Consider the following 56,008-nt stretch of genomic DNA (forward strand, 5'->3'; position numbering starts at 1 on the left):
GCACTAGGTGAACACCAACTGCAACAGGAGCATGCTCGCGATACCGACACCGATCTTCGGGTTGCTCATCCACCCGAGGTTCAGTGGGGAGCACGCCAGGGAACGACAGTTCCGTAGGTAGGTCACCTGCACCAGGATGACCAGCTTGACCGCGACAGTGCGCCCCTCCTCGCCCCTGGCCTCGATCGAGGAGAATCCGACTGCACCCGGTGAGCTTTCGTGTCAGCGGTGTCTGGAGGGTCTGGGGTGTATCCACCAGACGGTGGATTCGGCCGCTCACGGGGTCGGTCTCGGGGTCGGTGTCAGCCATCACGCCCTGTCCCTGGCCGCGGGTGACGAGGCGTCCCGAGTAGGCCATGCTACGGCGGCCGATGAAGGGAGTACATGCCGGAAGCTCGACGGGGAGCTTGCTGGTTACCGCCGATTCTCCGGTCAGGGCGGACTCGTCGATGCGCCGTTCGTGCAGGCTGGTGAGCCGAACGTCAGTCGGGGCCTTGTCGGCACCCTCCAGCACAACGACGTCCCCGGGGGCGGTCTGGGTGGACGGGACCCGAATCCGGGCGCTGTCCCGAATAATCGGGGCCTCGGTTCGTGCCATGGCGGCCAGTGTCTCCAGGGTCTTCGCCGCCTGGGATTCTTGGATGTAGCCGATCACCGTGATGATCGCGACGACGCCGACGATCACTCGGCCGTCCACCCACTTGCCCACCCACTCGCCCATCGCCGTAGTCGCGATCGCGGCGCCCAGCAGCACGTAGATGCGTGGATGGTGGAGCTGTAGTAGGTGGCGGACCAGGGCACCCCGTTGTGCGAATCGAGGGAGTTCGTTGGATGCGGCCTGGATGAGCCGCTGTTGTGCTTCGTCCGGGGAGCGTCCCTGGTAGGGATCTGTCTCGGTCAGGAGCACCACCTCGTGGACGGCCAGCCGATAGCCCTCCTGGCCTGTGGACGCGTGCGTCGGCACGACGTGCTCAGTCATGCCCCAAGCCTGGAAGTACCGCCGTACGCACCGGTAGGGACCTTGGTCAGCCGGACGGGGTCACAAGGCCCTGAATCCCGTGGCCTGCTGATCTCGGGACCTTTGGCCCCGACCGCGGGACTCTCGGCCGAGGCGGTTCGCGCGAGGTCGCGGGGAGTATGGACGGTAGCCGGTGCAAGGAGGATCCACATGTATCAGCACCTCTGGCCACGCGACACCATGATTCTGGTCGTGACGTTGAGTGCTCTGTACGCTCTCGGGACCCCTCTCAGCTATCTCCTGCTCGTCCTGGTGTTCCTGGGCATGGGCGGTGCCATGTTCCTGCTGTACCGCGCCGATCGAAGGCAGAGTCGGGAAACGGCACGTGGGGACGGCCCACCGGAGCAACCCTCGGCAGGTCTGTTCTAGCGACGGTTTCGCCAGCGTGTAGGGGCACGGTTCGTGCCCGGAAGGCTCATCCGGACAACGAGGACGTACGTTGTGCGCGTACGTCCCGGGGGCTGTCCAGGGGACGTCGGGAGTCCTGGTTCCGTGGATCGTCGGACTGCGAGCCCGTGGGGGATGCTGCGGGAGTGTTGACGCCCTGGGGTTGACTAATTGATTAGTCAGTTATCGCATCGTGGGATGGTGTGCGGGGATCACCGTTGACTCTCAGGTGCAAAAAGTGCCGTTGACTTCGCGATTATCGAATCTGGATTGCGGTTGGGTGGGGCGGAGAGAACGAAGCGATAACAGCATTAGTGTTGCGACAATCGCTATACATTGCTAGCGTTTCACCAATGCCTGACACAGCCATGGACGAGGTGCGGAGTCGAGTGCGGGACATCATCCGGCGCTCGGGGTGGTCTCAGCGCGCCTTCAGTGCCGAGATCGGGATGGAACCCACCAAACTGTCCAAGGCCCTGACCGGAACGCGCAGGTTCACTGCCCAGGAACTCATCGCCATCGCGGAGACGGCCGGGGTCACCGTCCACTGGCTGCTGAACGGCACCGACGACGCCACCACAGTCGCGGCGAGCCCCCGAACGGACCCCCGGGAACGCGCCCGCCGGCACACGGTCGCCTCTCCCGCACCGGGACTCACCCCCGACGCCGGGCCCGAACACTCCCGAAAACGTCAGATCATCGATGCGGCCTGGACCCTGATAGCCGAACGCGGCTACCACGCCGTGCGGGTCGCCGACATCGCCGCGGTGTGCGGTACGTCCACCGCCACGGTGCACTATCACTTTCCCACCCTGCGTGACCTGCTGGTGGAGGCGCAGCGCTCCTCGGTGAAACAGGCCTTCGACCGGCAGGTGGCCGTGCTGCACAGCATCGAGGACCTGCACGCCCGCTTGCTGCGGCTGATCGAGCTTCAGCTTCCACATCCGGGCAAGCTGCGCATGGAGTGGTCGATCTGGCTTCAGGTGTGGACCTCGGCCACGCTCGACCCCGAGATGCAGGAACTGCACACCGAGTCCTATCGGCGGTGGCACGAGACCATGCAGCAGACCCTCGTCGAGGGACAACGCAGCGGCGTCTTCGGGGACTTCGACACCGAAGAGATGACCAAGCGGCTGACCTCCCTGATCGACGGTCTGGGAATCAAAGTGGTCACTGGAATGCCCGGCCGCACCCTGGACGACATGCGCGAGACACTGCACTCCGTCGTCGCCCGGGACATTCTGCGCTCCTGAACCCCACGCTGCCCGGGCGCCCACGGTTGTCCCGAGGTCCCGACACGCCCTCGAATATCACGGCCCTGCGGCCCGCGCTGGTGCGGCCTGACCAGCCCGCCGCCCACACCCGAGATCCTGCGACACCCCGCGACCACCAGAAAGGTGACACTGCACCGTGAACGAAACCATGAACCGTTCTGTGATCCTGACCTGCGCACTCACTGGTGCTGGCGACACCCCGGGCCGCAGCCCGCACGTGCCCGTCACCCCGAAGGAGATCGCCGCCGCAGCGGTCGAGGCCGCCGAGGCCGGTGCGAGCGCCGTGCATATCCACGTGCGGGACCCCGAAACGGGAGCCCCCTCCCGGGAGACCGCACTGTACCGAGAGGTCGTGGAACGCATCAGGGAGACCGGGGTCGACATCGTCGTCAACCTCACCGCCGGCATGGGCGGGGACCTGATCATCGGCCAGGAGGACCCCACGATCCCCGCTGCCGGAACCGACCTGGTCAACGGCCTGGAGCGGCTGCCCCACGTCGAGGAGCTCCTCCCCGATATCTGCACGCTCGACTGTGGCAGCCTGAACTTCGGCGACGGCAGCCACGTCTACGTCTCCACACCCGACATGCTGCGCGCCGGGGCGCGCCGCATCCAGCAGCTCGGGGTGCGACCCGAGCTGGAGATCTTCGACTCCGGCCAGCTGTGGTTCGCCAAACAGCTGCACGCCGAAGGGCTGCTCGACGATCCGCCCCTGTTCCAGCTGTGCACCGGCATCCCCTACGGTGCCCCGGCCGATCCCGGAGTGTTGCAGTCCATGGTGAACCTGCTCCCCAGCGGAGCACAGTGGGCGAGTTTCGCCATCGGTCGGATGCAGATGCCCTGGGTTGCCCAGTCCATCCTGCTCGGTGGGCACGCGCGCGTCGGCCTCGAGGACAACCTCTACCTCAGCAAGGGTGTCCAAGCCACCAACGGCCAGCTCACCGAGAAGGCAGTGCGCATCATCGAGGACCTGGGTGCCCAGGTGGCCACCCCCGAGCAGACTCGCTCCCGGCTCCAGCTGCGCAGCGCCCAGTCCTGAGCACGTCGTTCACCCACCCGGGAGCCGTGCCGAGCGGCACGCGCCCCAGCGTTCAGACAAGGACCCCCATGTACGAGCACACACCGCACCGCCCGGAGTCCGCGCACACCGTCGCCTGTATCGGCGCGGGCGTGATTGGTGGTGGCTGGGTGGCACACTTCCTGGCTCGCGGATACCGGGTTGTCGCCTGGGATCCGGCCGCCGACGCGGAATCGAAGCTGCGGCAGCTGGTGGACACCGCCTGGCCCGCGCTCACGGAGCTTGGGCTGGCAGCGAACGCCGGCCGGGACCGTCTCCGCATCGCGCCCACCCTGGAACAGGCCGTTGCCGAGGCCGACTTCGTGCAGGAGAGCGCGCCTGAGCGCCTCGACCTCAAGATCGACCTGCTGGCCCAGATCGACGCCGCGACGCCCGCAGAGGTGGTGATCGGGTCCTCCACCTCCGGCTACAGCATGTCCGAGATGCAGATCAAGGCCCAGCATCCCGAACGCCTGGTTGTGGGCCACCCCTTCAACCCGCCGTATCTGGTGCCACTGGTGGAGGTCGTCGGTGGTGCGGCCAGTGAACGCTGGGCTGTGGACTGGGCCGCGGAGTTCTACCGTGCGGCCGGAAAGTCCGTGCTGACCCTGGACCGGGAGCTGCCCGGGTTCATCGGCAACCGGATCCAGGAGGCGGCCTGGCGGGAGGCGCTGCACATGGTGGCCAACGGTGAGGCGACCGTCGCCCAGATCGACCAGGCGATGACCGATGGCCCCGGGCTTCGGTGGGCGTTCTTCGGGCCGTGCCTGACCTTTCACCTCGCGGGCGGAACGGGTGGCATGGCGCACATGCTGGACCACTTCGGTCCTGCACTCCAGGCGCCCTGGACCCGGATGGAAGCCCCGCACCTGACCCAACAACTGCGCGACGCCATGGTCACCGGAACCGACGACGTGGTCGCCGGACGAGAGGTAACCCAGCTCATCGCCCAGCGGGATCGTCGGATGATCGCGGTGTTGCGCGCCCTCGAGGAGGTCGATCGCGCCGAGACAGCGGAGACAGCCGAGGGTGGCCACAGACACAGCGCACTCCCGGAAGGGGCCACCGGAACTGAGGAATCGGACGTGACCCCGTGAACCGGCCCCTGACCCAGCAGGTCCGACCGGAGTGGATCGACTACAACGGTCATCTCAGCGAGGCCTACTACGTGCTGGTCTTCGGCTTCGCCACGGACGCGCTCATGGAGCAGGTGGGCCTGGGCGCGAGCTACCGCGAGCAGCGCGCCCGGTCCCTGTACACCGTGGAGGCCCACGTGCGCTACCTGCACGAGGTTGTGGGGCGCACGGACGGCGAGCCGAGCCGCCTCTGGGTCACGACACATGTGGTCGAGGCCGGTGCCAAGAAGCTGCGACTGTGCCACGAGATGTGGTGGGGGGACACACGGGTCGCCACCGAGGAACTACTCGCCCTTCATGTGGATACCGCAGCGGGCCGCGCAACCCCGTTTCCCGAGGAAATCGTCGAGCGGCTGACCGGGCTGGTCGAACCGGAGCCCGACTATGCGGGACGGGCCGTGGGCCAGCGGTGAGCCGGCACCGGGGCACCACCCCGGTGCGGTGCCTCCCCGGCGTTGCCCCAGCCCCGTCGAAGTTCGCCTCCGGTCAGCGCCCCCGGGCGTAGAGTCCGTCGGCCAGGGTCACGCCCAGCGCCGCAAGCAACACCTGGACGATCAGCACGAACAGCCACCAGGTCGTGAAGAGCACCGCGATGGCACTGCCGACGAAGGCGGCGACAATACCGATCACGATTGTCAGCCAGATCGGGAGATGTTGCTTGCCCGGGACGACGAGTCGGCCGAGGGCGCCGATGATCAGGCCTACGACAAGGGCGGTGATGATGCCGGTGATCTCCATGCGGCCCTCCCAGAGTTGGTCTCGGTAGGCACGTACCCGCTGGTGAGCGGATCACGCCCGGGGTGGGAGCCCGATCTCCCGCGCGATGGTCCCACCCTGGTGCGGCCCCTACAACAGACTCAACTGGTGGGCCCGCCGTCGCGGCGGGGCAGCGGCCGCACTCGTCACAGCAGCCTGGAGCCCGGACAGCTCCCGCAGGAACGGCGAGGGAGTGCGTTGCTGGGGCGAGTCTCCGCGCCGCCGCGCACGGGCGTGCGTCAGGTACAGGTGGTCCTGTGCGCGGGTCATGCCCACGAAGCACAGGCGCCGCTCCTCGGCATCGTCCTCCGGTTCCTCCTCGGCTCCCGGCCACCGCAGGGGCAACAGTCCGTCCTCGCACCCCACGAGAAACACCACCGGGAACTCCAAGCCCTTGGCCGCGTGCAGGGTCAGCAGGGACACCGCCTCGGCGCGCGGATCCAGGGCGTCCACCTCGGCTCCGAGGAGCACCTGCTCCCGAAACGCCGTCAGGTCCTCGGCATGGTCCCGAGCCAGGGGCGCCAAGAGCTCCACGGCGTGGTGGACCTCGCTCGCCCGGCGTTCGCGGTCGGCGCCCACCAGTTTCGACACGGCCGCTTCTGCGGCGGTGCGCAGCCGGTCCAGCACGGGAACGTCTCCGGCCGTGGCGCTGCTGGTGTGGGTGAGCTCCCGCAGAATGTGTTCCACACCCGGCCGTGCGCTCAACGGGTCGTGGGAACGCTTCTGGGCCGGGTAGCCGCTGCGGGACAGGGCGTCCAGGATCGCCGCGGCCTGGGCGTCCGTGCGGTAGAGCACCGCGATGTCGGCGAAGCTGAGACCGTCGCTGCCGTCTCCGTGTGCTCGACCGCTGTCCAGGGAGTGCAGCGAGGTTCCCCCCAGCAGTTGGTCGATGGTGTGCGCCACGAACGCGGCCTCGGCGCGTTCGTCTGCCGCGGCGTGGAGCGTGATGCGGGACGGGGCTCCAGCATCTGCGGGCGTGGACGAGCCACCGCTGCGCATCGGCACCAGCTGCCGGTCCGCGACGAGCGTTACGGGGCGGATGGTGGCCAGCGCCCCGGTGATGATGTGTGGCCCACTGCGGTAGTTGCGGGTGAGCTGTACTTCGCGGGCCTCGGGGTAGTCGTCCCGAAACCGTAGGAAGTACCCCACATCGGCGCCGCGGAAGGCGTAGATGGCCTGGTCGGGATCGCCGATCACGGTCAGGTTCGCCGGCCCGGTGGCCTGTGTCGTGCCGGGAGGCGCGGCCGGGTCCGTGTCCCCCGGGGCCAGCAGGCGTAGCATCCGGTACTGGAGTTCGTCCACGTCCTGGTACTCGTCCACGGTGATCCAGCGGAACCACTGCCGGTAGTGCATGCGCACCTGGGGGTCGGACTCCAGCAGCCGTACCGGCAGTGCCAACAGGTCGTCGTAGTCGACGAGGCCCCGTTCTCGGAGAGCAGTGAGGTAGCGGGGGATGACCACACCGTCCAAGTCCGGGTCCTCGTCGTCGGTAGCCCCGCCGCGGCGGATCCGCGACACCTCGGGACGCAGCCGACGGGCGGTGCGCTCATCGCCCACCACCGCGGTGAGTACCTCGTGCTGGACGGTCGCGTCGGCAACGGCAGGCTCGGAGCCCAGCCCGAGCCGGTCATGCTGTTCCGACACCATCAGATGTCCCAGCGCGTGAAACGTTGCCACGGTGATGGACGTGGCGCGGTCACCCAGCAGCTGGGTCAGGCGTTCGGTCATCTCCGCGGCCGCCCGGCGGGTGAAGGTAATGGCCAGACAGGATCCGGGGTCCACGCCACAGTCCTGGACGAGGTGGGCGATCCGGCGTGTCACGGTGCGGGTTTTGCCGGTGCCTGGCCCGGCGACGATCAGTAGGGGACCGCTGTCGATCTCCGCGGCTGCCCGCTGTTCGGGATCGAGCCCCGCCAGCGGCCCCGACTCCATAGAGTCGGACACCTCGGAGGTTGCTGTGGGGCGTTGTCCCGGGGCGTCGGTCCCGGAGGCGGCGGGTTTGCGGGGGGTTGGGGGTGGGGTGGACCGTCGCGTGGTGGCCCGCCCCGCCACGGTTGGGGCCTCGAACAGGGCCGGGGTGTCGGGTTGGCGCAGTTCCGGAAGCTCGCTGGGGTCGAAGAGTCGGATGGTTCCGTACTCGCCGTCATAGCCAGCTTCTCGGATCACCTGGTCCCGGCGCAGCCGTCGAATCGCCTCGGCCAGGGCTGCGGAGTCCTGTTCCAACTCGTCCAGCGGAACGTCGTCGAGGATCGCAAGCTCGGGGCCGTGCCGGGCCGTCAACGCGTCGATTTCGCGCCGTACCCGTTTGCTCTTGGGTCCCACCCCGACGATCTCCCCGACGATCTCCGGTAGGGGAATGAGGTTGCGGAACCCGGCTGCGCCGTCGGGGCGCCGGCCCTCGGGCCGGTCCGCCAGGTCCTCGACCCGGTGCAGTACCCCCACGGTGACAGGCTTGCCGCAGCTGGGGCAGAGCCGGTCCCGGGCCCGCGTCTCGGTGGGGTGCAGCCGCTCGGCGCATTTGCGGTGCCCGTCGAGGTGATACTTGCCCTCCTCGGGGAAGAACTCGACGGTGCCTTCGTAGCCAATGCCGGTTTCGAGGGCGCGTCGGATCGCGTAGTAGTCGATCTCCGTGTCGAAGACGCTGGCCTCGCGTCCCAGCATGGGCGGTGAGTGGGCATCGGAGTGGCTGACCAGAGTGTAGCGGTCGAGCCCGGAGATGCGCCAGTTCATTTCCGGGTCGCTGGACAGGCCGGTTTCCAGGGCGAAGATGTGTCCGGCCAGGTCGCGGTAGCAGTCCCCGATCGAATCGAACCCGGCTTTGGACCCCAGCACAGCGAACCACGGGGTCCAGATGTGTGCGGGCACGAGGTAGGCCCCATCGCCGCTGTCCAGGGTGATCTCCAGCAGATCCCGGGAGTCCAGTCCCAGGATCGGGCGGCCGTCCGAGCCGAGGTTGCCGATCCGTCCCAGGCGTCGGTTGAACTCCTCGGCCGCAGCAAAGTCGGGGAGGTAGCACAGATGGTGGATCTTGCGGGTCCGTCCCCCGTAGGAGTAGATGGTGGAAATCTCTACGGACAGCATGAACCGCACATCCGGCGCCATCGTGGGGGGTGTGGCGGGCATGGCCTGGCGCTGGGCCCGGTCCAGCTCGGGGCGCAGGCGGAACAGTCCGGGTTCGGCAGGTTCGAGGACCTCATTGAGGTGTTGGAACCAGGCGGGATGGGTGACATCCCCGGTCCCCACCACGCTGATGCCCTTGCGGCGCGCCCACCAGGTCAGATGTTCGATATCGCAGTCGCGGCTACAGGCCCGCGAATACTTGGAGTGGATGTGGAGATCGGCGTAGAAGCGCACGGTGCCATCCTGCCAGGATTCGCCCGGAGGTGTGGCCCTCCCGTCAGCTCCCGATGCCCCGTATGAGCGCGACGTGTGCGCTTCCGGTTAGCCGGTTCGGATCGCGCGGCGGCCAGGGAGATCCCCGCCACGGGCCGGACACGCGGGACCCTCCGGACACCACCGTGTCCCAGTCCCAGCCCGTGGGCTCGAGTACCCGACGACCCGGGAGCTCCCCTCCAGCACTCCCGGGCCGCCGCGCACGGAGGCCCACCCCGCGCCGATGCCCCCCGACTGGCCTCGGGGCGGGAGTGGTTGTGACCCATCGGACCGCACCCGTGTAGCCCGGTGCAACGGTTGCGAGGGGTTGCATCCGGTGTGCGGTTTCCCGGTTTCCCGGACACCGAGGGTCGAGTCGTCCTACGATGCTCGGATTATTGCGCAATGCGTTCGTCCAATTGCCGTGGGTGTCTATCTGGTCTGGGTGCCGGGACCCCACGGCCGCGGGTGCAGCGACCGCCGTCATCGAGGATCACGACCACTCCAGCACCGTGGAGGCCACGTGCGGTACTCCAGTCTCGACACCGCCCTCCCAGCCGGGGTCGACCACCACTCCCACGCCCGAACCCTGTATCGGGTTCACGAAGCGGTCCTGGCCGGACAACATCCGCCCGTACGGCCGCGGGAGGTGATCGCGGAATCCTGGCATCGGGTCCGCAGTCAGGTGGATCCGGACCGGGGGCGTCCCCCGCGCATCCTGGAGGGGGCACAGCTCGATCGGCTACGTACCGAGTCACCGCTGGCCGAGCTGCTCCCGATGCTGTCCCAGGCTCTGGTCACGGTCGCCGAGGACGCCCGCCACGTCCTGCTGGTCACCGATCCTCGGGGGCGGATCCTGTGGCGGGACGGACCGGCACCGATGCGCCGTCTGGCCGACGGTGCCGGGCTCGTGGAGGGAGCCGGTTGGGATGAGGCCACCGTCGGTACGAACGCGATCGGAACCGCGCTGGTCCTCGGCGAGCCCACACAGGTGTACTCGGCCGAGCACTTCGCGCGAAATCTGCACCAACTCACCTGTGCCTGCGCGCCTGTGGTGGATCCCCGGGATGGGAGTCTGCTGGGGGCGATCGACGTGACCGGGCCCGCCAGCAGCGCCCACCCCACCACACTCGCTCTCGTCCACAGTGTGGCCCAACTGGCCCAGGCACAGCTGCGGGGGCACCACCACGCCCATCTGGAGCGGCTGCGGGCGAGCGCGGCTCCGGTTCTGGCCCGGTTGACCGGGAAGGCTCTGGTGGTGGATCGGCAGGGCTGGACGGCAGCCGCGCAACACCTGGCACCGGTACGGCGTCTGATGCTGCCCCGGGAACTGGAGGCGGGCACGGTGTGGTTGGGGGAGCTGGGCCTGTGCAGTGTGGAACCGCTGCCGGGAGGATGGCTAATTCGCCCCGGCGGCGGGGAGGTTCCGGGCAGGACCCATGTTCGGCTTGACCTCTCGGGTGCGCAGGCCCACCTGGTGGTGACGGGACCCAGCGGCCAACGGTCCCACCCGCTGAGTCTGCGGCACGCGGAGTTGCTGTTGCTCCTGAGCCGTCATCCGGACGGCTGTAGTGCCGCGCAGCTGGCCCGCGCGCTGTTCGGTGACCCCAGCCGAGCAGTGACGGTGCGCGCCGAACTGGCCCGCTTGCGTCGCCAGGTGGGGGCCATCGTTGCCAGCCGCCCCTACCGCTGTGCCCCGGGGGTGAATCTGGAGGCGTGTCTGCCTACGGACGCGGCGAGTCTGCTGCCGGGATCCACGGCTCCGGGGGTGCGCCGGATCCGTCGCGATCTGATGTGCGGGGAGACGGGCGTGGCCGGTGCTGAGCCCGCCACCGGGAGGTGACGGGCTGTGCCTTCGGCGCGGCAACGGATGCGAGGTCCGTGCGGGTGTTAGTTCTCCTGGGCGCGTAGGCCCTCGCTGATGCGTTCGGCGGCGGAGAGGACGGCCTGAGCATGGAGTCGCCCGGGGGACCGGGTGAGCCGTTCGATTGGACCGGACACTGAGACGGCCGCCACCACGCGTCCGCCCGGCCCGTTCACTGCCGCGGACGTGGAGGCGACACCCTGTTCCCGTTCGCCCACGCTCTGGGCCCAGCGCCGGCGGCGCACCTGTGCGAGCGTGGTGGCGCTGAAGTGCGCACTCTGGAGTCCGGCCCGGATCAGATCCGCATCCTCCCAGGCCAACAGGATCTGGGCCGCGGAGCCGGCGGTCATGGGCAGTTCGCTGCCCACCGGAACCGTGTCCCGCAGGCCACTGGCCCGTTCTGCCGCGGCCACACAGACACGCACATCACCTTTGCGCCGGTACAGCTGAGTGCTCTCCCCGGTGAGGTCGCGCAATTGGACGAGGACCGGCTGTGCGATCGCCAGCAGCCGGTCGTCTCCGGTGGCGATGGAGAGTTCCCCCAGGCGTGGCCCCAGGACGAACCGGCCCTGGGCATCTCGGGTCACCATGCGGTGTCGTTCCAGGGCGACCGCGAGTCGATGAGCCGTTGGGCGGGCGAGTCCGGTGAGCCGGACCAGCTGTGCCAGCGAGGCGGGACCCGATTCCAGCGCATCGAGCACCCACATTGTCTTGTCCAGCACACCGACACCACTGGATGGGCTAGAGTTGTCCATAATTTGATAGTGCCGTCTCAAACTCTGGTACGCAACTAGGAGGAAGGGGGCCGCTATGGCCCGAACGATGGCGGAGAAGGTCTGGGCGGAACACGTGGTCCGTCAGGCCTCCGGCGAGCCGGACCTGCTCTACATCGACCTGCACCTGGTGCACGAGGTCACCAGCCCCCAGGCGTTCGAGGGCCTCCGCCTCGCCGGCCGGCCCGTCCGCCGCCCCGATCTGACCCTGGCGACCGAGGACCACAACGTTCCGACCGAGAACACCCTGATGCCGATCGCGGACCCCGTCTCCCGGACCCAGGTGGAGACCCTGCGGAAGAACGCCTCGGACTTCGGGATCCGCCTGCACCGGATGGGCGACATCGAACAGGGCATCGTGCACGTGGTGGGGCCGCAGCTGGGGCTGACCCAGCCCGGGATGACGGTGGTCTGCGGGGACAGTCACACTAGTACCCACGGTGCCTTCGGAGCCTTGGCCTTCGGTATCGGTACCAGCCAGGTCGAGCATGTGCTGGCCACCCAGACACTGCCGATGGCGCCGTTCAAGACCATGGCCGTAACCGTGAACGGCACCCTGCCCCAGGGAGTGACCGCGAAGGACATCATCCTCGCCGTGATCGCGCGCATCGGAACGGGGGGCGGTCAGGGCTACGTCATCGAGTACCGCGGCGAGGCCATCCGGCAGCTGTCCATGGAAGCGCGGATGACCATCTGCAACATGTCCATCGAGGCGGGTGCCCGCGCCGGCATGATCGCCGCGGATGAGACCACCTTCGACTATCTGCGTGGGCGTCCGCACGCACCGCAGGGCAAGGACTGGGACGCCGCCGTGGAGCACTGGCGCAGCCTCTGCACCGACGACGGCGCCGAGTTCGACCACGAGGTGGTGCTGGACGCCAGCGAACTGAGCCCGTTCGTCACCTGGGGCACCAACCCCGGGCAGGGGGCCCCACTGCACGCCACGGTGCCGGACCCCAGCGAGATGAGTGACGCCACCGAACGTGCCGCGGCCGAGAAGGCACTGGAGTACATGGACCTCACCCCCGGTACGCCGTTGCGTCAGGTTCGGGTGGACACCGTCTTCCTCGGATCCTGCACCAACGGCCGGATCGAGGACCTGCGGGCCGCGGCCGAGGTCCTGCGCGGGCGCAGGGTCGCCGACGGCGTACGCATGCTCGTGGTGCCCGGATCGATGCGGGTGAAGGAGCAGGCACACGCCGAGGGCCTGGCCGAGGTGTTCGAAGCCGCCGGCGCCGAGTGGCGGGAGGCCGGCTGCTCGATGTGCCTGGGAATGAACCCGGACCAGCTTCAGCCCGGCGAACGCAGCGCCTCCACCTCCAACCGCAACTTCGAGGGGCGCCAGGGCAAGGGCGGACGAACCCACCTGGTCTCGCCCCTGGTCGCCGCCGCCACCGCACTCACCGGAACACTGTCCTCCCCCGCGGACCTGTGAGTCCCGGAGACACCCCGAGTTCGGTAGTACTCGACCCTGTCAGGAGCAGACCCCATGGAGAAGTTCACCGTACACACCGGACGGGCTGTACCGCTGCGGTACAGCAATGTCGACACGGACCAGATCATCCCCGCGGTCTACCTCAAACGTGTCGCCCGCACCGGTTTCGAGGACGGCCTGTTCGCCAGCTGGCGCGCCAGCGATCCGGACTTCGTCCTGGACCGCCCCGAGCACGCCGGAGCCACCATCCTGATCGCCGGGCCGGACTTCGGCACGGGCTCCTCCCGAGAGCACGCCGTGTGGGCCCTCCAGGATCATGGGTTCCGGGTCGTGCTGGCTCCCCGCTTCGGGGACATCTTCCGCGGCAACGCACTCAAGGGTGGACTGTTGGCGGTCCTGTTGGAACAGCGGACCATCGAGCGGCTGTGGGAGCTGGTCGAGGCCGATCCGAGCGTGGAGATCACCGTTGATCTCGTGGAGCGTGAGGTGCGTGCCCCCGGTATCACCGAGAGCTTCGAGCTGGACGACTACACCCGGTGGCGGCTGCTGGAAGGGCTCGACGACATCGCCCTGACCCTGCGGCACTCCGAGACAATCACGGATTTCGAAACGCGACGGCACCGTTGGCTTCCCGTTACACAGTGAGGCGTGGGAAGTAGTCCGCGGGGCCGTCAAGAGCCCGGAAGACCGTCCGCACAAAGAATTTTACCTTAATTTGGTGAAGCCGCTCTGGCGGGAGGCTGGACAGTCCTGGGTGACGCCGACCGATGCCCGGAATCCCGCAATTCGCGGGCTTTTGGCGTTCCCGAAGTCGGTCAAATGGGACTTCGGTCCTGGTGCCCTATGGGCCGATCGTGGGCTGATAGGCCCGACCAGGCAGGGTGTTGGGCCTTCGACACGCTGGTTTTGGCGGGCTCGGTTGTTGTGTCCCGACCCTCGCTTCCCCTAATTTCGACCGAGCAAGGGGGAACCGGAGGAAGCAATGAATAAGCGTGACCTGATTGACGCGATCTCCGACCGGATGGGGGACAAGAAGACCGCCACCGAGGCAGTCAATGCCGTGTTGGAGACGATCCAGAAGACCGTCGCCTCTGGCGACAAGGTAGCCATCACCGGCTTTGGAGTCTTCGAGAAGTCCGAGCGGGCGGCGCGGACCGCGCGTAACCCCGCCACGGGCGATGCGATCTCGGTTCCGGCCAGCTTCGTGCCGAAGTTCCGGGCCGGGGCCGACTTCAAGGCTCTGGTGAACGGCGAGAAGTAGCACGCGCGACTACCCGGGCCCGGATCACCGGGCCCGGGTAGTTCCGTCCGGTCCAAGCATCAGGTGCGGGGCGAGATCGGCCAGCAGCGCGCCGGTGACCGGCCCCAGCCCCAGCGCGGCGGCGGCGCGCAGATCCGCCGGGGTGTCGACATCCCGCCGCACACTGTCCACCCCCCTCAGGTCCAACTCCACCACGTCCTGCCCGCGGTGGCGTGCCCGTGAGGAGCCGCCGAACGCCGGGGTGAAGCCCCCCGAATCGACGTCCCGGACGGCGTACAGGGTCGTACCGACCGCAGCGGCGTCGGCGAGGAACGAGCGGGGCGCACGGTTCGCGGCGGCCAGCACCCGGGCCAGTTCCTCGGGTCGGAGTGCCGGAAGGTCCGCCGAGAGTGCCGCCACCCCCAGGCCCGGATCCTGTCGGGACGCGATGGTCGCCCCGTGCCGCAGTGCGGGGTTCAGCCCGGCGTCGGGGACGTCGTCGGTGATCATCAGTGCCCGCTCGGCCCGCGGCAGTTCCCGTAGGGCAGTGGCGGCGTGGTGGTCATCGGTGACGACGACCACGCGTTGCACGGCGCGGCAGGCGAGTGTCGCCCGGACCGCGTCCAGACACACGGCCAGTGCCAGCTCCCAGCGTCGGTTCCCGGCCAGCCCGGCCAGGCGGGACTTCGCCCGGTGCAGTCGCTTGACCGGAATCACCACGGACCAGCTCGGTGGTCCATCCACACTGGACATGAATCTCCCGGCAGGGCTGGGTACGGTGGTCACCTTGGTCACCTTCCGAGGTTAGACGTCCCACGACACACACCGTCGCTCCACGACGTCGGGCCCCAGCACAGACCTGCGCGTACGCAGGGACGGGCACGGTCCTAGGCTGGAGGTCCGGCGGATTTCCCGGACCTGGGACACTCGTCAGACACGCTCCAAGCCGAAGGAGGGCACGGTGAGCCAACGGGAGTCACGGTGGCTGCGCATGCTGACCGTCGCGATCGTGCGACCGACCATGGCCACACTGACCAGGAAGCAGTGGCGTGGCCAGGAGAACATCCCGCGCAGCGGCGGCATGATTCTCGCTGCCAATCACCTGTCCATGACCGACCCCCTGACCATCTCCCACTACCTGTACGTGGGAGGGGGGCGTTGGCCCACCTTCATGGCCAAGGACGGCGTGTTCCGGATCCCCGTGCTCGGTCGGGCGATCCGCGCCCTGGGCCAGATCCCGGTCTATCGCGGTCGCAACGACGCCGGAGTTGCGCTCGTCGAGGCGGAGAAGGCACTGCGGGAGGATGAGGCCGCGGTCATCGTCTACCCGGAGGGCACCTGCACCCGGGACCCCGACCTGTGGCCGATGGTCGCCAAGACCGGAGTTGCGCGTCTCGCCCTACGGTGCGGCGTTCCGGTTGTTCCCCTGGCGCACTGGGGAGAACAGCACATCCTGCCCTACGGCACCAAGCGGCTACGCCTGCTGCCGCGGAAGAAGGTCCAGCTGGTTGCGGGCCCGCCCGTCGACCTGTCCGCCTACGCGGACCAGCCGCTGACCTCCGCCACGTTGGAGGCCGCCACCGCCGAGGTCATGCGTGCCATCACCGAGCTCCAGGCCGGGATCCGCGGCGAGGAGCCGCCAGCTGTGCCCTACGACCCGGCCGAAGCGCGCCGGCAACGTTTCGCGGGCGCGGACACGCAGCAGCTCGGGTCGGAGCAGCCCCTCGGCGAGGAGCAGACCAGCGAACCGGAGCAGGGCGAGAAACCGGAGTCGGCCAGCGCTGCGGATACGCCTTCGGCCAGCGGTCGCGAGCCGGACACCGGGGACGGACGGGTATGACCAAGGTAGCGATCCTCGGGGGTGGATCGTGGGGGACGGCCTTCGCCAACGTGGTCGCCGACGCGGGGCTGGCCACGGTCACGCTGTGGTGCCGGCGCCCGGAGCTCGCCGCGGCGATCAACGACACCCACATCAACCCGGACTATTTCCCGCAGGTGCAGCTCAATCCCGAGCTCCACGCGACGACCGATCCCGCCCAGGCTCTGGCGGGGGCGGAGTTCGTGGTGTTGGCCGTGCCCTCACAGTCCCTGCGGGACAATCTGGATGCCTGGCGGCCGCACATTCCCCCCGACGCGGTCATCGTCAGTCTGATCAAGGGGGTCGAGCTCGGCACGACGCTCCGGATGAGCGAGGTGGTGCGCTCGGTCCTGAACCATCCCGCGGATCAGGTCGCCGTGGTCTCGGGACCGAATCTGGCCGGTGAGATCGCCGAACGTCAGCCGGCGACCGCCGTCGTCGCCTGTCCACACGAGGCCACGGCCGTACGGCTTCAGCACATCTGCAAGGCTCCCTACTTTCGTCCCTACACGCACACCGACCTGGTTGGAGCGGAACTCGGGGGCGCGGTCAAGAACGTGATCGCCCTGGCCGTCGGTGTTGCCGTGGGGCTCGGGTTCGGCGACAACGCCAAGGCCTCCCTCATCACCCGTGGACTTGCCGAGACCGTGCGGCTGGCCGTGGCACTGGGGGCCGACGAACACACACTCGCCGGCCTCGCGGGCATGGGAGACCTTGTCGCCACCTGTAGCTCCCCGCTGTCCCGCAACCGCACCTTCGGCGAGAAGCTCGGAAGTGGCATGTCGGTGGCGGACGTCATCGCCGAGACGCGGCAGACCGCCGAAGGTGTGCGCTCCGCCCGCGCGATCAGTGCACTCGCCCGGGACAACGGGGTGGACATGCCCATCACCGAAACCGTTGTCGCCATGGTTGACGAGGGGCTCCCCCCGGAGGAGGCCCTGGTGCGGTTCATGTCGCGCAGCGCCAAACCGGAACGGTACGGCGTCGGCTGAGGACGAGGCATCGGGCAGGGCCGAGCGCCGGTCGTGATTCTGGGTACCCTGAACCGCGACCGGACCCCTCACCGGCTGGGAGATGCCATGCACGCACGCCACCGCCCCGCGCCCAGGACCGGGCCCGCCCGGGAGAGCACCCTGCTGTTCGCCCTACTCCTGGTCACCATGGGTGCGGTGCTGGCGCTGCTGGTGGCGGGCAATCTCGTGCTGGCGGTATCCGACTCCGGCGGGCAGCACGCCCGCGCCGTGGACAGCGCCGGGGACAACGGTTCCGGACCGAACGATGATCCGAACCCTGCTGAAGCGGACCCAACGGACCGCGACGAGCAGGACGGGACGGAGCCGGTGCTCGTCGAGGGTCAGGGTAGCGACCGGGTAGAGATCGACCCCTTCACCGGGCTTGGGGTCGCCCATATCACCGGGGACGGCGACATCGCGGTCAGCGCGCATGCATCCGACGGTGGTCCACCCAGTGTCCTGGTCAGCAGCGACCACACGGGAGAGTTCGACGGTCGGGTGTTGGTGAACACCGTGGGCATCGATCCGGACATCGCCGAGGTCGAGGTGGAGACCGAGGGTGCCTGGAGCGTAGAGCTGCGGGGGCTTGACGCCGCCGGGGACTGGGACGGCGCGGAGATCTCCGGCCATGGCCCCGAGGTGCTGGACGCCACAGATCTCGGAGCGGCCGAACTGCACGCCACCCACACGCCCGAGGAGTCCAACCAGTACTTCGGAGTCGTAGCGGTGTGGGAGGACACCCATCTGGAGGACCTCGTGGTCAACGAGACCGGGGACGTCGACACCTCCGGAGAGCTGCCCTCCGAGGCCCGGCTCGTGGTCGTGGACACCGCCATGAGCTCGGCCTGGACACTCCGCCTGGACTGAGCCCGCGCCCAGCCGTGGACACCCCTGGCGATAGGCTCCGTCCGGAGTGGTCACCGCGGTGACCTCGTCAACCGTCCCGGTCCCGAGGGTGCACCCCCGGGTGGTGCCCCACCGGACGCCTGGGCGCCGCGTGGGTCCGGTGCACCGAACCTCGGCAGCGAACAGAAATCGGGGGAACCAGCATGACCGACCGCCCGGGCGAGCACACCCGCGCCGTCCATGTGCCCGCGGGGGCGACGCCCACCGAGCAACCGATGCGGATGCCGGTCCACCGCGCCACCACGTACGCCTTCTCCTCCTCCCAGGACTACGCCGACGTGCTGGACGGAGTCCGGGACGGCTACTCCTACGCGCGGATCGACAATCCCACCAGTGACGCCTTCGCCGACGCCGTCGCGACGCTGGAAGGGGGCGGACTCAACCCGGACACCGAGGTGCGTGGCCAGGCGTTTGCGTCCGGAATGGCCGCGATCAGCACCACGCTGCTGGCCCTGACCCACTCCGGAAGCCACGTCGTCGCGGCCCGCTCGATCTACGGCAACACCTACTCGCTGTTGGACGGGATGCTGCGCCGGTTCGGGGTCGCGACCGACTTTGTGGACGCGACCGATCCCACGGCGGTCCGTGCCGCCATCCGGCCCGAGACCCGGGTGGTTCTCACCGAGACGCTGGCCAACCCCACGATGGACGTGGCGGATGTGCCCGCTCTGGCCACGGTCGCGCACGAGGCCGGTGCCGTGCTGGTCGTTGACTCGACATTCGCCTCCCCCGCGGTGTGCCGTCCCCTGGAACACGGGGCGGACCTGGTGCTGCACTCGGCCACGAAGTACCTGGGTGGTCACTCTGATGCCACCGGCGGCGTGGTGGTCGGATCCCCGGAGCTGCTCGCCCGGGTGCGGGCAGCACGTGTGGACCTGGGGCCGTGCCTCGCCGCCGACGAGGCGTTCCTGCTGCATCGCGGGCTGGAAACCCTTCCGTTGCGGGTGAGTCGGCAGTGTGCCACCGCTCTCGAACTCGCGACGGCTGTCGCCGAACATCCCCATGTGGATCGGGTCGATCATCCCGGTCTGCCCACGCATGCCGGCCACGCCCTGGCCAGCCGGCTGTTCGATCGGGACCCCGGAACCGGGCAGCCGCGCTACGGCGCCGTGGTCACCATCACCCCTCGGGGTGGGCGTACGGCCGGGATGGACCTGGCTGATCGGCTCCGTCTCGGGACCGTGGCCGCATCCCTGGGGGGAACCCACACCCTGGTGGGGCACGTGGCCTCCACGACCCATCGCCAGTTGTCACCGGCCGCCCTGGCCGAGGCGGGGATCGGCGAGTCCGCCGTGCGGGTCTCGGTGGGGCTGGAAGATCCGGCCGACCTGATCGCCGACGTCCTGCGGGCCTTGGACGGACAGTGAGCGCGGCCCGTTCCGAGGGCGCAGAACCGGACGATAGGGTCAGTCCTCATGGCAGAGCAGCGCAGAATCCGGGTTGCCGTCGTCTTCGGCGGCCGCAGCTCCGAACACGTCATCTCCTGTGTTACCGCCGGCAGTGTGCTGTCGGCGATCGATCCGGAGCGCTACGAGGTGATTCCCGTCGGGATCACCCCGCGCGGCGACTGGGTGCTCACCGATGGGGATCCCGGTCAGCTCGCCATCCGTGATGGCCAGCTTCCCGAGGTCGCCGAGGACACCGGTTCCTCACTCGCACTGCCGTTCCACCCGGACGGGTCGGGGCTGCTCCAGATCAGTCCCGGGGCGGGGCCGGCCGCGCTCGGTGAGGTCGATGTCGTGCTGCCGCTGCTGCACGGCCCGTTCGGTGAGGACGGAACGATCCAGGGCCTGTTCGAGATGGTGGGCACCCGCTACGTCGGGGCGGGTGTGCTCGGCAGCGCGGCCTGTATGGACAAGGTCGTTCTCAAGGTGCTGCTCGAGGGCCAGGGGTTCACCGTCGGTCCGTATGTCGGCATCACGGATCGCCAGTGGCGTTTGGAACGGAAACGAGTGCTGGATGACGTCGCTGCACTGGCGACGCCTGGCGACACGACAGGGAGCACGGTCGGGTTTGTCAAACCCGCCCGCGCCGGCTCCAGTGTGGGGATCACTCGGGTAGCGGACCTGACCGACACGGACGCGGTCGTGGCCGCGATCGAGGCCGCCCGTGAGCACGACCCCAAGGTGCTGGTCGAAGCGGCGATCGAGGGGCGGGAGATCGAGTGCGGTGTGCTGGAGTCCCCCGACGGCGGCTGGCCCGAGGTCTCGATGCCCGCCGAGATTCACGTGGACACCGAGCACGACTTCTACGACTTCGAAGCCAAATACCTCGCCGAGAGCGATCTGACCATTCCCGCCGAGCTGCCGGCCGACGTGGTGGAGAAGCTACGGCGAACCGCTGCCGCGGCCTTCGACGCGGCTGAGTGTGAGGGCCTGGCCCGGGTTGACTTCTTCTACGGAGCTGACGGCACCATCTACCTCAACGAGATCAACACCATGCCGGGCTTCACCCCGACATCGGCGTTTCCGCAGATGTGGGCCGCGAGCGGGGTGGACTATCCGGCCCTGGTGGACCGGCTGCTGCGGACCGCGCTGGCCCGGAGGACCGGCCTGCGTTAGGGACCGGACCTCTGCCCGGGCCCGCGTAGAGCGCGGGCCCGGAGTTCCGTCCCGCGGTGCAAGGGAATACCTGCTGGACACTCGTGGGTTGAAGCTCTGGCAGACTGGTATACCGACCGCCGCGGTACCGGTTCCCGTGTCGCTCCACACTGCGCTTCCGTTCGTGTTGTGGGCAGGCATGTCCGCACCTCTGGAAGCCACCGTGTTCCGGCGCGCGCCCGGCGACCGCCAACAGCGAGGAGAGCCACAGTGAAGTCCGACATCCACCCCGAATACAACGTCACCTCCGTGACCTGCACCTGCGGGAACAGCTTCACCACGCGTAGCACGGTGTCGAGCGGTGTCATCCGTGCCGACATCTGCTCCGCCTGCCACCCCTTCTACACCGGAAAGCAGAAGATTCTGGACACCGGTGGCCGGGTTGCCCGGTTCGAGAAGCGGTTCGGGAAGCGCACCTAGCACGTCGGGTGGCGCCGGATCGGCCCGGTCCGTCCGGCGCCCCGCCCCGAACCGGAGGGGCCGACCACCCTCCACGATCACCTCGAGCGACAAGGGGCTGCCACGGTGAAGCTGGACGACCTTCTGGGAGAGCACGCCGAGCTGGAGGCGCAGCTGGCGGATCCCGCCGTGCACGCCGATCCGGCTCAGGCCCGAAAGCTCGGCAAACGCTACTCCGAACTCACGCCGATCGTGTCCACATATCGGCAGTTGGAACAGGTGGCCAACGACATCGAGGCCGCCACCGAACTGGCCAGTGAGGACCCCTCCTTCGCCGAGGAGGCGAACCGACTCCGCGAGCAGCAGCAACAGCTCAATGAGCGGTTGCAGCACCTGTTGATCCCGCGGGATCCCAGCGACGACAAGGATGTGATCCTGGAGGTCAAGGCCGGCGCCGGTGGTGAGGAGTCCGCCCTCTTCGCCGGGGACCTGGTGCGGATGTACCTGCGGTACGCCGAACAACAGGGCTGGCGCACCGAGATACTCGATTCCACACTGTCCGACCTCGAGGGCTACAAGGACATCACCATCGCGGTGAAAGCCCGTGGTGAGATCGAACCGGGGCGCGGTGTCTGGAGCCAACTCAAGTACGAGGGCGGGGTCCATCGGGTCCAGCGGGTTCCGGTGACCGAGTCCCAGGGGCGGATCCACACCTCGGCCGCGGGGGTGTTGGTGGTGCCGGAGGCCGAAGAGGTCGACGTGGAGATCCACGACAACGATTTGCGGATCGACGTCTACCGCTCCTCCGGTCCCGGGGGACAGAGCGTCAACACCACCGACTCGGCCGTGCGGATCACGCACCATCCCAGTGGCATCGTCGTCTCCTGTCAGAACGAGAAGAGCCAGCTCCAGAATAAGGAGCAGGCCATGCGCATCCTGCGCGCCCGGCTGCTCGCCGAAGCCCAGGCGGAGGCCGACGCCGAGGCCCGAGCGGAACGGCAGAGCCAGGTGCGCACCATGGACCGGTCCGAGCGGGTACGAACCTACAACTTCCCGGAAAACCGCATCTCCGATCACCGGATCGGCTACAAGGCCTACAACCTGGACCAGGTCCTCAACGGGGACCTGGGTGGGGTGCTTCAGGCACTCATCGACGCCGACATGGCAGAGAGGATGCAGGGCGTCGCCGAATGAACTTTCTGCTCGACGAGGTCGCACGCGCGACCCTCCGGCTGGCGGAGGCCGGGGTGGACGCGCCGCGCACCGACGCCGAGGAGCTGGCCGCCTGGGTACACGGTGTTCGGCGCGGTGCACTGCACACGGTCGCCGACGCTGATTTCGATGCCCTGTACTGGGAGTGTGTGGCGCGGCGGGTGGCCCGCGAGCCGCTGCAACACATCACGGGCCGCGCCTATTTTCGCTACCTCGAACTGGCCGTTGGGCCCGGGGTGTTCGTTCCCCGTCCCGAGACCGAGATCATGGTCGAGTGGGCGATCGAGACGCTGCACACGATGGACGTGGCCGATCCCCTCGTCGTGGATCTCGGCACCGGGTCCGGCGCGATCGCGATCTCCATCGCCCAGGAGGTGCCGCGTTCGCGGGTGCACGCGGTGGAGTCGGATCGTGCGGCCCTGGACTGGGCCAGGCGCAATATCGACGCGAGCGGAAACACCGACCGGCTGCACCTGCATCATGCCGACCTCGCGGAGGCATTACCCGAGCTGTCCGGTCAGGTGGACCTCGTCATCAGCAATCCGCCCTACGTGCCCACCGGCCAGGCCGAGGCGCTGACCCCGGAGGTGGGCTACGATCCGGACGCGGCGCTCTGGGCCGGGGCGGATGGTCTCGACGACATCCGTCGTCTGGAGCGGGTGGGAGCACGTCTGCTGCGGCCGGAGGGCTTCATGGCCATCGAGCACGGGGACGGGCAGGGTGTGGACATGCCCTGGCTGTTTCCGGAGTCCCGAGGTTGGCGGGACGTGCGCAACCGTAAGGACCTCGCCCGCCGGGACCGCTTCGTGGTGATGCGTCGTGCCGGGGACGAGTAGCGCCGCGCTGGCCGCGTTGGCCGCGTTGGCCGTGGAAGCGTCGCAGTGCGGGACTAGGTCCCATCGACGACGCCCGACGTCCAGACCGGCCCCCGGCGTGGCCGCGGCGCTGGTGGTGCCAGCGCCCGTGCAGCCGTCCAGCGACGCCCGGAGGCCTGGGACTGCCCCCGCTTGCGCCAGCGCGCGAATCAGCCATAACCCAGAGGAGACACAGTGAGCCGTTTCTACGACTGCACGGGAGAGGCGGGAGCTCAGCGTGCGGACGGGATCCACGACGCCGCCTCCGCGGTACGCCGGGGTGAGGTCGTGGTGCTGCCCACGGACACCGTGTACGGAATCGGTGTGGACGCCTTCAGTCCGGATGCCGTCAATGCATTGCTGAACGCCAAGGGGCGGGGGCGGGACGCTCCACCCCCGGTACTGGTCGGGTCGGTCCGTGCGGCACAGGCCCTGGTCGAGGACCTGGGGGAGCAGGGCAGGAGCCTGATCGACGCGTTCTGGCCAGGCCCACTGACCGTGGTGTGCGGGGCCCGGCCGAGTCTCTCCTGGGATCTGGGGGACACGAAGGGGACCGTGGCGGTGCGGATGCCGATGCATCCCTTGGCGCTGGAACTGCTGCGCGAGGTCGGCCCGATGGCTGTGAGCAGCGCCAACCGCACCGCACAGACTCCCGCCCTGACGGCCGAGCAGGCACGGCAGCAGCTGGGGGAGTCGGTGGCGGTCTATCTGGAGGGCGGGGAATGCGCCGAGGCGACCCCCTCCACGATCGTGGACCTGACCTATCGGGTACCCCGGATTCTTCGGCTTGGCGCGATTTCGGTGGAGCGGATCCGCGCGGTCTGCGGCACGGTTCTCGACCCCGCCGAGCCGGGGGCGGACACCGGCGGCAGCGAGGGGGGCGCAGACCCTGCCGAGGAGCACACGACCGAGTCCGCCACGGGGCCGGATCCCCAGGGCGACAGCACCGCCACTGGGGAGGGCTCGTCGGGCCGACCGGGCTGAGGCTGCCGCCCACGCAGCGCGCTGCCGTGCGTGTGCGGGCGACCTCCGGGCTCAGGTGCTAGGTTCGGCGGTGTCCCTGAACTGACCGACCGGTCCGGCCCCGGGCGTTGCCCCCGGGGTGGGCGGCTGTACGGAAGGCCCCGGTGTGCGTGAGTACGCGTTGACCTTTGTCATCGCCGTGGCGGTCACCTACCTGTTGACACCGTTGGTGCGGCGGGGTGCCATCGCGCTCGGTGCGGTGCCCACGGTGCGGGAACGCGACGTGCATGCCGAACCGATTCCCAGCCTCGGTGGAATCGCGATGTACTGCGGATTCGCCGCGGCACTGTTGATCTCCTACCGCCTGCCCCACCTTCAGGAGGTCTTCGTCTACGACACCTGGCGGGGGCTGCTGTTGGCCGGCGGCCTGATCACCCTGATCGGGGTTGTCGACGATCGTTGGGGTATGGGGCCGGTGAGCAAGCTGGCGGGGCAGGTGTTGGCGGCCGGGATCCTGGTCTCCCAGGGAGTCCAGCTGCTGTGGCTACCGCTACCGGGGACCACCCTGGTGTTGGGGCCGGAGTTGGGGACGGTGCTGTCGATCCTGTTGATCGTCGGCACGATCAACGCGGTGAACTTCGCTGACGGTCTCGACGGCCTGGCGGCGGGTATTGTCGCGATCTCCGCCTCTGCCTTCTTCGTCTACTACTACGTGGTCGCGGTGGATCAGGGATTCAACCGGCAGACGTATCCGGCGATGATCGCCATCATCCTGGCCGGGATCTGTGTGGGTTTCCTGTTCCACAACTTCAACCCGGCCCGGGTGTTCATGGGGGACACCGGGGCGATGCTGCTGGGGCTGTTGCTGGCTTCCATCACGATCACGGTGACCGGCGAGTTCGAGGCGAACACCGCGCGGGAGCTCAGTACCGAGGGGGTGCTGGAATCGGGGGGGCTCGCCGTGCTCCTGCCCGTGCTCCTTCCGGTGCTGTTGCCGGTGCTCGTCCTGGCGCTACCGTTCCTCGACCTCATGTTGGCCGTCGTGCGACGGACCCTGGCGGGCAAGTCCCCGGTGGCCCCGGACAAGAAGCACCTCCATCACCGGCTGCTCGATCTGGGGCACTCCCACGCCCGCGCGGTGCTCCTGCTCTACCTGTGGACAGCCATCATCGCCTTCGCCTCGGTCATGCTGTCGATCTTCGGTGCCCCGTTCATCATCCTGACCGTGACCGTTCTGGTAGCGATCTGTGCTGTGCTCCTCATCACGATGCCGCGACTGCGTCGACGCCGCGGGCGTGCTCGGATGGCCGAACAGGTCGCCGCCGAGTCCGCGCACCAGGAATCCTCCTGAGCGGCCGGCGATTTCGGCACTACCCGGGGGGCGGTTCGAAGCACCGATAAGGCTGGCATAAGGTACTAGCGAAGCCAGTGCGAACCCGGGCGCCCCGAGCGCCCGTGGGCCACCTGGCTTTGTGCCATGCTTGTGATAGCTTTCACGAGCCAACCCCTGATCTATCAGCCGGAGCTTGTCTATGCCGGAACACGACGCCCGGATCCTCCGTGGTGCCGCGATTCCCAGCATTATCTGTGGGGGACTGGCCGTGGGCGTGGGTGCCCTCATCGCCGGTACCGCAGGAGCCCTGGGAGCCGCTTTCGCCGCGGCGGTGGTGCTGGGGTGTTTCGGTTTGGGGCAGCTTCTGGTGCTCGCCGCAAGTAGGCAGAACCCCGATCTCGCGCTACCGGCCTCGGCGCTGTCCGTGGTGCTGAAGCTGACGGTGCTCGGCCTGTTGCTGGTGACCCTACGCGACAGTGTGCTGATGGAGACACTGCACGATACCGTTTTCGCGGTAACCGCACTGCTCTGTGTGGTCGTGTGGTTGGCTGCCCAGGCTCGCGCCACGGCTCGGGCTCGGATCCCGGCGGTCGTGGTCGACGAGGAGCGGTCGCTGTGAGGCATGCGCGATCCGGCTCCGCGGGCCACGTGCGTCCACGACGTCCATCGCATCCGCTGCCCAGTCGTCCGGTGCCACAGCGAGGTGAGCCCCGGGCCGGCGGTGCGTCCTTCCTGGAAGGGGTGTGCTATCTTCCCAAGCGAGATGAGCGACCGGCCAGCGGAACACGGCGAGCCGCGAGACTCGGCGCAGCCACGCGCTGCCGACGGTTGGAACACGTTCTCGCTTCTGCTCTCGGGCATTCTGGTCTGGGGCGGAATCGGGTGGGGTCTCGACGCCCTACTTGGATTCGAGGTGCTGTTCCTGCCAATCGGAATCGTGCTCGGGATGGTCGGGGCGATCTATTTGGTCTGGGCGCAAGTCACCCGATCCTGAGCCTCTCCGCTTGTCTGACGCTGTGCAGACCACCCCGCACGGCAGCCCGCGAAACCATGACCGAGGTTTTCCTGCGTCACGACGAAAGGATTCGCCGTGAGTGCTGACGCGCACACTCTCGCGGACGATTGCAGCATGTTCGATGCTGGCTGCGAGTTCGACCCCCCCTCGATCAGCATGTTCTACCCAGAGCCCTGGTACAACCCTGAGTGGCTCCCGGGCGACACCAACGGGGTCGATCTGTACCTTCCGTTGTTGATTATCGCTGCGCTGGCCACGATCGGGCTGTGGTTCTGGTTCGGCAAGAACGCCACGCTCGTCCCCAGCAGGCGTCAGAGTCTCGGGGAACTGCTGGTCGGTTTCATCCGGGACAGCATCTCCCGGCCCACGATGGGCGCGAAGGGTGACTCGTTCGTCCCGTTCCTGACCATGCTGTTCACCTTCATCCTCGCGATGAACCTGACCGGGCTCATCCCGGGCATGCTGCCGGTCAACAGCAGTATCGCCTTTCCCGCGATGCTCGCCGGAGTCGTTTTCGTCGCGCGCTGGTACCTGGCGTTCAAGTACCAGGGCGGATGGCACTACTTCAAGGGGCAGGTGTTCCCTCCCGGAGTTCCTCCGCTGCTCTACCTGATGGTGTCGCCGATCAAGTTCTTCTCGGTGTTCATCGTCTACCCACTGACCCACACACTGCGGCTGTTTGCGACCATGTTCGCGGGAAGCCTGGTGTTGGCGGTGTTCGCCTACGGCGGCAACTACATGCTGAACCTTGGTGCCGAGCCGGTGCTCACCGGGCTCTCGGCCGCCCTGGCCGGTGTTGCGCTGCTGGCCTTCACTGGCTTCATCCTCTTCGAACTGTTGATCATGGTCATCCAGGCGTTCATTTTCACCCTGTTGACCAGCCTGTACTTCAGCCAATCGGTCGAAGAGGCCCACTGAATCGTCCCGCCCCCGGCCCGGCTCCGCGCCGGCGCCAACCAGTACGCACGCCCAACCCCGGCGGACCAGACACGAGGAGCATCACCGCCGGCCGTCAAGTAAGGGGAGTTTCCCATGGAAGGCAGCATCAGCGTTATCGGTTACGGCATCAGCGCGGTCGGCGCTGGAGTCGGTCTCGGTATCCTCTTCGGCATGGGTATGCAGGCCATCGCGCGTCAGCCGGAGGCCCGCAGCGCCCTACAGACCAACGTCTACATCGGTATGGCACTGATCGAGGCCGTGGCGATTCTGGGCTTCGTCCTCGCGATCATCAACTAGTTCCGGGCGCATCCCAACTATGGACGCGAAGGAGGGCTGACCATGTTCGTGGAACTGGCAGCCAATGAACCCAACATCCTGCGCATCGACTGGGTGAAGTTCACCTTCGGCCTCCTCGGGCTCTTCCTGGTGTACGTCTTCGTCGCCCGGAAGGCGATCCCCAAGATCCAGAAGGTGCTCGACGAGCGCCAGGACGCGATCGAAGGGGGGATCGAGCGCGCGAAGCAGGCCGAGGCAGAGGCCCAGGAGACGCTGGAGCAGTACCGAGCCCAGCTGGCGGAGGCTCGACAGGAGGCCGCACAGCTTCGGGAGCGGGCCAAGGAGCAGGGCGCTGCGATCGTCGAGGAGATGCGCGAGCAGGCCAACGCGGAGGCTCGCCGTATCGTCGAGACCGCGCAGGCTCAGATCGAGAACGATCGCCAGCAGGCGGTGGCAGAGCTGCGCTCCGAGGTGGGCGAGCTGGCCACAGAGCTGGCCACCCGCATTGTCGGGGAGACCCTGCACGACTCCGCGGCGCAGAGTCGGGTCATTGACCGCTTCCTGGACGAGCTGGAACAGCGCGACCAGGCCGGAGTGCGGTGATGCGGCAGATGCAGGGCACGAGTCGCGCATCCCTGAACCACGTACTGCGCCACGTGGACACCGTCCTGGACTCCACCGACCCGGAGGCACTGGCCACGGAGCTGTTCAACGTGGTGCAGCTGCTGGACGCCGAGCATTCGTTGCGGCGCATGCTCGCGGACACCTCCTCCGAGGCCGACCAGCGGACCGGCGTGGTCGGTCAGCTATTGGAGTCCCGGGTGTCGCCCACGACCATCCTCGTGGTGAACGAGGTGGTTCGTGCGTCCTGGTCGCGCCCCCGTGACCTGGCGGACGCGATGGAGCGGCTGGCCGTGAACGCCCTCGCGGCCAGTGTGGAGTCCACCGGGGACCTCGGGGAACTCGAGGACGAGCTGTTCCGGTTCGAGCGGCTCGTGCAGTCGCAGCCGGAGTTGCGGGACGCCCTGACGCGGCCCGGGGTGGCGGCGCACCGGCGGCGGGCTCTGGTGGAAGAGCTCCTCGAAGCCAAGGTCAGCTCCGCCGCCCTGCGGCTCATTATCCAGACCGTGGTGGCACCACGGGGGCGTAAGCTGGAGAAGAGTCTGGAGCTGTACGGCTCCTGGGTAGCCGAACGGGCCCAGCGTCGGGTCGCCGTGGTGCGCACTGCCGTTCCGCTGAGCGACGAGCAGCAGCAACGTCTACAGCGCCTGCTCAGTGAGGCCTACGGGCGCACGGTTCACATGAACATCGAGGTCGAACCGGATGTTGTGGGTGGAATGTCTATCCGGATCGGCGATGACGTGATCGACGGAAGCATCGCCGGCAAGATCGCCGCACTGCGGCGGCGGTTGGCGATGTGACGCAGTCCGTGGATATCGACGAGAGCACGCACGGCGCCGGCGAGTGCGGCGCCACTGATCAGCAAGGACAACGGTGAGATGGCGGAGCTGACGATCCGGCCGGAGGAGATCCGGGACGCGCTACAGCGCTTCGTCCAGTCGTACGAGCCGGAATCCGCCCGCGCGGAGGAAGTCGGAACCGTCACCTACTCCGGTGACGGCATCGCGCGGATCGCTGGGCTTCCCTCGACGCAGGCGAACGAGCTGCTTGAGTTCGAGGACGGAACCCAGGGGCTGGCCCTCGACTTGGACATCGGCGAGATTGGCGCCGTGGTTCTGGGCGATTTCTCGCAGATCGAGGAGGGACAGTCGGTTCGACGGACCGGCGAGGTGCTGTCCGTTCCGGTCGGCGACAACTACCTGGGTCGGGTTGTGGACCCCCTGGGGCGACCGATCGACGGCCAGGGCGAGATCGAGACGAGCGAGCGGCGGGCACTGGAGTTGCAGGCCCCCTCGGTGATGCAGCGGCAGCCGGTCGGTGAGCCGATGCAGACCGGTATCAAGGCCATCGACTCGATGACGCCGATCGGTCGGGGACAGCGGCAGCTACTGATCGGTGACCGGCAGACCGGAAAGACCGCGGTCGGCGTGGACACGATCATCAACCAGAAGGCGAACTGGGAGTCCGGTGATCCGGACAAGCAGGTGCGCTGCATCTACGTGGCGGTGGGGCAGAAGGGCACCACCATCGCGGGGGTGAAGGGGGCACTGGAGGAAGCCGGTGCGATGGACTACACCACCATCGTCGCGGCTCCTGCCTCCGACCCGGCGGGGATCAAGTACATTGCCCCCTACGCGGGTTCCGCGATCGGGCAGCACTGGATGTACCAGGGCAAGCACGTGCTGATCGTCTTCGACGACCTCACGAAGCAGGCCGAGGCCTACCGAGCAGTGTCGCTGCTCCTGCGGCGTCCGCCGGGCCGTGAGGCCTACCCCGGAGACGTCTTCTACCTGCACTCCCGTCTGTTGGAACGGTGCGCGAAGCTTTCGGACGAGATGGGTGGTGGCTCGATGACCGGGCTTCCGATCATCGAGACCAAGGCCAACGACGTCTCCGCCTACATTCCGACCAACGTCATCTCCATCACCGACGGTCAGGTCTTCCTGGAGTCCGACCTGTTCAACCAGGGGCAGCGACCGGCCATCAACGTCGGTGTGTCGGTGTCGCGTGTTGGTGGTGCGGCACAGACCAAGGCGATGAAGAAGGTCACCGGTAGCTTGCGGCTGGGGCTCGCGCAGTACCGTGAGCTGGAGGCCTTCGCAGCGTTCGGGTCCGACCTGGACGCGGCGTCGAAGGCGCAGCTGGACCGTGGACAACGGTTGATGGAGCTGCTCAAGCAGGGCCAGTACGCCCCGCTGGCCATGGAACGGGAGGTCGTGTCCATCTGGGCCGGCACCAGCGGTCAGCTGGACGACGTGCCCACCGAGGATGTCCGGCGCTTCGAGGAGGGCTTCCTGGAGCACCTGGCTCTCGAGCACAGCGACATCCTGGACACGATCCGGGAGACCGAGAAGTTCGAGGACGACACCGAGGAGAAGCTCAAGGCCGTCATCGAACAGTTCAAGCAGACCTTCGAGACCAGTGCCGGTGTGCTGCTGGGCAGTGAGCCCGAGGCCGAGGCGCTGGAGGCCGAAGACGTCGGCCAGGAGACGATCAAGGTCGCAAAGCGCGGCGGGAAGTAGCCCATGGGAGGACAACTTCGCGTCTACCGCCGGCGGATTCGCTCGACCAAGTCGATGGCGAAGATCACGCGGGCGATGGAGCTTATCGCCACGACACGGATCACCAAGGCACAGCAGCGGATGCAGGCGGCCGGGCCCTACACCCGGGAGCTGACGCGCGCGGTGTCGGCGGTGGCCGGTCACAAGACCGATCATCCTCTGTTGATGGAGTCGGAGAATCCGACACGAGCCGCGGTGCTGGCCATCACCAGTGACAAGGGGTTGGCGGGTGCGTTCTCGGCCAATGTCCTCAAGGAAACGGAGTCGCTGACGGCTCTGCTCCAGGAGGAGGGCAAGGACGTCGACACCTACGTGGTGGGCCGTAAGGGCATCGCCTACTTCAGTTTCCGGGATCGTCCCCTGGTCAACAGCTGGGAGAACATCACGGAGCGACCGGAGTACGCCCACGCCAAGGAGATCAGCGACCAGCTGCTGTCGGCGTTCACCACGGACAGTGCCGAGGGTGGTGTGGACGAGCTCCACATTGTCTCCACGGAGTTCGTTTCGATGCTGACCCAGCGGGCCACCTCGAATCGGATCCTGCCGCTGGAGGTTGAGGAGGTCGACGAGGAGGAACTGGCCGCGCACACCGGCGGTACCCTGCCTCTGTACGAGTTCGAGCCACCGTCTCCGGGCGGGGTGCTGGACCAGATCCTGCCGCAGTACGTGGCGAACCGGATCTTCTTCGCGCTCCTGGAGTCCGCGGCGTCCCAGTGGGCGTCCCGCCGGGCCGCCATGAAGGCGGCCACGGACAATGCCGAGGAACTGATCGGTACCCTAACCCGCCAGGCCAACCAGGCCCGCCAGGCGGAAATCACCAGCGAGATCAGTGAGATCGTCGGCGGGGCCGACGCGCTCGCTGCTGCCAGCGCGGGAAGTGAGTAGGACAAGTGACTGCACCTGTTGAGGAAGCGGCCACGCCTGGCGTGGGCACGGGCCGCATCGCACGGATCACCGGCCCGGTGGTCGACGTGGAGTTTCCCGTCGGCACGCTGCCGGAGATCTACAACGCACTGACCACCGAGGTCACCGTTGAGGACGAGACCAAGACCATCACGCTCGAGGTCGCACAGCACCTGGGGAACAATCTGGTGCGCACCATCGCCCTGCAACCGCAGGACGGCCTGGTGCGGGGTTCCGAGGTGCGCGACACGGGTGAGGCCATCTCGGTGCCGGTCGGGGACGTCGTCAAGGGGCATGTGTTCAACGCCCTGGGCAACTCCCTGGACGTGCCGACCTCGGAGCTGGAGGTCAACGAGCGGTGGCCGATTCACCGGAAGCCGCCGGCGTTCGACCAGCTTGAGTCCAAGACGGAGATGCTGGTCACCGGAATCAAGGTGTTGGATCTGCTGACCCCCTATGTTCGGGGTGGCAAGATCGGCCTGTTCGGTGGCGCCGGTGTGGGCAAGACGGTCCTGATCCAGGAGATGATCACCCGTATCGCCCGGAACTTCGGTGGTGTCTCCGTGTTCGGCGGGGTCGGGGAACGGACCCGTGAGGGGACGGACCTCTTCCTGGAGATGGACGAGATGGGCGTGTTGCCCGACACGGCCCTGGTCTTCGGCCAGATGGACGAGCCGCCCGGCACCCGGCTGCGGGTGGCGCTTTCCGCGCTCACCATGGCGGAGTACTTCCGGGACGTGCAGCAGCAGGACGTACTGCTGTTCATCGACAACATTTTCCGGTTCACCCAGGCGGGCCAGGAGGTCTCCACGCTGCTGGGCCGCATGCCCTCGGCGGTTGGGTATCAGCCCAACCTCGCCGACGAGATGGGTGTGCTCCAGGAGCGGATCACCTCGACCCGGGGGCACTCGATCACCTCGATGCAGGCGATCTATGTCCCGGCGGACGACTACACCGACCCGGCTCCGGCCACGACCTTCGCCCACCTGGACGCGACGACGGAGCTCTCCCGGCCGATCTCGCAGAAGGGTATCTACCCGGCTGTGGATCCGTTGGCCTCCACCTCGCGGATTCTCGATCCGCAGTACGTCGGCGAGGAGCACTACCAGGTCGCCCAGCGCGTCAAGGAGATCTTGCAGCGCTACAACGACCTTCAGGACCAGATCGCCATTCTCGGTATGGACGAGCTGTCCGAAGAGGACAAGATCATCGTCAACCGGGCGCGGCGGATCGAGCGGTTCCTCTCCCAGAACATGTTCGTTGCCGAGAAGTTCACCGGTAACCCGGGCGTGTTCGTGCCGCTGGAGGAGACCATCGCCTCGTTCAAGGCGCTGAGCGAGGGTGAGTACGACCACCTGCCGGAGCAGGCGTTCCTCGAGGTCGGCAACATCGAGGAAGCCGTGAAGAAGGCGGAGACCTTGCAGGGCTGACCGGCGGGGGCCACGGAGGTGGAGGGTGTACCTTCGTGGCCCCACCGGTGGGCACTGGACGTTGAGCGACAGGAGTGAACGCAGTGGCCACAGAGGAGCCGAGTACGCTCCAGGTCGAGATCGTCTCCCCGGAGCGAGAGTTGTGGGCGGGCTCAGGCGAGATGGTCATCGCCCGCACTGTTGACGGTGAGATCGGAATCCAGCCCGGACACATCCCCACTCTGGCCGTGCTCGCCCCCAGCGGTGTGGTGCGGGTCCTCATGGGTCGGGAGAGTGGCGAGGTCACGGTGTTCGTCCACAGCGGATTCCTTTCGGTATCCGAGGACAACCGGGTTTCGGTGATGGCCGAGGTCGCGGAGATGGGCGAGGAGATCGATACCGAGCGGGCACGCAGGGCTCTCGAGGAGTCGTCCAGTGCCGGCCTGAGTGATCCCGAGGAACTGGCGCGTGCCGACCGCGCCCGCGGTCGACTGCGCGCCGCGGGAGAGCTGGTCTAGACAGCGCGTTTCGAGACCCTGTTCGGTGAGTAGGGTAAGGGCATGATCGTCGCTTTCTCTGTCTCACCAATGGGAACCGGGGAGTCCGTCGCCCCGGCCGTGGCACGCGCGGTACAGGTCGTCCGGGAGAGTGGCCTGCCCAACCGCACCGATGCGATGTTCACCAGCGTCGAGGGCGAGTGGGACGAGGTCATGGATGTCGTGCGCCGTGCCGTGCAGGCTGCCGGGCAGGATGCGTCCCGGGTGAGCCTGACCCTGAAGGCGGATATACGCGAGGGGATGACCGACGGTCTGACCCACAAGGTCGAGGCCGTGGAACAGGAACTGAGCGCCGAGTGATCCCAAGCGGCTCACTCGGCGCTCTGGTTTTCGGTGGTGGGGCCGGCCACAGCACCGGCGTTGCCCTGCGCGCTGCCGTCAGCGCTGTCAGCGTTTGCCGCCGGGCTGCCACAGAACGTCCCCGTGCTCGCGGTTGACCACCCGCCCCAGGATGAACAACAGATCGGAGAGGCGATTGAGGTAGCGCCCGGGGAGGGGGCTCACCGAATCTCCGTGTTCGGCCACCGCCATCCATGCGGAACGTTCCGCACGGCGGGTCACCGTGCGGGCGGTGTGCAGGAGAGCTCCGGCCGGCGTGCCCCCGGGCAGGACGAAGCTGCGCAGGGTGGGCAGATCGGCATTGTAGTGGTCACAGGCCGTTTCGAGTCGTTCCACGTAGTCGGGCGTGATTCGCAGCGGTGGGTGTTCGGGCTCGGCAACCACCGGGGTACACAGGTCTGCTCCGACGTCGAACAGTTCGTTCTGGATGCGCAGGAGCAGGGTCCGCAGGTCCGGGTCCAGCTCGCCGAGGGCCAGTGCGGTCCCCAGTGCTGCGTTGGCCTCCTCGACGTCGGCATAGGCAACCAGGCGGGGATCGGTCTTCGAGGTGCGGCTCATATCCCCGAGGGCGGTGGTGCCGTCGTCACCGGCCCGGGTATAGATCCTGGACAGCACCACAGGCGTGTCAGTGTCCCGTTTCGTCATGGCGCCAGCCTACGGGAGTGGCCAGCGCGGGGTTCGGGTCCTCGGTGGGCCGGTGGCCGTCGGTGGGCCGTGGGGGGATCAGTCGGCTGGGGGAGCCACGTGGGAGACCAGGAGCAGGTGAGTTCGCATCGCTTCCGAAGCACGTCGGGGTTCGCCGGAACGAATCGCCTCTGCGATCCGTTCGTGTCCGTCCAGGGACGCTGCGGGCCGTCCGGGTTGAGACAGTGAGTCGTGTCGGGTTTCCGCGATCAGGGGGGCAAGCTCGGCCATCATCCGGGTCAGAAGTCGGGAATGAGCCGCCTGCGTCACCGCGGAGTGGAACCGGTGGTCGGCTTCCTCGCCTCGCCCTCCACCGTTGATGTCGGCGCGCATGTCCTCCAGCGCCGCGTCAATCTCCGCGAGGTCACGCTCCGTACGTCGCTGTGCGGCCAGCTCGGCGAGCTTGACCTCGAGAGCTTGTCGGGCCTCGATGATCTCAGCCCGACGATTGTCCCGGTCGCGGAGGACCGCCAGAATGTGCTCCTCGGAGACCGGATGCCGAATGATGGCGCCGTCCCCATGCCGGACCTCGATGATGCCCTGGACTTCGAGTGCGACCAGAGCCTGACTCAGGGACGCGCGGCTGACCCCGAGGGTGCTGGCGAGCTCTCGTTCCGGTGGCAGACGGTCCCCCGTGCCCAAGCCGGTGTCGCGGATGTGCTCACACAGCCGGTGGACGAGCTGCTCGTAGAGGCGGGGCCTGGCGACGGGGCGCGGCGCGGGAATCGGCTCGTCGGCGGTTGGCTGCTGCATGGTTGACCTCTCCGGGAGTCACCGGGATACGTGCTAGTGGCCTATAGGCCTATTGGCTAGTCCACTACTAGGCTGGTTGGACGCTGCGGCTGGTACAGGCCCTGTCCGTGAAGCATAGTCGGAGGGGAGTGGGGGGATGGCGGCACATCGGATGCGTGGGGCGCGGGAACTGCTCGCGACCACCCTGGACCGGCAGTCGTTCGTCTCCTGGGACAGTGTGCCCGGCGATGTCGCGCCCAATCCCACCTATGCGGCCGAGCTGGAGCGTGCGCGGGAGCGCAGCGGGACGGACGAGGCTGTGCTCACCGGTGAGGGCCGCCTGCATGGTCGACGGGTGGCCGTGGTGGCGGGGGAGTTCGCGTTCCTGGCGGGCTCGATCGGCCTGGCTGCGGCTGAGCGTCTGGTCGCGGCGGTGGAGCGGGCCACGACCGAGCGGCTTCCGCTGTTGGCGGCGCCGGCCTCCGGAGGGACCCGAATGCAGGAGGGCACCCTCGCCTTCCTGGCCATGGTGAAGATCTCGGCCGCGGTCACCGCGCACAAGGCCGCGGGCCTGCCCTATCTGGTGTACCTTCGACACCCCACCACCGGGGGTGTGTTCGCTTCCTGGGGGTCGCAGGGGCATGTGACCGTGGCCGAACCGGGAGCCCTAATCGGCTTTCTCGGCCCCCGCGTGTACGAGTCCCTGTACGGAGAGTCGTTTCCTCCGGGAGTTCAAACCGCGGAGAATCTCTACCGCCATGGGCTCGTGGATGCGGTCGTGGCCCCCGAGGATCTGCCGGGCATCGCCGACCGGGCCCTGGGCGTGATCCAGGATGGCCCGGGTGGTGCAGAGCCGCCGGAGGCTCCCCTCTGGGCGCGAGCACAGATCCCGGATACACCCGCCTGGGACGCAATCACGCGTTCGCGGCGCCGAGATCGTCCCGGGGTGCGTGCCCTGCTCCGGTATGGCGCCAAGGACGTGGTCCCGCTGAGTGGGACCGGGGCCGGTGAGCGTGATCCCGGCCTGCTGTTGGCACTGGCCCGGTTCGGAGATATGCCCTGTGTGCTGGTGGGGCAGGACCGCCAGCGGCAGAGCAGCGAACGCCCTCTCGGCCCGGGGGCACTGCGGGCGGCCCGGCGTGGCATGCATATGGCCGAGGAGCTGGGCCTCGGGCTGGTTACGGTGATCGACACTCCCGGCGCAGCACTGTCCCGGGAAGCTGAGGAAGGGGGGATGGCGGGCGAGATCGCCCGTTGTCTCGCGGAGATGGCACGGCTGCGCGCCCCGACCGTATCGCTGCTGTTGGGGCAGGGGACCGGTGGCGGCGCTTTGGCGCTGGTTCCGGCGGACCGGGTGGTGGCCGCACAGCACGCCTGGCTGTCTCCCCTGCCACCGGAGGGGGCCAGCGCCATCATGCACCGCACGGTGGACTATGCGCCGCAGCTGGCGGCTGAGCAGGGTGTGCGTTCGGTGGATCTGCGACAATCTGGGATTGTCGATGTCATAGTTCCCGAGCACGAGGACGCGGCAACTGAGGTCGAGTCGTTCTGTGCGCGGGTCGCAGACCAACTTCGATACGAGTTGGCGAAGCTGGGGCAGACCGACCCGGCGGTGCGGTTGCGCCGCCGTGCCGAGCGCTACCGAGAACTCGGGTCCGTAACCTGAGGGAGCTTCGCCGCGCGATCGCTCAGGAGAACCTACTGTGGATGTCCCCCTGTGGGTGTGGCTGGCCACGATCGCCGCCATTCTCATCATCATCTCTGTCGACTTCGTTCTCGTCGCTCGTAGGCCGCGGGAGCCGAGCCTGCGCGAGTCCGCGCTGTGGGTGTCGTTCTACGCCACGCTCGCGGTCCTGTTCGGTATCGGGCTGGGACTGTTCGTGGACCTGGAGAACAGCGTCGCCTTCTTCACCGGGTGGATCGTCGAATACTCCCTGAGTATCGACAACCTGTTCATCCTTATCCTGATCATCTCCTCGTTCATGGTCCCCCAGGAGCACCGGCAGCGCGTCATCCTGATCGGGATCGTGCTGGCGCTGCTGTTTCGAGCCGTCTTCATCGCCCTGGGTGCCGCGGCGGTGGAAACCTTCATCTGGACCTTCTACATCTTCGGTGCGATCCTGCTGGTCACCGCCGTCAAGCTGCTGATCTCGAAGGACCATTCGGTTGACCACGGGGAGTACCGGGAGAACATCGTGGTGCGCCTGGTGCGGTCCGTGTTCCCCACCACCGACCGCTACCACGGAGCCCGGCTGACGGTTCGGATCGACGGGCGGCGCCACATCACGCCCATGCTGCTGGTGATCATCGCCATCGGCCTCGCCGATATCGTGTTCGCGCTGGACTCGATTCCCGCGATCTTCGGCATCACCCAGGAGCCCTATCTGGTGTTCACGGCCAACGCCTTCGCGCTCATGGGGCTGCGCCAGCTGTACTTCCTGCTCGGCGGGCTGCTCAACCGGTTGATCTACCTCAATATCGGTCTGGCGCTGGTACTCGGCTACATCGGGGTCACCCTGCTGTTGCATTCGGCGGGCACCATGGGACACCTGCCGGTCGGGGAACCCAATGAACTGGTCTCGCTCACGGTCGTCGTGGGGATCCTCACCGTCACCACGATCGCCAGTCTGGTCCGTTCCCGCTCCGCCGTTCCGGCCCGCCGGTGACCGGGTGGAGCCCATAGCGCTTGGGCCCGGCTCCGCGACGCGGAGCCGGGCCCAAGCGGATACTGCGGATAGTGCAGTTGCTGCCGTGGAGGTTAGCGGACCCAGAGGTCGCCGACGCGCTCCGGTTCGATGGCGACGTCGTGGCGGAGTTGCACCACGCCGTTCACCGGAAGGGTGCTCTCCCCGTAGGTCTCGGTGGCGTGTGCGATCCCGTTGGAGAGCTGCCCGAGGACTTCCTCATTGATGTTGTCGAGGTCGTCCGCGGCGGTGTGATAGTTGGGGTCGAACGGCTGTCCGGCCTCACCACCGTAGATGTCGGCCTGTTCCTCGGTCTTGATCGCGTCCACGCCACTGTGGACGCCACCGACGGGGATTCCCGCCTGCATGAAGCCGAAGTGGTCGGAGCGGCTGCTCATCGGGCTGGACTCGGCGAAGAGGTCCCGGTCCTCGAAGTAGTTCTCGAACATCCGGTGGATAGCCGCCGAGCCGACCGGGGAGGGCTGTGAGTCAGCGTGTTCCCCCTTCCCGTCGTAGATGAACCGGCCGAAGTTCGGCGAGCCCACCATGTCGAAGTTCAGGTACAGGGCGAGGTCGTCCAGTTCCTGGTCGCTGAGGTCGTCCACGTAGGCGGAGGAGCCCACCAACCCCAGTTCCTCGGCTCCCCAGAATGCGAACCGCAGCTTATTGTTGGGCTCGTCGAGTCGCGCCTGCTGGATGGCGGTCTCCAGGACCGCGGCCGTGCCACTGCCGTTGTCGTTGATCCCCGGCCCCTCGGCCACGCTGTCCAGGTGGGCGCCGACCATCACCACGTTGTCGTCGGCGCCGCCCTCGGTCTCGGCGAGGATGCTGTAGCCGGTGTCCTCGGTAACGGAAGCGTCCACCCGCACGGACAGCTCCAGCTCCTCTCCGGCGTCGAGCAGAAGGGCACCGACTTCGTCACTGGCGCTGAGGGAGGGGATGTCGCCCGGTTCGCTGAGGGTCCCGGCGAACAGTCCGGTGCCCGCATCACCCTCGCCGTGGTTGAAGATGATGATGGCCTCGGCCCCGGCGTCCGCGGCATTCTGGGTCTTCTGCGCGAAGGTGCATTCCCCACGCTGTGCGATGGCGATTGCGCCCTCCGGGAAGTCCGCGAAGTCGTCAGCGGCGCAGGCACTGTCCGAACTCTCGGCGTTGACCGGAACTCCGGAGGCGGTGACCTCACCGGCCGCGGAGTACGTCATGGTGAGGAAGTCCTCGTCGAGAACGAAGTCCCGGTCCTTGGGAGCGGTCTGCGCGAAGGTGGCCTCGCTGTGCTCCTCCCAGGACTCGAAGTCGAAGTAGTGTTCCTCGGGCTCGTATCCGGCCTTCTCCAACTGGTCGACGACGTACATCGCGGAGATGTCATAACCGTCGGTGCCGTGCGCCCGGGTGTCGTCGTTGAAGTCGGCGATGGTTTGGAGGTTCTCCAGGTGCGTGTAGACATTGTCGCCACGTACCAGGTGTTCCAGGTCTCCGGTGGTGGCCTGGGCAGGAACCGTCGTGGCGGTGACCAGAGCGAGTGCACCGGTCACAGCTGTGCCAACGACGAGGCCTCGCCGGGGTGGCGAGGGATGACGGCTGGATTCTGGGGGATGCTGGGATCGTCCGCTTGCCACGGTTCTCCTCCGTCACTACACGGCGCCCGCTAACCGAGGGTGGGGTGACGGGCGCTCATCGTGTGGGGTCCTCGGAAGCCTTGCACCTGCTGGGGTGACGGGGCAAGCATCGAGGCCGACATTGCCGCAATCGGCCGTAGGGGTAGACGCGCGGGGCGTCCCGTGTTCGGATGTCGGGCGTGTGCCGACAGTGGGGCACAACGCGCAGCATCGTGGCCACTCGACGTTGTTTCGGCTGGGACGTGCCGCTGCCGTCTCGTACTTCCCTTGGCCCCCGGGGCGGTGCCCCGGGGGCCACCTGTGTGGTGGGTCGGGCCGGCCCCTCCCGAACCCGGCCCGACCCGGTCTGGGTAGGGGTTAGGGGGTGGGGAGTTCGGCGGTGATGGTGCGGCCGGTGGGGGTGCCGCGGCTCCACCAGCGGCGGGCGTGGTGGGCCACGAGGGCCAGGCCACGGCCGGTTTCGGCAGCTGGGTCGGGCAGTGTGCCGGACGGTAGAGCCGGTCGGGGGGCGCTGGGGGCGCCGGCGTCACTGACGGACAGTAGGAGCGCGCCGGGATGGGGGTTCAGGCGGACATGGTAGCGACCCTGGGGGCCGGCGCTGTGGGTGTGGGTGGCGGCGTTGGTGGCGAGTTCGCTGAGCACGAGGGTGGCCGCTGCCGCCGTGTCCTCGGGGACATTCCAGGCGGTGAGCCAGATGGCCAGCCAGGCGCGGGCGTGGGCCACACTGGCGGGGGTGCCGGGAAGGCAGCACTGGATCGCTCCAACCGGACTGCTCGGGCTCGGGAACAGTGGGGGACTCATTGCCCACGCACCCCCAATTCCGTCGCACTGGGCGCCGGTGCTCCAGTGGATACACCGACCGCCTCCACCTTCCGCGCTACTCGGGTGCACACTGGTCTCGCCGGTAGCCGGCAGGCCGGCCCACCCGGCTGAGACCGTGCCTCGAGCGGCAACGTCTGCCCGGGCATGCTCTGCGGCGCCTGGGATGTGTTCGCGCTTCCCACCCCGAATGCTGCGCCAGCCGGCTTTGAGCTCCTAGGGATGTTCAGCGCGGCGAGCCCCGCACATACCCGCTCTAGCACTGCTATCGGTGGTCGCGCAGCAACTTCCGCCAACCCCGGAGTAGTCACCGATACGGGCGGCTTCGCCCCGGAGGGCTCCATAGGGCTGATATGGGCGGCATAGGGCCGCACCCTCCCCACCCGCTGTCCCGGGGTTACACCGGGCCATTCGCTACGATTCGTTCCGTCCATCGGGGAACCTCCTGATGGGCCATGCCCTGGGCCGGTGGTGCGGCGCCAGGGCGCTTGCTGTGCGAACCACCATCAGGCATGCGCGTGAGCTTCGCTAGAGAGTCCACTCCATTGTCCACAATCGTCGAAACTGGTTGCCAGACTGTGTCCATGAAAGACAGAATCGTGTTCATGGCACTCGACCAGTGGGTCAAATACGGTGAGGAGCTCCGACGTTTACGGGAACAAGCTGGTATGACGCAGCGTCAGCTCGCGGATCGAGTCGGCCTGTCGCATGCCATGATCGGTGCTATTGAACGCGCCATCAGAAAACCCACACCAGACTATTCGGACCATTTCGATGCTGCTCTGGAAACAGGTGGAACACTCCGGCGTCATTGGAAGGATGCCCATCTTCGTCGAGACGTTCCCGAGTGGTTCCGCGATGCACTGGCGCTGGAGAGTCAGGCCGTTGAGATCAGGGAGTTTGAATCACTCGTGGTGCCCGGCATCCTGCAAAACCACGAGTATGCGACGCACCTGGAGTCGACACTTCGTCAACGCCCCGACCCTGAAGCTGTTGCCAAGGATGCGGAAACACGTACAGCAAGGCTCCCGGAGCTAGTGTCGAGAGGAGCTCTTGTAAAGGTTGTCATCCCAGAACGGGTCTTACGTCACCAGATGCACAGTCCCGGGCTGATGCAACGACAACTTGGCTACATGTCACAGAGGATAGAGGCCGCCGCATGTACCGTGCAGGTCCTCACCGAAGCCCCCTGCTTGGAAACCGTCTTCCCCTTCCGGATTATTCTCCTGAACGATCACATCGTGGCATATGCCGAGGGAGCAGGCGGAGGCGTACTCATCAACCATCCAGACCAGGTAAATCGTCTTGTTGAACGGTTCGTGCGCTTGCAGAGCGAGGCACTGCCGCCGGCTCACTCGCTCAGGCTCATCAAGAAGTTGGAGGACAACTATGCAGCAGCAGTGGACGACTAGCAGCTACTCTCAAGACCGCGGCAACTGTGTGGAGTGCCGCACGACCTCCTGGGACTGTGTGGATATCCGTGACTCCCAGCACCCAGAACAGGGCCATCTACCTATCCCTAACGTCGAGTGGCGTGCCTTGCTTGGGGCGATCCGGCGTGGGGAGCTTTGAATCAGCCCCCTTTGGCCCGCGTCGAATCTCGTGCGGCTGTCGTCGGGATGGGGCACGGTCCCGAACCCCGTGGTGGCGATCACGCTGGCCTCTGGCCCGCGCTCGCCACGGCTCACCGTCGATGACGGCAGTTCTCGGGGATTGTCCAGGCTGTGCGTGAACACCGTTCCCGTGGGAACAAGAACTAGCCCGGTTTCCGCTTGCACCTGTACGGGGCCGCGTCGCCACGACACCTCAGGGGCGACCGGCATCGCACACTCGTTGACCGGACAGCGGCGGCGACCGGCCCAGGGCACACCGTGATCCTGCGTTTCCCTGGTTCGGAGCCCGGGGTGTGGGCCTCAGAACAGGCGCGGGGTGTCCGGCTCGATACCGCGTAGTTCCTCGTAGTCCAGGGTTACGCAGTCGATACCGCGGTCACCGGCCAGTACGCGGGCCTGGGGCTTGATCTCCTGGGCGGCGAACACCCCACGTACGGGGTGGAGCGCCGGATCTCGGTTGAGGAGCTCCAGGTAGCGCGTGAGCTGCTCCACGCCGTCGATCTCGCCACGCCGTTTGATCTCGACCGCGACGACGTGTCCCTCGGCGTCCCGGCACAGAATGTCCACCGGGCCGATGGCCGTGGGGTACTCCCTGCGGATCAGGGTGTACCCGGGGCCCAGCGTCGCGATGTGCTCCGCCAGCAGCTCCTGGAGATGCGCCTCCACTCCATCCTTCTGGAGTCCAGGATCAGCCCCCAGCTCGTGGCTACTGTCCTGCCAGACGCTGGCAATGTGCAACACCAGCTTCTCTCCGGACTTGTTGTGGGTCACGGTCCACACCTGGTTGCCGGTGTCGGGGTCCGTGGACTCGCGCAGGGTGCATGGTGGGCTCATCCAGTTCAGGGGTTTATAGGCGCGGTCGTCGGCATGGACCGATACCGAGCCGTCCCCCTTCATCAGGATCAGTCGAGGAGCCATGGGCAGATGGGCGGTCAGCCGCCCCATGTAATCGACGCTGCATTCGGCGATAACGAGACGCACGCCAGTGCACGCTACCCGGTTCGGGCGCGCTTCGCAGATTCGAGGCACTCGATAGCAGATGACCCAGCAATGTAAAACGATTATGGTTATCATTTTGTCTAGCGTTGGAGGTAGCAATCTCTCACCTCCGCGTACAGTGACCCCCCGGCCACGGGGGGTCTAGCGTCACAGGGACGACGCGCGAAGCCGAGCGCCTTCGCGCTGGCCGAACGGGAAAGGACACAGATGTCGCTGACGGTCTCTCCGGAGCTACTGGACCAGGCTCACCAGGACCAGGTGGACGATCAGGCCTTCGTGGACTGCGTACGCCAGTCCCTGCCGTACGCCTGGACCGTGATCAGTGAGCTTGCCGAACAGGCGAACGCCTCCGGAGCCGAGTACGAGGCCAACGAAACCCCCCCACCGGGGGAGAGCGAACGCGGGCAGCTGTTGCGGGCCCTGGCCAGCGACGCCATGCGTGGCGCCCTGGAGCGGCATTTCGGGATGCGGATCGCATTCCAGAACTGCCATCGGGTGGCATTGTTCCGTCCCGAGGCGCGGTCGGCTTACGCCGACTTCGTCACCCCTAGGGCTCAGCTGTTGAATCAGTCCCCGGAGCTCGTGGACTGCTAGCTCGCAGTCGCGGCAGGACGTCTGTCCCCAGGCGCGCGATGTTCGCCAACGTCGCGCGCCGCTGGCCAGACGTCTCCACCAGCAGGATCACCTCGGAGGCGCCGGTCACCCCCAGCTGGTGCCGCAGCTGGTGTGCACAGTGTTCTGGATCCCCGACGGCGTGGGTATCCACGAGGAATCGCGTATAGGCGTGGACATCCCGTTGGGGGCGGGGGCGGCCATCCACGGGAACGTAGCCGGCCAGACCGGGGCCGAGCCATTCCGGAAGGCGTGCCTGCACCTCGGCGCGGGCCTGCTCGGTGGTGTCGGCCACGTGAGCGAGGGCCGTCACCACATGGCCCGGCTCGATGCCCTGCCTCCGCGCTGTCGAGGCACCGTCCGCACCACCCAGCCTCCGGTAGTTCACCACGAGCTTCGCCTGTTGTTCGGGGGTCTGGTGCATTCCCAGCAGTAGGGGAAGGTCGTTCCGGGCCGCGAGGGCAAGCGTTGACTCCGAGGTGGCCGCGACCGTGACCGGCGGACGCGGGCGGCTGCGGGGATCCGGCACCATGGGCACGCTCCGGAACCGGAACTGGGGGCCCTCGGCTCGGATCTGTCCGCCCGCCAAGGCGTGCAGCAGAAGTTGGAGGGACTCCTCGAACCCGTCCTCGAAGCGCGCCAGCCCGGTCCCGAACACCTCCAGGTCCCGCCACGGGCCGCCGCGCCCCACCCCGAGCCGGAATCTCGAACCAGACACCTGGTCGAGAAGGTTCGTCTGCTCCGCGAGGGCCACCGGATGCCAGGTACTCAGCACACTGACCGCGGTGCCCACCGTGATCCGCTCGGTGCCCCCCAGCAGGTGTCCGGCCAGCGTCACTGCGGACGGACACACGCCGTACGACATGAAATGGTGCTCGGCCAGCCACACCGAGTCGAATCCTGCGGACTCCGCCTCCTGGGCGGCAGCGACGGTGGTCTCGAGCACCTCGGCATGGGTCTGCTCCGGATAGCAGGCAGAAACCAGAAACACTCCGACACGCACGGCGTCTAGCCTGCCATGTCCGGTTTGACGAGGCCCGTCCCACAGCCGCTCCGTGGCAGCGCTAGGCTTGGGAGACATGGTGCAGGAATTCGATCGGGTCGGCGTCGTCGGCCTCGGGACCATGGGTGCCGGAATCGTTGAGGTGTTCGCTCGCGCAGGGTTCAACGTCACCGGGGTGGAGGTTGACGACGACGCGCTGCGGCGTGGTCGTTCCCTGCTGGAAAACTCGCTGAGCAAGGCCGTGTCCCGCGGCAAGCTCACCGAGGACGAGCAACGGGCGATCCTCAACCGCGTCAGTTTCGCGATCTCCCGGGAACAGCTCGGGGACGCCGACTTCGTTGTGGAGGCAGTACCGGAACGTGCCGAGCTGAAACGCGAGGTTTTCACCGATCTCGATCGGGTCTGTGGCCGGGGGACGATTCTCGCCACGAACACCTCGTCCCTGTCGGTCACGGAGATCGCGGCGTTCACTTCCCGCCCCGACCGGGTGATCGGCCTGCATTTCTTCAACCCTGCCCCGGTGATGAAGCTCGTCGAGGTGGTTTCGACCGTGGTCACGGACCCGGAGGCGGTAACTCTGGGGACCGAGGTCGCCAAGCGGGTGGGCAAGACCCCGGTCGTCGTGTCCGACCGGGCCGGGTTCGTCGCCAACGCCCTGCTGGTGCCCTACCTCAACCACGCGGTCTCCCTGTACGAGCACCGGTTGGCCTCCCGCACCGAGATCGATAACGCGGTGACGGAGGCGGCCGGACTGCCGATGGGGCCACTGGCCCTGTTCGACATGATCGGCCTGGACGTGGGCTTGGCCGTACTGGATGTCCTCGCCGCGGAGTTCCAGCAGCCGCGGTACGTCGCCGCCCCGCTGCTGCGGCGCATGGTCGCGGCGGGACTGCACGGACGCAAGACGGGACGTGGCTTCTACGACTACGCGGGGGACACGGCGCCGGAGGACGAGGCGGCGCCCACCAACCAGCTGGCCGAGATGCTGCGCAACCAACGTCCCGGGTTCGGGTTGGCGGAACTGCTCCTCGCTCCCCATATCGATGATGCCGTGCGCATGGTCAGCGACGGCTATGCCTCCGTTGAGGACGTGGACACCGCGATGCGGTTCGGATGCGGTTACCCCAAGGGGCCGCTGGAGCTGCTCGAGGAGCGTGGGGCCCAAACCGTGGCCGCCCAGCTACGCGGAATCGCCGATGCCGGACTTTCGCCCGGCTACGCACCCGCACCGTTGCTTGTGCTCGCCGAGCAGGAGGGCAAGCCCGGGCTGCGGTAGCTCGGACCGTAGCGACAGGCACAGGTGTCCCGATGAGCCCACGCCGCAACTATCCCCGCCGTGGCCGCACGACCCCGACCGGCCCGACCCGAAACCCCGTTGGGCCGGTCAGCGGGGACGAGCGGCGCGAGACCGGCCCCGACGGGGAGTGGGCCGTGCGTCGGGTCAGCGGTGCGGCCGCGACCAAGTCCTACCGCTGTCCCGGTTGTGCCCAGGAGATCCCTGCGGGGACCCCGCACGTGGTGGCCTGGCCGGTCGACACCGGGGGCGGGGTGGAGGAGCGTCGCCACTGGCACACGGCGTGCTGGGAGCGGCGGCTACACCGTGGCGTCCGCCATCCCCGTCGCTGAACGGCCGCCCAAGCGCGGTCCGAGTAGAGCCCACGCACTGTTCCCGCGCCATTCGAGCCCCTGAGCTGTCAGCGATCCGACCAGCGGGGCAGCGGAGCCAGCAGGTGGTTGCCCCGCTGCCAGCCCGCTGTGGGCTCGTCGGCCCCAGCCATACACGGAGAGACATGGAGATTCGTGCCAGCACCATCCTGCCCGCCCGGCGTCGGGATATCACCCTGCACACCGCGGACGGGCTGAACCTGGTGGGTGAACTCGCCCTGCCGGAGGATCGCGCACCGGCCGCGACCCTGGTGTGCCTGCACCCTCTGCCCACCGCCGAGGGCATGATGGACAGTCATGTTCTCCGCAAGGCGGCGTACCGTCTCCCCGCCCTCGCCGACGTGGCGGTGCTCCGGTTCAACACGCGCGGAACGACGTCTCGGCGCGGCACCAGTGACGGCACGTTCGGCGAGGGCGAAGCCGAGCGGTTCGACGTCGCCGCGGCCATCGAGTTCGTTGAGTTCGAGGAGCTGCCCGCCCCGTGGCTGCTCGGTTGGTCCTTCGGGACCGAGCTCGCACTCAAGTGGGGATGCGACCCCGAGGTGGTGGGAGCGCTGCTGCTGTCCCCGCCGTTGCACCGGGCCGGAAACACCGACCTGGACACCTGGGCCGCGTCGGGCAAGCCGGTAACCGCGCTCGTGCCCGAGTTTGACGACTACCTGCGCCCACCCGAGGCCCGGGAGCGCTTCGCGCGGATCCCACAGGCCGACGTGGTCGGTGTGGACAATGCCAAACACCTCTGGGTGGGCGAGCCCTACGTCCGTATCGTGCTGAACGAGATCGTTCGGCGTGTGAACCCGCAATGCTATCCACTGCCCACCGAGTGGGACGGACCCCACGAGCGGGACACGTCCAGCCTCGCCCGGTAGCCTCCCCGCCACGAACACGCCCGCGCATGAGCCGGGGCCGGCCCCGAGTGGGACCGGCCCCGGCTCACGTCTGGGGCACGGGAGGCTACTCCTCCCAGAGGAAGTCCTCCTCGTCGCCCTTTTCCTTGGTCGCGGTTGTGCTGCCGCGCTGCTGGCCTCCCTGACTCCCCTCGGCCGCTGCCGAGGACTCGGTGCCGTCGTCCTGGTTCTCGATGGCGGCGGGCTCCGGAGTTGACTCCACCGAGGACGGTTGCGGCGCCGCCGGCATGGCACTGACGTCGATACCGAGGATCCGTGCCATCTGGGCCTTGTGCGACTCCAGGGCCTGTGCCTGCTCCTCCAGCTTGGAGACCTCGGCCTTGGCCGCGTTCGTGACGCGCTCGGCCTCCTCCTTGGCCTCCTGGATCATCCGGTCGGCCTTTTCCTTAGCCTCGGAGCGCTGCTTCTCGGCTTCCTTCTTGGCCTGCGAGACCACCTGCTCGGCGTGCTTCTCCGCCTTGCGGCGCCGGTCCTCGGCCTCGTTGTTCATCTTGGTGGCGCGCTGGTCCGCCGCGGCCGCGCGCTCCTCGGCCTCGGCGACCATCTTCTGCGTGGCGGCCTGGGAGGCGGCCAGCCGTTCGGCCGCTTCCCGGTCGGCCTCCTCACGCTTGGCGGTCAGCTGGATCTCGAAGTCCGCCTCGGCCTGATCACGCTTGGCCTCACTCTCGGTGAGAATGCGCTGGGCCTGCTCACGCATCTCCTCGGCCTGGTGCTTGGCGGCCTGAAGGGTGCGGTCCCGCTCCTGCTTGGTGTTGGCCTTCATCTGCGCACACTCACGTTCGGTGGTGGTGCGCAGTTTGGAGATCTCGGCCTCGGCCACGGCCCGCTTCTCGGCGAGCTCGTGATCGACCGCGGAACGCTTCTTGGCAACCTCACGTTCGGTCGTGGAGGTGAGGTCGTCGGCCTCCCGCTGGGCGTTGGTGCGGATCTCCTCCGCCTCGGCCTCGGCGGTGCTACGCATCTCCTCGGCTTCGCGCTGAGCCAGGGTGCGCATCTCGTTGGCCTCGTTCTCAGCGTTGGCCCGCATCTCGGCGGCCGCCGCCTTGGAGGCCGTCTCGATCTCGTTGGCCTTGGTCTGAGCCTCTTGGACCAGCTCCTGGGCCTGTTCCTCGGCCAGGCGCAACAGCTGCTCGATCCGCGCGCCAAGCCCGGAGTAGGTGGGCTTCTCCTGCTCGTCGAGCTGGTGTTGGAGTTCGGACAGCTTGGCCTCGACCCGCTGCTTTTCCTCCTCGGCCTGTTGGAGCCGGGTGTCGAGTTCGTTGATGTGCTTGGTTACCTGGCCACGGTCAAAGCCGCGCAGGACCACGTCGAACTCTTTGGGGGCTGCGTTCTCTTCCTCAGGGGACAGGAAGTTGTCTAGCTGAGTGTCAAGATCGGACTTCATGTGACGGAATCCTGAACGGGTGACGAGACGGCTTGAATATCGATGTTCGGTTCGCGTTGGGTACACGCAAACGACGAGAGAGTGGGGGATGCGGTTCCCGAGCAGCTCCAGGGCAGCCGGAGCGGTACTCCTGCACCACGTTCGGGGTCAGGACGGGCCCGCCAACGGACTATTCGAGCTTATCAAGGTAACGGGCCGGTGGAAGCGCCTTCTGCGAAGATCCTGAAGTTTCGCCCGCCACCGTGTGGGTCACGTTGTGGGTTACGTCCCTAGCTCAGTGGTTACGGTCGCCCGTCGTGTCCTCCGGAGCCTGTACGAGCTCGGTCAGTACCCCGCCACAGTCCCGCGGATGCAGGAACACAATACGCGAACCGGCAGTTCCCGGGCGAGGCTCGGAGCCCAACACCCGGATCCCGTTGCCCGCGGCCGCGTGCGCCGCAGTGTCCACGTTCCCGGTTCCGAAGGCGACATGGTGGACGCCTTCACCGTACTTGTCGAGGAACTTCGCCACCGGGGAGTCGCTGTGGGTGGGCTCCAACAGTTGGAGGTAGCTCGCGTTCCCGTCGTCGGTGCCGTTGGTCCGCAGCATGACCTCGCGGACTCCCTGCTCCTCGTTGACCTCTTCGTGTTCCACGGTCAGCCCGTGCACCCGCTGGTAGAACTCGATGCTCGCGTCGAGGTCGCGGCAGGCGATCCCCACATGGTCGATGCGGGTGATGCCGGTCGGGGCGGGGGGCTGGGATGGGGATGGGGACGGGGACGGGGACACAGTGCGGACCTCCCATCGGATACGAATGCGTTCAGTATGTATCGTGACAGGTCCAGGATTCGCGTGGAGCATACGGAGGCGGTAGTCGATGCCTGGTTCTGTGATCGTCAGTGGCGCCCGTACCCCCATCGGCCGTCTGCTCGGTTCCCTCGGGGACTTCGGGGCGGTCGATCTCGGTGCGCGAGCGATCGGGGCCGCCCTGGAGCGGTCGGGTGTGCCCGGAGCAAGCGTCGATTACGTGATCATGGGGCAGGTGCTCCAGGCGGGCCAGGGCCAGATTCCGGCCCGTCAGGCCGCGGTCCGGGCGGGGATCCCCATGACGGTCCCCGCGTTGACCATCAACAAGGTGTGCCTGTCCGGACTGGACGCGATCGCACTTGCCGACCAGCTCATCGGCGCGGGTGAGGTGGAGGTTGTCGTTGCGGGCGGCATGGAGTCGATGACGAACGCCCCACACCTGCTGCCCAAGTCCCGACACGGCTACAAGTACGGCTCGGTGGAGATGCTGGACGCCACCGCCTACGACGGGCTCACCGATCCGTTCGATGGCGAGTCGATGGGTGCGGCCACCGAGCGGCACAACACGCGGCTCGGTATCAACCGGGAGGAGCAGGATGCCCTGGCGGCACGGTCGCATCAGCGGGCCGCCGCGGCTATCAAGGAGGGGCGTTTCGCCGAGGAGATCGTCAGTGTGGAGATCCCGCAGCGTAAGGGCGAGCCCCGCGTGTTCGACACCGACGAAGGCGTCCGCGGAGACACCACCGCTGAGTCCCTTGGGCGGCTGCGCCCCGCCTTCGACCCCGAGGGCACCATTACTCCCGGGTCGGCTTCGCAGATCTCCGACGGCGCCTGCGCCGTGGTCGTGATGAGCCGGGCGGCGGCCGAGCGCCTGGGCTGCGACGTACTCGCCGAGATCGGCGCGCACGGCAATGTGGCCGGTCCCGACAACTCGCTCCAGTCCCAGCCCTCCGCTGCGATCACCCACGCCCTGGGCAAGGCCGGTCGCAGCGTCGCGGACCTCGACCTGATCGAGATCAACGAGGCTTTCGCCAGCGTGTGTGTGCAGTCGATGCGCGACCTCGGAATCACCCCGGCCGAAGACGACATCGTCAACGTGGACGGCGGGGCGATCGCGCTCGGGCATCCGATCGGGGCCTCCGGGGCGCGGCTTGCACTCCACCTGGCCTACGAGCTGCGCCGTCGGGGTGGGGGAACCGGAGCGGCCGCCCTGTGCGGGGGTGGCGGGCAGGGCGACGCCCTGCTACTGGAGGTTCCCGGTGCCTGACCAGGCCGCCCACGCGGTCGCGACAGTGGCAACCGTTGACACGGCGGTGCTCGACCGAACCACCGGTGGGGAACGAGAGACCCTGGAGACCCTCCTCGGCCTGCACCGGGCCGTGGTCAGCTACCGGGCGGCGGGCCTGTCCGGGAGGCAGGCACGGCACGTAGGCCAGCTGGATATTCTGCGCGCACAGATCGACGGAGCGCGGGGAGGGTACTGAGCCACGTGACGGAGCACAGCACTGCTACCGAGCTGGTGGGCCGGCTGGTCGCCGGGGACCGGCGGGCCCTCGCCCGCGCCATTAGTCGGGTCGAGAACGCCGACCCCGACCTGCCGGGCATTATGTCCGCATTGGCGTCCCGCACCGGGCGGGCGCGCGTGGTCGGTCTGACCGGCGCCCCCGGGGTGGGTAAGTCGACCACGACGGACGCGTTGACCCGGGCCCTGCGCGCTCAGGGACACAGTGTCGCCGTGCTGGCCGTGGACCCGTCCTCTCCCTTCTCGGGAGGGGCCCTGCTCGGGGATCGGATCCGGATGCAGGAGCACGCCGGGGACCGGCAGGTCTACATTCGCTCCATGGCCAGCCGGGGGCACCTAGGCGGGCTGTCCTGGGCCGCTCCGCACGCGTTGCGGGTGTTGGACGCTGCCGGTTTCGACGTGATCCTCGTGGAAACCGTGGGGGTGGGGCAGGCCGAGGTGGAGATCGCCCGGCACGCCGACACGACCCTCGTGCTCAGCGCCCCGGGAATGGGCGACGGGGTGCAGGCCGCCAAGGCCGGTGTGCTGGAAGTGGCTGACCTGTTGGTGGTCAACAAGGCCGACCGTGAGGGGGCGCACGCCACGATCCGGGAACTGCGGCAGATGGTGAGCCAGGGCAGCCGCGAGGAGCAGGACTGGAAACCGCGGATCGTCAGTCTGGTCGCGGCACGCGGCGAGGGTGTGGACGAGCTCGTGGATCGGATCACGGAGCACGAGCGGTACCTACGGGATTCCGGGATGCTGCACCGACGGCGTCGGCAGCGGGCCCGCGAGGAAATCGAGGCCATCGCACTGGCGGGACTGCGGACGCGCCTGGGCGCACTGTGGGATGGTGCCCAGCGTCAGGCGATGCTGGACAAGCTCGCCGACCAGGTCGCCACCGGTGGCACCGATCCCTACACCGCCGCCGACACCCTGCTTGCCGAGCTCAGCTGAACCTCCTCCGCGGTCCGGGGATCGGCGCATCCTCCTGGGGCAACATCCCCGGCTGACCGAAACGGACGTCGCACCCGGAGGGCGTGGGGGTACTCCGGGTGCGACGCGTCCGCGCGGGCGAACAGGAACCGCGGTGGCGGTCAGTGCCCGTTCAGTTCCTCGTGTAGGGCGGTCATCAGGGCTCCGTCAGCGTTGTCGCCGTCCAGGGACCAGACCATGGCCCCACTCAGCCCGGCGTCCCGGACCCAGGCGGCCTTCTGGGCGATCGCGATCGCGTCGTCGTAGTTCCAGAGCTGGTCGCCGTCGTAGATCCAGGCGGTTCCGGCTTCCTCGTCCCGGTACAGTTCGAACTGCCCGGAGGAGGCCAGGTCCTCGAGCACGTGGAAGTCGTTGTAGCCGTCCTCCCGTTCGCCGGGGGCCGCGCCCTCGTGGTCCTGCCACAGTCCGTCGCCGTTCGGGCCGGGGTCGACGCCCTGCCAGCCGCGGCCGTAGAAGGGAACCCCCATCACGATGTCCTCGGGCTCGACGCCGCGGTCCAGGTACTCCTGCACGACGGTGGCCGCACCGCGCGGACTGTCCAGCGGGTCGTTCTCGGCCGGGTGCAGGTTGCCCTGGTGGCCGGTGGTCGGGGACCAGGCACCGTACAGGTCGTAGCCCTGGGTGTTGATGAAGTCGAAGTTGTCCATGAGCTGGTCGAGCTCGTATCCGGCGTCGATCGCCTGCTCGTTGGCGGGCACGAACGCCGAGAGGCCGTAGGAGTTTCCGGTCTCGTCTTCGAGGTCGTCGAGCTGATCGCGGTACTCCTGCACGAGTGCGGTGAAGTTCTCCCGGTCCTCCTCACGCACGACGTTGCCGGGTGCGCCCGGGCTTCCCGGCCACTCCCAGTCGAGGTCGATACCGTCGAAGAGTCCGGCGGCGGCACCGTCGCCACCGGCGTCGTTCAGCTCGGGGAGATTCCCGCGAAGGTACATGTCGATGCAGGACTCAACCGAGGCCTCCCGATTTTCGGGAAGGGCGGCGTTGGAGAAGTAGGTGGACCATTCCCAGCCGCCGATCGCCAGGTGGACCTCCAGCTCGGGGTACATCTCCTTGAGTTTGCGCAGCTGGTTGAAGTTCCCGCGGAGGTCGGCGTCCGGGTCGTCGGCCACACCGTCGACGCTTTCCTCAGCTGTGTACGTGCGCCCGTAATCGGAGTAGGCCTCGCCCTCACCCTCGGCGTCGGTGGCGAAGCACCGTCCGTCCTCGTCGAGGTTGACGAAGGCGTAGTTGAGGTGGGTGAGCTGTTCGGCCTGTCCCGTCTCCACGAGGTCGCGGACCAGGTAGCCCTCGTCCTCGGCACCCCATTGGGTGAAGTAGCCCACCTGGCGGTATTCGGGATCGGGTTCCGTCCCGCTGCACGGCAGGCCGTTGATCGTGCAGGAAACAAGCTCGGTGTCACCGTCGCTGAAGGCGCCGTTGTATCCGAAGCTGTACTCGCCTCCGGCCGGGACCGACCCGCCCCAGTGCGGGGGAGTGATCTCGTAGGTGTTGTCGGAGGTTTCCGTCACGGAGGCGTTCCACAGTTGGTGAATGCTGGCGTCATCGGGGAGCTCGATCTCCAGGGTCCAGCTGCCCACGTCCTCGGTGCCCGGATTGGCGATGGTGATGCCCGCCTGGTAGCCGGAGGGCCAGCGCGCCCGTTCGGTATGGGTGACCTCCAGCGGGGCCTGGGCCGAGTTCGCAGTGTTGGCGGTGCTGGTGGTGTCCGGTGCCGAGGTGTCCGCCGCGGCCGGGCCGCCGAGAAGCACGGACATCGGGGCGAGGAGTAGCACACTGCTCATCGCCGCGGCGCCGCGCCGGATCGGGGAGGGGTGTACAGACATGTTCGCTTCATGTCTCCTTACTGACGGGAGGGGTGGGTGGTGGGCCCGCCGCACCGGGCCCACCACCCCGTCGGGGGGCTTAGCCGGAGGTCAGGGTCTGGTCGATCGTGGACATCAGGGTCCCGTCGGCGTCATCGCCGTCGAGGGACCAGATCATGACTCCGCCGAGCTCCTGTTCGTTCACCCAGTCGACCTTCTGTTCCATGGCGACCGGGTCGTCGTAGGTCCACCACTCATCACCGTTGTAGATCCAGGCAACTCCGCGCTCCTCGTCGCGGTAGAGCTCGTAGTCTCCCTGGTCGAGGTATTCGGTGAGCAGCTTCCAGTCGTTGATTCCGTCCTCGTATTCGCCGGGAGCGGGGCCGGTGGCCGGCTGGAACAGTCCGTCGCCGTCCGGCCCGGGGTCCACGCCCTGCCAGCCGCGGCCGTAGAAGGGGACCCCCATGACGAGGTCTTCGGGGTCGGCCCCACGGTCGAGGTACTCCTGGATGGCGATCTCACTGCTGAAGATCTCCGGTCCGGGATCGCCGGGGGTCTCGACGATGTTGGACTGGTGGTTCGTGGGGCCCTCTGCCTCCCAGGCGCCCTTGTAGTCGTAGCCCTGCACGGTGATGAAGTCGAAGTCCTCCATCAGCTGCGGGACCTCGTATCCGGCTTCGACCTTCTCCGGGTCGGCCGGGACGAACGCGGTCAGGTCGTAGGTCTGGCCCTTCTCGTCCTCGAGGTCGTCGAGTTGGTCCCGGAACTCCTGGACCAGGGCGGTGAAGTTCTCCTTGTCTTCGGGACGCACGGTGTTGTGTGGATGCCCCTCGGAGCCCGGCCACTCCCAGTCCAGGTCGATGCCGTCGAACACTCCGGCCGCGGCACCCTGGCCGCCGGCGCCGTCGAAGGACGGCAGGTTTCCGCGTAGGAACATGTCGATGCACGAGGCCGCCATCTGTTCCCGCGACTCCGGGGTCAGCGCGGCGTCGGAGATGTGCTCGGACCAGGTCCAGCCGCCGATGGAGAGGTTCACCCGTAGGTCGGGGTGCATCTCCTTGAGCTTGCGGAGCTGGTTGAAGTTGCCGCGTAGGTCCTGGTCCCAGGTGTCGGCCTCGCCGTCCACGCTCTCACTGGCGTCGAAGGAGCGCCCGTAGTCCGCCCAGGCGTCGCCCTCACCGAGTTGGTTGGCCTGGAAGCACTGGCCGTCCTCGTTGATGTTGGCGAAGGCGTAGTTGACGTGGGTGAGGTCCTCGGCGGTTCCGCTGGTGTGCATGTCGCGTACCAGGTAGTCGCGGTCGTAGATTCCCCACTGGGTGAAGTAGCCGACGCGTAGCTCGTCGTGCTCGGGGTCGGGACCGGGGTCCGTGCCGTTGGACTCGTCGGTCTCGGCCGTGACCGGGTCACTCGCTGCGGAGGTGTTTCCCGCGATGTCCACCGCGCGCACGGTGAAGGTGTAGGAGGTCTCGGGGTCGAGGTCGGCGACTGTGGCGTTGGTGGTGTCTCCGTCCACAGAACGGACGACCTCGCCGTCGAGTAGTACCTCGTAGGTGGCGATGTCGAGTTCGGTCGAGGAGGCGTCCCAGGCCAGGGAGATGCTGGTGCTGGTGGTGTCGGTCACGGTGACGTTATCGGGCGTCGATGGGGGATCGACGTCGCCGTTGTCGCCGTCACAGGGCAGGCTGTTGATGGCGCAGTGGGTCGGGTCGGTTTCCCCGCCGTCGTACTGGCCGTTGAAGCCGATGGTGTAGGAGCCGTCCGCGGGGACGTCCCCTCCCCACGAGGGGGGTGTGACCGTGTAGGTGTCGTCCGGCCCGTCGGGGCCGGACAGTTGGGCGTTCCACAGGCTGCCCACGCTCGCACCCTCGGGGAGCGCGAACTCCAGGGTCCAGTCGGACAGGGGGCTGTCGTCGTTGTTGTGGATGGTGAAGTCGGCGCTGTAGCCGGTGTCCCAGGTGGCGCCCTGGGTATAGACGACCGTCACGTCCGCGGAGTCCGCGGCTGCGGGGTCGGTAGGGGCTGTCAGCGGAGCCAGGGCCAGGGCCAGTAGGGCACCGGTGGCGCCGTAGGCCCAGCGCTGGAGCGGGACTCTTCGCATGATCCCTCCTACCTGGGGATGTAGGTCGTAGGGGA

The 56,008-nt window shown here is 67.8% G+C and carries 56 protein-coding genes; 41 read left to right on the plus strand and 15 right to left on the minus strand.

Features of this window, described 5'->3' with window-relative positions:
• Positions 1-979: P-type ATPase (locus RIF23_RS09020; RefSeq protein ID WP_310911947.1), on the minus strand; the 979-nt coding region annotated here is incomplete at its 3' end.
• 189 nt (positions 980-1,168) lie between these two features.
• Between RIF23_RS09020 and RIF23_RS09025 the strand changes: the two genes are divergently transcribed.
• The 5 genes from RIF23_RS09025 to RIF23_RS09045 all read left to right on the plus strand — a co-directional run bounded on the left by RIF23_RS09025 (position 1,169) and on the right by RIF23_RS09045 (position 5,285).
• Positions 1,169-1,387: a hypothetical protein gene (locus RIF23_RS09025; protein ID WP_310911948.1), complete on the plus strand. Its 219-nt coding sequence runs from the start codon at positions 1,169-1,171 to the stop codon at positions 1,385-1,387.
• Positions 1,388-1,758: 371 nt separating this feature from the next.
• On the plus strand, positions 1,759-2,658 hold the full coding sequence (locus RIF23_RS09030) for a TetR family transcriptional regulator C-terminal domain-containing protein (protein WP_310911949.1): 900 nt from the start codon (positions 1,759-1,761) through the stop codon (positions 2,656-2,658).
• Between the two features lie 157 nt (positions 2,659-2,815).
• Positions 2,816-3,718 (plus strand): BKACE family enzyme, encoded by a 903-nt coding sequence (locus RIF23_RS09035; RefSeq protein ID WP_310911950.1) that lies wholly within the window; start codon positions 2,816-2,818, stop codon positions 3,716-3,718.
• 68 nt (positions 3,719-3,786) lie between these two features.
• On the plus strand, positions 3,787-4,833 hold the full coding sequence (locus RIF23_RS09040) for a 3-hydroxyacyl-CoA dehydrogenase NAD-binding domain-containing protein (RefSeq protein ID WP_310911951.1): 1,047 nt from the start codon (positions 3,787-3,789) through the stop codon (positions 4,831-4,833).
• A complete protein-coding gene (locus tag RIF23_RS09045) occupies positions 4,830-5,285 on the plus strand; it encodes a thioesterase family protein (protein ID WP_310911952.1) in 456 nt (151 codons plus the stop codon). Before RIF23_RS09040 ends, RIF23_RS09045 begins: the two co-directional genes overlap by 4 nt.
• Positions 5,286-5,358: 73 nt before the next feature.
• Here RIF23_RS09045 and RIF23_RS09050 read toward each other — a convergent pair whose 3' ends face one another.
• Positions 5,359-5,610 (minus strand): GlsB/YeaQ/YmgE family stress response membrane protein, encoded by a 252-nt coding sequence (locus tag RIF23_RS09050; protein WP_310911953.1) that lies wholly within the window; start codon positions 5,608-5,610, stop codon positions 5,359-5,361.
• A gap of 108 nt (positions 5,611-5,718) precedes the next feature.
• Positions 5,719-8,982 (minus strand): UvrD-helicase domain-containing protein, encoded by a 3,264-nt coding sequence (locus tag RIF23_RS09055; protein ID WP_310911954.1) that lies wholly within the window; start codon positions 8,980-8,982, stop codon positions 5,719-5,721.
• A 541-nt stretch (positions 8,983-9,523) separates the two neighbouring features.
• Here RIF23_RS09055 and RIF23_RS09060 point away from each other — a divergent pair.
• Complete coding sequence (locus RIF23_RS09060) at positions 9,524-10,843, plus strand: GAF domain-containing protein (protein WP_310911955.1); 1,320 nt, start codon at positions 9,524-9,526, stop codon at positions 10,841-10,843.
• Between the two features lie 47 nt (positions 10,844-10,890).
• Here RIF23_RS09060 and RIF23_RS09065 read toward each other — a convergent pair whose 3' ends face one another.
• Positions 10,891-11,571, minus strand: coding sequence for an IclR family transcriptional regulator (locus tag RIF23_RS09065; RefSeq protein ID WP_310912119.1), 681 nt, complete (start codon positions 11,569-11,571; stop codon positions 10,891-10,893).
• A 103-nt stretch (positions 11,572-11,674) separates the two neighbouring features.
• On the opposite strand from RIF23_RS09065, the gene leuC reads away from it, so the two are divergent.
• The 3 genes from leuC to RIF23_RS09080 all read left to right on the plus strand — a co-directional run bounded on the left by leuC (position 11,675) and on the right by RIF23_RS09080 (position 14,333).
• Entirely contained in the window at positions 11,675-13,072 is a 1,398-nt protein-coding gene (leuC, locus tag RIF23_RS09070) for a 3-isopropylmalate dehydratase large subunit (protein ID WP_310911956.1), read from the plus strand.
• A gap of 54 nt (positions 13,073-13,126) precedes the next feature.
• Complete coding sequence (leuD, locus tag RIF23_RS09075) at positions 13,127-13,717, plus strand: 3-isopropylmalate dehydratase small subunit (protein ID WP_310911957.1); 591 nt, start codon at positions 13,127-13,129, stop codon at positions 13,715-13,717.
• Between the two features lie 337 nt (positions 13,718-14,054).
• Complete coding sequence (locus RIF23_RS09080; protein WP_310911958.1) at positions 14,055-14,333, plus strand: HU family DNA-binding protein; 279 nt, start codon at positions 14,055-14,057, stop codon at positions 14,331-14,333.
• 24 nt (positions 14,334-14,357) lie between these two features.
• Here the strand turns inward: RIF23_RS09080 and cofC are convergent, their stop codons facing one another.
• The gene (cofC, locus tag RIF23_RS09085) at positions 14,358-15,098 is read right to left on the minus strand and encodes a 2-phospho-L-lactate guanylyltransferase (protein WP_310911959.1); all 741 of its coding nucleotides are present in this window, start codon (positions 15,096-15,098) and stop codon (positions 14,358-14,360) included.
• A 205-nt stretch (positions 15,099-15,303) separates the two neighbouring features.
• Between cofC and RIF23_RS09090 the strand changes: the two genes are divergently transcribed.
• The 21 genes from RIF23_RS09090 to RIF23_RS09190 all read left to right on the plus strand — a co-directional run bounded on the left by RIF23_RS09090 (position 15,304) and on the right by RIF23_RS09190 (position 34,031).
• Positions 15,304-16,152, plus strand: coding sequence for a lysophospholipid acyltransferase family protein (locus tag RIF23_RS09090; protein ID WP_310912120.1), 849 nt, complete (start codon positions 15,304-15,306; stop codon positions 16,150-16,152).
• Positions 16,149-17,162, plus strand: a complete 1,014-nt coding sequence (locus RIF23_RS09095) for an NAD(P)H-dependent glycerol-3-phosphate dehydrogenase (protein ID WP_310911960.1) — start codon at positions 16,149-16,151, stop codon at positions 17,160-17,162. The genes RIF23_RS09090 and RIF23_RS09095 overlap by 4 nt, the downstream gene beginning before the upstream one ends.
• Positions 17,163-17,249: 87 nt before the next feature.
• Entirely contained in the window at positions 17,250-18,050 is an 801-nt protein-coding gene (locus RIF23_RS09100; protein WP_310911961.1) for a hypothetical protein, read from the plus strand.
• 182 nt (positions 18,051-18,232) lie between these two features.
• Positions 18,233-19,456, plus strand: coding sequence for a trans-sulfuration enzyme family protein (locus RIF23_RS09105; protein WP_310911962.1), 1,224 nt, complete (start codon positions 18,233-18,235; stop codon positions 19,454-19,456).
• A 48-nt stretch (positions 19,457-19,504) separates the two neighbouring features.
• A complete protein-coding gene (locus RIF23_RS09110; RefSeq protein ID WP_310911964.1) occupies positions 19,505-20,650 on the plus strand; it encodes a D-alanine--D-alanine ligase family protein in 1,146 nt (381 codons plus the stop codon).
• A gap of 249 nt (positions 20,651-20,899) precedes the next feature.
• Positions 20,900-21,109, plus strand: coding sequence for a 50S ribosomal protein L31 (rpmE, locus tag RIF23_RS09115; RefSeq protein WP_310911965.1), 210 nt, complete (start codon positions 20,900-20,902; stop codon positions 21,107-21,109).
• A 105-nt stretch (positions 21,110-21,214) separates the two neighbouring features.
• A complete protein-coding gene (gene prfA / locus RIF23_RS09120) occupies positions 21,215-22,282 on the plus strand; it encodes a peptide chain release factor 1 (RefSeq protein WP_310911966.1) in 1,068 nt (355 codons plus the stop codon).
• On the plus strand, positions 22,279-23,136 hold the full coding sequence (gene prmC, locus RIF23_RS09125) for a peptide chain release factor N(5)-glutamine methyltransferase (RefSeq protein ID WP_310911967.1): 858 nt from the start codon (positions 22,279-22,281) through the stop codon (positions 23,134-23,136). Before prfA ends, prmC begins: the two co-directional genes overlap by 4 nt.
• A 213-nt stretch (positions 23,137-23,349) precedes the next feature.
• Entirely contained in the window at positions 23,350-24,138 is a 789-nt protein-coding gene (locus RIF23_RS09130) for an L-threonylcarbamoyladenylate synthase (protein ID WP_310911968.1), read from the plus strand.
• A 145-nt stretch (positions 24,139-24,283) separates the two neighbouring features.
• Positions 24,284-25,468, plus strand: coding sequence for a glycosyltransferase family 4 protein (locus RIF23_RS09135; protein WP_310911969.1), 1,185 nt, complete (start codon positions 24,284-24,286; stop codon positions 25,466-25,468).
• Positions 25,469-25,649: 181 nt separating this feature from the next.
• The gene (locus tag RIF23_RS09140; protein WP_310911970.1) at positions 25,650-26,069 is read left to right on the plus strand and encodes a hypothetical protein; all 420 of its coding nucleotides are present in this window, start codon (positions 25,650-25,652) and stop codon (positions 26,067-26,069) included.
• Positions 26,070-26,213: 144 nt separating this feature from the next.
• Positions 26,214-26,444 (plus strand): AtpZ/AtpI family protein, encoded by a 231-nt coding sequence (locus tag RIF23_RS09145; RefSeq protein WP_310911971.1) that lies wholly within the window; start codon positions 26,214-26,216, stop codon positions 26,442-26,444.
• Positions 26,445-26,621: 177 nt separating this feature from the next.
• Entirely contained in the window at positions 26,622-27,383 is a 762-nt protein-coding gene (atpB, locus tag RIF23_RS09150; RefSeq protein WP_407659444.1) for a F0F1 ATP synthase subunit A, read from the plus strand.
• A 114-nt stretch (positions 27,384-27,497) separates the two neighbouring features.
• The gene (gene atpE / locus RIF23_RS09155; protein WP_310911972.1) at positions 27,498-27,701 is read left to right on the plus strand and encodes an ATP synthase F0 subunit C; all 204 of its coding nucleotides are present in this window, start codon (positions 27,498-27,500) and stop codon (positions 27,699-27,701) included.
• A gap of 42 nt (positions 27,702-27,743) precedes the next feature.
• Entirely contained in the window at positions 27,744-28,283 is a 540-nt protein-coding gene (locus tag RIF23_RS09160) for a F0F1 ATP synthase subunit B (protein WP_310911973.1), read from the plus strand.
• 8 nt (positions 28,284-28,291) lie between these two features.
• A complete protein-coding gene (locus tag RIF23_RS09165; protein WP_310912122.1) occupies positions 28,292-29,101 on the plus strand; it encodes a F0F1 ATP synthase subunit delta in 810 nt (269 codons plus the stop codon).
• A 78-nt stretch (positions 29,102-29,179) separates the two neighbouring features.
• Positions 29,180-30,823 carry a F0F1 ATP synthase subunit alpha gene (gene atpA / locus RIF23_RS09170; protein ID WP_310911974.1) on the plus strand — a complete coding sequence of 548 codons (1,644 nt, stop codon included), beginning with the start codon at positions 29,180-29,182 and terminating at the stop codon, positions 30,821-30,823.
• A 3-nt stretch (positions 30,824-30,826) separates the two neighbouring features.
• Entirely contained in the window at positions 30,827-31,747 is a 921-nt protein-coding gene (locus RIF23_RS09175; protein WP_310911975.1) for a F0F1 ATP synthase subunit gamma, read from the plus strand.
• 5 nt (positions 31,748-31,752) lie between these two features.
• On the plus strand, positions 31,753-33,195 hold the full coding sequence (gene atpD, locus RIF23_RS09180) for a F0F1 ATP synthase subunit beta (protein ID WP_310911976.1): 1,443 nt from the start codon (positions 31,753-31,755) through the stop codon (positions 33,193-33,195).
• A gap of 83 nt (positions 33,196-33,278) precedes the next feature.
• Entirely contained in the window at positions 33,279-33,692 is a 414-nt protein-coding gene (locus RIF23_RS09185; protein WP_310911977.1) for a F0F1 ATP synthase subunit epsilon, read from the plus strand.
• Positions 33,693-33,734: 42 nt separating this feature from the next.
• Positions 33,735-34,031, plus strand: coding sequence for an MTH1187 family thiamine-binding protein (locus RIF23_RS09190; RefSeq protein WP_310911978.1), 297 nt, complete (start codon positions 33,735-33,737; stop codon positions 34,029-34,031).
• A gap of 87 nt (positions 34,032-34,118) precedes the next feature.
• On the opposite strand, the gene RIF23_RS09195 is transcribed toward RIF23_RS09190, so the two are convergent.
• Positions 34,119-34,715 carry a cob(I)yrinic acid a,c-diamide adenosyltransferase gene (locus RIF23_RS09195; RefSeq protein ID WP_310911979.1) on the minus strand — a complete coding sequence of 199 codons (597 nt, stop codon included), beginning with the start codon at positions 34,713-34,715 and terminating at the stop codon, positions 34,119-34,121.
• A 78-nt stretch (positions 34,716-34,793) separates the two neighbouring features.
• Positions 34,794-35,507: a FadR/GntR family transcriptional regulator gene (locus RIF23_RS09200; RefSeq protein ID WP_310911980.1), complete on the minus strand. Its 714-nt coding sequence runs from the start codon at positions 35,505-35,507 to the stop codon at positions 34,794-34,796.
• Between the two features lie 136 nt (positions 35,508-35,643).
• Here RIF23_RS09200 and RIF23_RS09205 point away from each other — a divergent pair, with 136 nt between their 5' ends.
• Entirely contained in the window at positions 35,644-37,152 is a 1,509-nt protein-coding gene (locus tag RIF23_RS09205; RefSeq protein WP_310911981.1) for a carboxyl transferase domain-containing protein, read from the plus strand.
• A 37-nt stretch (positions 37,153-37,189) separates the two neighbouring features.
• On the plus strand, positions 37,190-38,152 hold the full coding sequence (locus tag RIF23_RS09210) for a TerC/Alx family metal homeostasis membrane protein (RefSeq protein ID WP_310911982.1): 963 nt from the start codon (positions 37,190-37,192) through the stop codon (positions 38,150-38,152).
• A 92-nt stretch (positions 38,153-38,244) separates the two neighbouring features.
• Here RIF23_RS09210 and RIF23_RS09215 read toward each other — a convergent pair whose 3' ends face one another.
• Complete coding sequence (locus RIF23_RS09215; protein ID WP_310911983.1) at positions 38,245-39,702, minus strand: M28 family peptidase; 1,458 nt, start codon at positions 39,700-39,702, stop codon at positions 38,245-38,247.
• Between the two features lie 441 nt (positions 39,703-40,143).
• Positions 40,144-40,587 (minus strand): ATP-binding protein, encoded by a 444-nt coding sequence (locus tag RIF23_RS09220; RefSeq protein ID WP_310911984.1) that lies wholly within the window; start codon positions 40,585-40,587, stop codon positions 40,144-40,146.
• A 563-nt stretch (positions 40,588-41,150) separates the two neighbouring features.
• Between RIF23_RS09220 and RIF23_RS09225 the strand changes: the two genes are divergently transcribed.
• Complete coding sequence (locus RIF23_RS09225; protein ID WP_310911985.1) at positions 41,151-42,017, plus strand: helix-turn-helix domain-containing protein; 867 nt, start codon at positions 41,151-41,153, stop codon at positions 42,015-42,017.
• A complete protein-coding gene (locus RIF23_RS09230; protein ID WP_310911986.1) occupies positions 41,995-42,177 on the plus strand; it encodes a DUF397 domain-containing protein in 183 nt (60 codons plus the stop codon). The genes RIF23_RS09225 and RIF23_RS09230 overlap by 23 nt, the downstream gene beginning before the upstream one ends.
• A 341-nt stretch (positions 42,178-42,518) precedes the next feature.
• Here RIF23_RS09230 and nucS read toward each other — a convergent pair whose 3' ends face one another.
• Positions 42,519-43,199, minus strand: coding sequence for an endonuclease NucS (gene nucS, locus RIF23_RS09235; protein ID WP_310911987.1), 681 nt, complete (start codon positions 43,197-43,199; stop codon positions 42,519-42,521).
• A gap of 225 nt (positions 43,200-43,424) precedes the next feature.
• Here nucS and RIF23_RS09240 point away from each other — a divergent pair, with 225 nt between their 5' ends.
• A complete protein-coding gene (locus RIF23_RS09240; RefSeq protein WP_310911988.1) occupies positions 43,425-43,811 on the plus strand; it encodes an SCO5389 family protein in 387 nt (128 codons plus the stop codon).
• Here RIF23_RS09240 and RIF23_RS09245 read toward each other — a convergent pair.
• Positions 43,765-44,832 (minus strand): LLM class flavin-dependent oxidoreductase, encoded by a 1,068-nt coding sequence (locus tag RIF23_RS09245; RefSeq protein ID WP_310911989.1) that lies wholly within the window; start codon positions 44,830-44,832, stop codon positions 43,765-43,767. The genes RIF23_RS09240 and RIF23_RS09245 overlap by 47 nt on opposite strands.
• 76 nt (positions 44,833-44,908) lie before the next feature.
• Here RIF23_RS09245 and RIF23_RS09250 point away from each other — a divergent pair, with 76 nt between their 5' ends.
• From RIF23_RS09250 to RIF23_RS09260, 3 genes are all read left to right on the plus strand, one after another.
• Entirely contained in the window at positions 44,909-46,108 is a 1,200-nt protein-coding gene (locus tag RIF23_RS09250; RefSeq protein WP_310911990.1) for a 3-hydroxyacyl-CoA dehydrogenase, read from the plus strand.
• A 32-nt stretch (positions 46,109-46,140) separates the two neighbouring features.
• The gene (locus RIF23_RS09255) at positions 46,141-46,458 is read left to right on the plus strand and encodes an ATP/GTP-binding protein (protein ID WP_310911991.1); all 318 of its coding nucleotides are present in this window, start codon (positions 46,141-46,143) and stop codon (positions 46,456-46,458) included.
• A 164-nt stretch (positions 46,459-46,622) separates the two neighbouring features.
• The gene (locus tag RIF23_RS09260) at positions 46,623-47,366 is read left to right on the plus strand and encodes an alpha/beta hydrolase (protein ID WP_310911992.1); all 744 of its coding nucleotides are present in this window, start codon (positions 46,623-46,625) and stop codon (positions 47,364-47,366) included.
• An 85-nt stretch (positions 47,367-47,451) separates the two neighbouring features.
• Here the strand turns inward: RIF23_RS09260 and RIF23_RS09265 are convergent, their stop codons facing one another.
• Together RIF23_RS09265 and mce are read right to left on the minus strand one after the other, a co-directional pair.
• Positions 47,452-48,789 (minus strand): DivIVA domain-containing protein, encoded by a 1,338-nt coding sequence (locus tag RIF23_RS09265; RefSeq protein WP_310911993.1) that lies wholly within the window; start codon positions 48,787-48,789, stop codon positions 47,452-47,454.
• 274 nt (positions 48,790-49,063) lie between these two features.
• On the minus strand, positions 49,064-49,558 hold the full coding sequence (mce, locus tag RIF23_RS09270) for a methylmalonyl-CoA epimerase (protein ID WP_310911994.1): 495 nt from the start codon (positions 49,556-49,558) through the stop codon (positions 49,064-49,066).
• A gap of 88 nt (positions 49,559-49,646) precedes the next feature.
• Between mce and RIF23_RS09275 the strand changes: the two genes are divergently transcribed.
• The 3 genes from RIF23_RS09275 to meaB are packed head-to-tail and all read left to right on the plus strand — an operon-like array spanning position 49,647 to position 52,034.
• Positions 49,647-50,843: an acetyl-CoA C-acetyltransferase gene (locus tag RIF23_RS09275; RefSeq protein ID WP_310911995.1), complete on the plus strand. Its 1,197-nt coding sequence runs from the start codon at positions 49,647-49,649 to the stop codon at positions 50,841-50,843.
• The gene (locus RIF23_RS09280; RefSeq protein ID WP_310911996.1) at positions 50,836-51,060 is read left to right on the plus strand and encodes a hypothetical protein; all 225 of its coding nucleotides are present in this window, start codon (positions 50,836-50,838) and stop codon (positions 51,058-51,060) included. The genes RIF23_RS09275 and RIF23_RS09280 overlap by 8 nt, the downstream gene beginning before the upstream one ends.
• 5 nt (positions 51,061-51,065) lie before the next feature.
• On the plus strand, positions 51,066-52,034 hold the full coding sequence (gene meaB / locus RIF23_RS09285; RefSeq protein ID WP_310911997.1) for a methylmalonyl Co-A mutase-associated GTPase MeaB: 969 nt from the start codon (positions 51,066-51,068) through the stop codon (positions 52,032-52,034).
• A gap of 140 nt (positions 52,035-52,174) precedes the next feature.
• Here meaB and RIF23_RS09290 read toward each other — a convergent pair whose 3' ends face one another.
• Positions 52,175-53,896: a glycosyl hydrolase family 18 protein gene (locus RIF23_RS09290; protein ID WP_310911998.1), complete on the minus strand. Its 1,722-nt coding sequence runs from the start codon at positions 53,894-53,896 to the stop codon at positions 52,175-52,177.
• A 79-nt stretch (positions 53,897-53,975) separates the two neighbouring features.
• Positions 53,976-55,973, minus strand: a complete 1,998-nt coding sequence (locus tag RIF23_RS09295) for a glycosyl hydrolase family 18 protein (RefSeq protein WP_310911999.1) — start codon at positions 55,971-55,973, stop codon at positions 53,976-53,978.
• Positions 55,974-56,008: the final 35 nt, after the last annotated feature.

Origin of the sequence: Lipingzhangella rawalii (assembly GCF_031628175.1) — a bacterium.
GTDB classification, from domain to species: Bacteria; Actinomycetota; Actinomycetes; order Streptosporangiales; family Streptosporangiaceae; genus Lipingzhangella_A; species Lipingzhangella_A rawalii.

Coding starts and splice junctions, on each gene's coding strand:
- RIF23_RS09025 (WP_310911948.1), top strand. CDS start 1,169: ATGTATCAGCACCTCTGGCCACGCGACACCATGATTCTGGTCGTGACG.
- RIF23_RS09030 (WP_310911949.1), top strand. CDS start 1,759: ATGCCTGACACAGCCATGGACGAGGTGCGGAGTCGAGTGCGGGACATC.
- RIF23_RS09040 (WP_310911951.1), top strand. CDS start 3,787: ATGTACGAGCACACACCGCACCGCCCGGAGTCCGCGCACACCGTCGCC.
- RIF23_RS09050 (WP_310911953.1), bottom strand. CDS start 5,610: ATGGAGATCACCGGCATCATCACCGCCCTTGTCGTAGGCCTGATCATC.
- RIF23_RS09065 (WP_310912119.1), bottom strand. CDS start 11,571: ATGTGGGTGCTCGATGCGCTGGAATCGGGTCCCGCCTCGCTGGCACAG.
- leuC (WP_310911956.1), top strand. CDS start 11,675: ATGGCCCGAACGATGGCGGAGAAGGTCTGGGCGGAACACGTGGTCCGT.
- leuD (WP_310911957.1), top strand. CDS start 13,127: ATGGAGAAGTTCACCGTACACACCGGACGGGCTGTACCGCTGCGGTAC.
- RIF23_RS09080 (WP_310911958.1), top strand. CDS start 14,055: ATGAATAAGCGTGACCTGATTGACGCGATCTCCGACCGGATGGGGGAC.
- RIF23_RS09090 (WP_310912120.1), top strand. CDS start 15,304: ATGCTGACCGTCGCGATCGTGCGACCGACCATGGCCACACTGACCAGG.
- RIF23_RS09095 (WP_310911960.1), top strand. CDS start 16,149: ATGACCAAGGTAGCGATCCTCGGGGGTGGATCGTGGGGGACGGCCTTC.
- RIF23_RS09100 (WP_310911961.1), top strand. CDS start 17,250: ATGCACGCACGCCACCGCCCCGCGCCCAGGACCGGGCCCGCCCGGGAG.
- RIF23_RS09105 (WP_310911962.1), top strand. CDS start 18,233: ATGACCGACCGCCCGGGCGAGCACACCCGCGCCGTCCATGTGCCCGCG.
- RIF23_RS09110 (WP_310911964.1), top strand. CDS start 19,505: ATGGCAGAGCAGCGCAGAATCCGGGTTGCCGTCGTCTTCGGCGGCCGC.
- prmC (WP_310911967.1), top strand. CDS start 22,279: ATGAACTTTCTGCTCGACGAGGTCGCACGCGCGACCCTCCGGCTGGCG.
- RIF23_RS09140 (WP_310911970.1), top strand. CDS start 25,650: ATGCCGGAACACGACGCCCGGATCCTCCGTGGTGCCGCGATTCCCAGC.
- RIF23_RS09145 (WP_310911971.1), top strand. CDS start 26,214: ATGAGCGACCGGCCAGCGGAACACGGCGAGCCGCGAGACTCGGCGCAG.
- atpB (WP_407659444.1), top strand. CDS start 26,622: ATGTTCTACCCAGAGCCCTGGTACAACCCTGAGTGGCTCCCGGGCGAC.
- atpE (WP_310911972.1), top strand. CDS start 27,498: ATGGAAGGCAGCATCAGCGTTATCGGTTACGGCATCAGCGCGGTCGGC.
- RIF23_RS09160 (WP_310911973.1), top strand. CDS start 27,744: ATGTTCGTGGAACTGGCAGCCAATGAACCCAACATCCTGCGCATCGAC.
- RIF23_RS09165 (WP_310912122.1), top strand. CDS start 28,292: ATGCAGGGCACGAGTCGCGCATCCCTGAACCACGTACTGCGCCACGTG.
- atpA (WP_310911974.1), top strand. CDS start 29,180: ATGGCGGAGCTGACGATCCGGCCGGAGGAGATCCGGGACGCGCTACAG.
- RIF23_RS09175 (WP_310911975.1), top strand. CDS start 30,827: ATGGGAGGACAACTTCGCGTCTACCGCCGGCGGATTCGCTCGACCAAG.
- RIF23_RS09190 (WP_310911978.1), top strand. CDS start 33,735: ATGATCGTCGCTTTCTCTGTCTCACCAATGGGAACCGGGGAGTCCGTC.
- RIF23_RS09195 (WP_310911979.1), bottom strand. CDS start 34,715: ATGACGAAACGGGACACTGACACGCCTGTGGTGCTGTCCAGGATCTAT.
- RIF23_RS09200 (WP_310911980.1), bottom strand. CDS start 35,507: ATGCAGCAGCCAACCGCCGACGAGCCGATTCCCGCGCCGCGCCCCGTC.
- RIF23_RS09205 (WP_310911981.1), top strand. CDS start 35,644: ATGGCGGCACATCGGATGCGTGGGGCGCGGGAACTGCTCGCGACCACC.
- RIF23_RS09220 (WP_310911984.1), bottom strand. CDS start 40,587: ATGAGTCCCCCACTGTTCCCGAGCCCGAGCAGTCCGGTTGGAGCGATC.
- RIF23_RS09230 (WP_310911986.1), top strand. CDS start 41,995: ATGCAGCAGCAGTGGACGACTAGCAGCTACTCTCAAGACCGCGGCAAC.
- RIF23_RS09240 (WP_310911988.1), top strand. CDS start 43,425: ATGTCGCTGACGGTCTCTCCGGAGCTACTGGACCAGGCTCACCAGGAC.
- RIF23_RS09250 (WP_310911990.1), top strand. CDS start 44,909: ATGGTGCAGGAATTCGATCGGGTCGGCGTCGTCGGCCTCGGGACCATG.
- RIF23_RS09255 (WP_310911991.1), top strand. CDS start 46,141: ATGAGCCCACGCCGCAACTATCCCCGCCGTGGCCGCACGACCCCGACC.
- RIF23_RS09260 (WP_310911992.1), top strand. CDS start 46,623: ATGGAGATTCGTGCCAGCACCATCCTGCCCGCCCGGCGTCGGGATATC.
- RIF23_RS09265 (WP_310911993.1), bottom strand. CDS start 48,789: ATGAAGTCCGATCTTGACACTCAGCTAGACAACTTCCTGTCCCCTGAG.
- RIF23_RS09275 (WP_310911995.1), top strand. CDS start 49,647: ATGCCTGGTTCTGTGATCGTCAGTGGCGCCCGTACCCCCATCGGCCGT.
- RIF23_RS09290 (WP_310911998.1), bottom strand. CDS start 53,896: ATGTCTGTACACCCCTCCCCGATCCGGCGCGGCGCCGCGGCGATGAGC.
- RIF23_RS09295 (WP_310911999.1), bottom strand. CDS start 55,973: ATGCGAAGAGTCCCGCTCCAGCGCTGGGCCTACGGCGCCACCGGTGCC.